The 57,035-nt window shown below is 73.3% G+C and carries 53 protein-coding genes and 1 pseudogene (1 of these 54 cut by a window edge); 17 read left to right on the top strand and 37 right to left on the bottom strand.

Going from position 1 to position 57,035, the window contains the following annotated elements:
• Positions 1-990, bottom strand: partial view of an ABC transporter substrate-binding protein gene (locus QE405_RS19435; RefSeq protein WP_307204346.1) — the 5' portion only. The gene continues 723 nt to the left of window position 1, outside the view; only the first 990 of its 1,713 coding nucleotides appear in the window; its start codon is at positions 988-990; its stop codon lies off the left edge, out of view.
• 142 nt (positions 991-1,132) lie between these two features.
• Here QE405_RS19435 and QE405_RS19430 point away from each other — a divergent pair, with 142 nt between their 5' ends.
• Entirely contained in the window at positions 1,133-1,492 is a 360-nt protein-coding gene (locus tag QE405_RS19430; protein ID WP_307204345.1) for a YidH family protein, read from the top strand.
• Between the two features lie 7 nt (positions 1,493-1,499).
• Entirely contained in the window at positions 1,500-1,793 is a 294-nt protein-coding gene (locus QE405_RS19425; RefSeq protein ID WP_307204342.1) for a DUF202 domain-containing protein, read from the top strand.
• A gap of 189 nt (positions 1,794-1,982) precedes the next feature.
• Here the strand turns inward: QE405_RS19425 and QE405_RS19420 are convergent, their stop codons facing one another.
• From QE405_RS19420 to QE405_RS19405, 4 genes are read right to left on the bottom strand one after another with little or no spacing between them, the layout of a single operon-like run.
• Positions 1,983-3,029: a sulfate/molybdate ABC transporter ATP-binding protein gene (locus QE405_RS19420; protein ID WP_307204340.1), complete on the bottom strand. Its 1,047-nt coding sequence runs from the start codon at positions 3,027-3,029 to the stop codon at positions 1,983-1,985.
• Positions 3,026-3,874: a sulfate ABC transporter permease subunit gene (locus QE405_RS19415; RefSeq protein WP_307204339.1), complete on the bottom strand. Its 849-nt coding sequence runs from the start codon at positions 3,872-3,874 to the stop codon at positions 3,026-3,028. Before QE405_RS19415 ends, QE405_RS19420 begins: the two co-directional genes overlap by 4 nt.
• Positions 3,867-4,766: a sulfate ABC transporter permease subunit CysT gene (gene cysT / locus QE405_RS19410; RefSeq protein WP_307204337.1), complete on the bottom strand. Its 900-nt coding sequence runs from the start codon at positions 4,764-4,766 to the stop codon at positions 3,867-3,869. The genes QE405_RS19415 and cysT overlap by 8 nt, the downstream gene beginning before the upstream one ends.
• 7 nt (positions 4,767-4,773) lie before the next feature.
• Positions 4,774-5,796, bottom strand: a complete 1,023-nt coding sequence (locus QE405_RS19405) for a sulfate ABC transporter substrate-binding protein (protein ID WP_307204335.1) — start codon at positions 5,794-5,796, stop codon at positions 4,774-4,776.
• A 129-nt stretch (positions 5,797-5,925) separates the two neighbouring features.
• Here QE405_RS19405 and rarD point away from each other — a divergent pair, with 129 nt between their 5' ends.
• Positions 5,926-6,843, top strand: coding sequence for an EamA family transporter RarD (rarD, locus tag QE405_RS19400; protein ID WP_307204333.1), 918 nt, complete (start codon positions 5,926-5,928; stop codon positions 6,841-6,843).
• A gap of 148 nt (positions 6,844-6,991) precedes the next feature.
• Positions 6,992-9,187, top strand: a complete 2,196-nt coding sequence (locus QE405_RS19395; protein ID WP_307204331.1) for a PhoX family protein — start codon at positions 6,992-6,994, stop codon at positions 9,185-9,187.
• A gap of 17 nt (positions 9,188-9,204) precedes the next feature.
• On the opposite strand, the gene QE405_RS19390 is transcribed toward QE405_RS19395, so the two are convergent.
• The 16 genes from QE405_RS19390 to QE405_RS19315 all read right to left on the bottom strand — a co-directional run bounded on the left by QE405_RS19390 (position 9,205) and on the right by QE405_RS19315 (position 27,174).
• Positions 9,205-10,221 (bottom strand): polyprenyl synthetase family protein, encoded by a 1,017-nt coding sequence (locus QE405_RS19390; RefSeq protein WP_307204329.1) that lies wholly within the window; start codon positions 10,219-10,221, stop codon positions 9,205-9,207.
• Positions 10,218-11,861 carry an NADH-quinone oxidoreductase subunit NuoN gene (nuoN, locus tag QE405_RS19385; protein WP_307204327.1) on the bottom strand — a complete coding sequence of 548 codons (1,644 nt, stop codon included), beginning with the start codon at positions 11,859-11,861 and terminating at the stop codon, positions 10,218-10,220. The genes QE405_RS19390 and nuoN overlap by 4 nt, the downstream gene beginning before the upstream one ends.
• Complete coding sequence (locus QE405_RS19380) at positions 11,861-13,471, bottom strand: NADH-quinone oxidoreductase subunit M (RefSeq protein ID WP_307205956.1); 1,611 nt, start codon at positions 13,469-13,471, stop codon at positions 11,861-11,863. Before QE405_RS19380 ends, nuoN begins: the two co-directional genes overlap by 1 nt.
• Positions 13,471-15,366, bottom strand: a complete 1,896-nt coding sequence (gene nuoL / locus QE405_RS19375) for an NADH-quinone oxidoreductase subunit L (protein ID WP_307205950.1) — start codon at positions 15,364-15,366, stop codon at positions 13,471-13,473. The genes QE405_RS19380 and nuoL overlap by 1 nt, the downstream gene beginning before the upstream one ends.
• Before the next feature lie 72 nt (positions 15,367-15,438).
• Positions 15,439-15,741, bottom strand: a complete 303-nt coding sequence (gene nuoK / locus QE405_RS19370) for an NADH-quinone oxidoreductase subunit NuoK (RefSeq protein WP_174267669.1) — start codon at positions 15,739-15,741, stop codon at positions 15,439-15,441.
• Positions 15,741-16,553 (bottom strand): NADH-quinone oxidoreductase subunit J, encoded by an 813-nt coding sequence (locus QE405_RS19365; RefSeq protein WP_307204323.1) that lies wholly within the window; start codon positions 16,551-16,553, stop codon positions 15,741-15,743. Before QE405_RS19365 ends, nuoK begins: the two co-directional genes overlap by 1 nt.
• Positions 16,550-17,098: an NADH-quinone oxidoreductase subunit NuoI gene (gene nuoI, locus QE405_RS19360; protein WP_307204321.1), complete on the bottom strand. Its 549-nt coding sequence runs from the start codon at positions 17,096-17,098 to the stop codon at positions 16,550-16,552. The genes QE405_RS19365 and nuoI overlap by 4 nt, the downstream gene beginning before the upstream one ends.
• Positions 17,095-18,402 (bottom strand): NADH-quinone oxidoreductase subunit NuoH, encoded by a 1,308-nt coding sequence (gene nuoH, locus QE405_RS19355; protein ID WP_307204319.1) that lies wholly within the window; start codon positions 18,400-18,402, stop codon positions 17,095-17,097. The genes nuoI and nuoH overlap by 4 nt, the downstream gene beginning before the upstream one ends.
• The gene (locus tag QE405_RS19350; protein ID WP_307204317.1) at positions 18,399-20,861 is read right to left on the bottom strand and encodes an NADH-quinone oxidoreductase subunit G; all 2,463 of its coding nucleotides are present in this window, start codon (positions 20,859-20,861) and stop codon (positions 18,399-18,401) included. Before QE405_RS19350 ends, nuoH begins: the two co-directional genes overlap by 4 nt.
• Entirely contained in the window at positions 20,858-22,213 is a 1,356-nt protein-coding gene (nuoF, locus tag QE405_RS19345) for an NADH-quinone oxidoreductase subunit NuoF (RefSeq protein ID WP_307204315.1), read from the bottom strand. Before nuoF ends, QE405_RS19350 begins: the two co-directional genes overlap by 4 nt.
• Positions 22,210-22,998, bottom strand: coding sequence for an NADH-quinone oxidoreductase subunit NuoE (gene nuoE / locus QE405_RS19340; RefSeq protein ID WP_307204313.1), 789 nt, complete (start codon positions 22,996-22,998; stop codon positions 22,210-22,212). The genes nuoF and nuoE overlap by 4 nt, the downstream gene beginning before the upstream one ends.
• Positions 22,995-24,368: an NADH-quinone oxidoreductase subunit D gene (locus QE405_RS19335; protein WP_307204311.1), complete on the bottom strand. Its 1,374-nt coding sequence runs from the start codon at positions 24,366-24,368 to the stop codon at positions 22,995-22,997. Before QE405_RS19335 ends, nuoE begins: the two co-directional genes overlap by 4 nt.
• Complete coding sequence (locus QE405_RS19330) at positions 24,368-25,060, bottom strand: NADH-quinone oxidoreductase subunit C (protein WP_307204309.1); 693 nt, start codon at positions 25,058-25,060, stop codon at positions 24,368-24,370. Before QE405_RS19330 ends, QE405_RS19335 begins: the two co-directional genes overlap by 1 nt.
• On the bottom strand, positions 25,057-25,611 hold the full coding sequence (locus QE405_RS19325) for a NuoB/complex I 20 kDa subunit family protein (RefSeq protein WP_163771066.1): 555 nt from the start codon (positions 25,609-25,611) through the stop codon (positions 25,057-25,059). Before QE405_RS19325 ends, QE405_RS19330 begins: the two co-directional genes overlap by 4 nt.
• 118 nt (positions 25,612-25,729) lie before the next feature.
• A complete protein-coding gene (locus tag QE405_RS19320; RefSeq protein ID WP_028474785.1) occupies positions 25,730-26,089 on the bottom strand; it encodes an NADH-quinone oxidoreductase subunit A in 360 nt (119 codons plus the stop codon).
• A gap of 395 nt (positions 26,090-26,484) precedes the next feature.
• A complete protein-coding gene (locus QE405_RS19315; protein WP_373459475.1) occupies positions 26,485-27,174 on the bottom strand; it encodes a demethylmenaquinone methyltransferase in 690 nt (229 codons plus the stop codon).
• Between the two features lie 101 nt (positions 27,175-27,275).
• Between QE405_RS19315 and QE405_RS19310 the strand changes: the two genes are divergently transcribed.
• Entirely contained in the window at positions 27,276-28,154 is an 879-nt protein-coding gene (locus QE405_RS19310; RefSeq protein ID WP_307204304.1) for a L,D-transpeptidase family protein, read from the top strand.
• Between the two features lie 22 nt (positions 28,155-28,176).
• Here QE405_RS19310 and QE405_RS19305 read toward each other — a convergent pair whose 3' ends face one another.
• Complete coding sequence (locus tag QE405_RS19305) at positions 28,177-28,851, bottom strand: hypothetical protein (protein ID WP_307204302.1); 675 nt, start codon at positions 28,849-28,851, stop codon at positions 28,177-28,179.
• Between the two features lie 65 nt (positions 28,852-28,916).
• Between QE405_RS19305 and QE405_RS19300 the strand changes: the two genes are divergently transcribed.
• A complete protein-coding gene (locus tag QE405_RS19300; protein WP_307204300.1) occupies positions 28,917-30,209 on the top strand; it encodes an isochorismate synthase in 1,293 nt (430 codons plus the stop codon).
• Positions 30,210-30,290: 81 nt separating this feature from the next.
• Here the strand turns inward: QE405_RS19300 and QE405_RS19295 are convergent, their stop codons facing one another.
• Together QE405_RS19295 and QE405_RS19290 are read right to left on the bottom strand one after the other, a co-directional pair.
• Positions 30,291-31,634 (bottom strand): FAD-dependent oxidoreductase, encoded by a 1,344-nt coding sequence (locus QE405_RS19295; RefSeq protein ID WP_307204298.1) that lies wholly within the window; start codon positions 31,632-31,634, stop codon positions 30,291-30,293.
• Positions 31,635-31,772: 138 nt separating this feature from the next.
• Positions 31,773-33,260 carry an aldehyde dehydrogenase family protein gene (locus tag QE405_RS19290; protein WP_307204296.1) on the bottom strand — a complete coding sequence of 496 codons (1,488 nt, stop codon included), beginning with the start codon at positions 33,258-33,260 and terminating at the stop codon, positions 31,773-31,775.
• Positions 33,261-33,438: 178 nt separating this feature from the next.
• Between QE405_RS19290 and QE405_RS19285 the strand changes: the two genes are divergently transcribed.
• From QE405_RS19285 to QE405_RS19275, 3 genes are all read left to right on the top strand, one after another.
• Positions 33,439-34,554 carry an NDMA-dependent alcohol dehydrogenase gene (locus QE405_RS19285; RefSeq protein ID WP_307204294.1) on the top strand — a complete coding sequence of 372 codons (1,116 nt, stop codon included), beginning with the start codon at positions 33,439-33,441 and terminating at the stop codon, positions 34,552-34,554.
• Complete coding sequence (locus tag QE405_RS19280) at positions 34,551-35,489, top strand: AAA family ATPase (protein WP_307204292.1); 939 nt, start codon at positions 34,551-34,553, stop codon at positions 35,487-35,489. The genes QE405_RS19285 and QE405_RS19280 overlap by 4 nt, the downstream gene beginning before the upstream one ends.
• A gap of 98 nt (positions 35,490-35,587) precedes the next feature.
• Positions 35,588-36,460 (top strand): VWA domain-containing protein, encoded by an 873-nt coding sequence (locus QE405_RS19275; protein WP_307204290.1) that lies wholly within the window; start codon positions 35,588-35,590, stop codon positions 36,458-36,460.
• Here QE405_RS19275 and QE405_RS19270 read toward each other — a convergent pair.
• Both QE405_RS19270 and QE405_RS19265 read right to left on the bottom strand, forming a co-directional pair.
• Positions 36,457-37,296, bottom strand: a complete 840-nt coding sequence (locus QE405_RS19270) for a nucleotidyltransferase domain-containing protein (protein ID WP_307204288.1) — start codon at positions 37,294-37,296, stop codon at positions 36,457-36,459. The two genes, QE405_RS19275 and QE405_RS19270, sit on opposite strands and share 4 nt — an antisense overlap.
• A gap of 13 nt (positions 37,297-37,309) precedes the next feature.
• On the bottom strand, positions 37,310-37,945 hold the full coding sequence (locus QE405_RS19265; protein WP_307204287.1) for an MBL fold metallo-hydrolase: 636 nt from the start codon (positions 37,943-37,945) through the stop codon (positions 37,310-37,312).
• 56 nt (positions 37,946-38,001) lie between these two features.
• Here QE405_RS19265 and QE405_RS19260 point away from each other — a divergent pair, with 56 nt between their 5' ends.
• Positions 38,002-39,267 (top strand): APC family permease, encoded by a 1,266-nt coding sequence (locus tag QE405_RS19260; RefSeq protein ID WP_307204285.1) that lies wholly within the window; start codon positions 38,002-38,004, stop codon positions 39,265-39,267.
• Between the two features lie 13 nt (positions 39,268-39,280).
• Positions 39,281-40,108 (top strand): DUF4262 domain-containing protein, encoded by an 828-nt coding sequence (locus tag QE405_RS19255; protein WP_307204282.1) that lies wholly within the window; start codon positions 39,281-39,283, stop codon positions 40,106-40,108.
• A gap of 64 nt (positions 40,109-40,172) precedes the next feature.
• Here QE405_RS19255 and QE405_RS19250 read toward each other — a convergent pair whose 3' ends face one another.
• The 6 genes from QE405_RS19250 to QE405_RS19225 all read right to left on the bottom strand — a co-directional run bounded on the left by QE405_RS19250 (position 40,173) and on the right by QE405_RS19225 (position 46,593).
• Positions 40,173-41,648, bottom strand: a complete 1,476-nt coding sequence (locus QE405_RS19250; protein ID WP_307204280.1) for an HNH endonuclease signature motif containing protein — start codon at positions 41,646-41,648, stop codon at positions 40,173-40,175.
• Positions 41,649-41,886: 238 nt separating this feature from the next.
• Positions 41,887-42,810, bottom strand: coding sequence for a 2-hydroxyacid dehydrogenase (locus QE405_RS19245; RefSeq protein WP_307204278.1), 924 nt, complete (start codon positions 42,808-42,810; stop codon positions 41,887-41,889).
• Positions 42,811-42,834: 24 nt separating this feature from the next.
• Entirely contained in the window at positions 42,835-44,616 is a 1,782-nt protein-coding gene (locus QE405_RS19240) for an alpha/beta hydrolase (protein WP_307204276.1), read from the bottom strand.
• Complete coding sequence (locus QE405_RS19235; protein WP_307204274.1) at positions 44,613-44,912, bottom strand: hypothetical protein; 300 nt, start codon at positions 44,910-44,912, stop codon at positions 44,613-44,615. Before QE405_RS19235 ends, QE405_RS19240 begins: the two co-directional genes overlap by 4 nt.
• A complete protein-coding gene (locus QE405_RS19230) occupies positions 44,909-45,460 on the bottom strand; it encodes a hypothetical protein (protein ID WP_307204272.1) in 552 nt (183 codons plus the stop codon). Before QE405_RS19230 ends, QE405_RS19235 begins: the two co-directional genes overlap by 4 nt.
• A gap of 83 nt (positions 45,461-45,543) precedes the next feature.
• Positions 45,544-46,593, bottom strand: coding sequence for an NAD(P)-dependent alcohol dehydrogenase (locus QE405_RS19225; RefSeq protein WP_307204270.1), 1,050 nt, complete (start codon positions 46,591-46,593; stop codon positions 45,544-45,546).
• A gap of 354 nt (positions 46,594-46,947) precedes the next feature.
• On the opposite strand from QE405_RS19225, the gene QE405_RS19220 reads away from it, so the two are divergent.
• Complete coding sequence (locus QE405_RS19220) at positions 46,948-48,414, top strand: HNH endonuclease signature motif containing protein (RefSeq protein ID WP_307204268.1); 1,467 nt, start codon at positions 46,948-46,950, stop codon at positions 48,412-48,414.
• A gap of 100 nt (positions 48,415-48,514) precedes the next feature.
• The gene (locus QE405_RS19215; protein ID WP_307204267.1) at positions 48,515-49,042 is read left to right on the top strand and encodes an ASCH domain-containing protein; all 528 of its coding nucleotides are present in this window, start codon (positions 48,515-48,517) and stop codon (positions 49,040-49,042) included.
• A gap of 14 nt (positions 49,043-49,056) precedes the next feature.
• Here the strand turns inward: QE405_RS19215 and menD are convergent, their stop codons facing one another.
• Genes menD through QE405_RS19200 form a run of 3 tightly spaced genes read right to left on the bottom strand, consistent with a single transcriptional unit; the run spans position 49,057 to position 52,747 of the window.
• Positions 49,057-50,718, bottom strand: coding sequence for a 2-succinyl-5-enolpyruvyl-6-hydroxy-3-cyclohexene-1-carboxylic-acid synthase (menD, locus tag QE405_RS19210; RefSeq protein WP_307204264.1), 1,662 nt, complete (start codon positions 50,716-50,718; stop codon positions 49,057-49,059).
• The gene (locus tag QE405_RS19205; protein ID WP_307204263.1) at positions 50,715-51,695 is read right to left on the bottom strand and encodes an o-succinylbenzoate synthase; all 981 of its coding nucleotides are present in this window, start codon (positions 51,693-51,695) and stop codon (positions 50,715-50,717) included. Before QE405_RS19205 ends, menD begins: the two co-directional genes overlap by 4 nt.
• Positions 51,692-52,747: an AMP-binding protein gene (locus tag QE405_RS19200; protein ID WP_307204260.1), complete on the bottom strand. Its 1,056-nt coding sequence runs from the start codon at positions 52,745-52,747 to the stop codon at positions 51,692-51,694. The genes QE405_RS19205 and QE405_RS19200 overlap by 4 nt, the downstream gene beginning before the upstream one ends.
• Before the next feature lie 43 nt (positions 52,748-52,790).
• Here QE405_RS19200 and QE405_RS19195 point away from each other — a divergent pair.
• Positions 52,791-53,706 (top strand): annotated as a pseudogene (locus tag QE405_RS19195) (1,4-dihydroxy-2-naphthoate polyprenyltransferase).
• 45 nt (positions 53,707-53,751) lie between these two features.
• Positions 53,752-53,889, top strand: a complete 138-nt coding sequence (locus QE405_RS19190) for a hypothetical protein (RefSeq protein ID WP_307204258.1) — start codon at positions 53,752-53,754, stop codon at positions 53,887-53,889.
• 170 nt (positions 53,890-54,059) lie between these two features.
• Here QE405_RS19190 and QE405_RS19185 read toward each other — a convergent pair whose 3' ends face one another.
• Together QE405_RS19185 and QE405_RS19180 are read right to left on the bottom strand one after the other, a co-directional pair.
• Entirely contained in the window at positions 54,060-55,181 is a 1,122-nt protein-coding gene (locus tag QE405_RS19185; protein WP_307204256.1) for a PLP-dependent cysteine synthase family protein, read from the bottom strand.
• Between the two features lie 5 nt (positions 55,182-55,186).
• Complete coding sequence (locus tag QE405_RS19180) at positions 55,187-55,459, bottom strand: DUF4229 domain-containing protein (RefSeq protein ID WP_307204254.1); 273 nt, start codon at positions 55,457-55,459, stop codon at positions 55,187-55,189.
• Positions 55,460-55,542: 83 nt separating this feature from the next.
• On the opposite strand from QE405_RS19180, the gene QE405_RS19175 reads away from it, so the two are divergent.
• Positions 55,543-55,875: a hypothetical protein gene (locus QE405_RS19175; RefSeq protein WP_307204252.1), complete on the top strand. Its 333-nt coding sequence runs from the start codon at positions 55,543-55,545 to the stop codon at positions 55,873-55,875.
• Positions 55,876-55,919: 44 nt separating this feature from the next.
• The gene (locus QE405_RS19170) at positions 55,920-57,026 is read left to right on the top strand and encodes an aminotransferase class I/II-fold pyridoxal phosphate-dependent enzyme (protein WP_307204250.1); all 1,107 of its coding nucleotides are present in this window, start codon (positions 55,920-55,922) and stop codon (positions 57,024-57,026) included.
• Positions 57,027-57,035 lie beyond the last annotated feature (9 nt).

The raw sequence follows: 57,035 nt of genomic DNA, 5'->3' as shown, positions 1-57,035 counted from the left end.
GGCGATGTCGTTGGTCGGGAAGATCGAGGCGTTGAGGTTGAAGAAGATGGCCGTGCCGGACACCCCGCGCGAGATGATCTCGAAGCCCTGGTCCTCCAGCGGCTGCTCGTCGGTGGTGCCGACGTCGAGCGTCGCGTCGAGCGTGCCGGAGACCAGCGAGCCGGTCCGCACGCTCGCCTCGGGGATGGTGTTGAAGACGATCCTGTCGAGGTACGCCTCGCCGTCGTGGCCCAGCGCCGGCGGCGACCAGTCGTAGCCCTCGCGCTTCACGAGCACGGTCGAGACCTGCTCCTCCCACGACTCGTAGACGAACGGGCCGGTGCCGATGACCTTCGTCGGGTCCGTCCGCTCCTCGGCGCTCAGCGCGAGGGTGGAGGGAGCCAGGAACCCGGGGCCGGCGTTCGCCGTGAAGGAGACGGCCTGGAGGGCACTGGCGAGCGGGGCCTCGAAGCGGATCGTCACGGTGTGCTCGTCGACGACGTCGGTCCCGGCGTAGCCCGGGAAGAGCGGGGCGCCGTTCGCGTTGATGTCGAGCGCGGGGTCGCCCTGGATGTACTGGTCGAAGTTCGCCTTCACGACCTCGGCGTCGAACGGGGTGCCGTCGCTGAAGGTGACGTCGTCACGGAGGTGGAACGTGAACGCGGTGAGGTCGTCGTTGACCTCCCACGACTCGGCCAGCCACGGCGTGATCTCGCCGGTGTCCGGGTCCTGCCACGCGAGCTTGTCGGTGACGTTGTTGGCGATGATCGACTCGGCGTAGTTCGTGCCCAGCTGCGGGTCGGGGCTGCGCTGGTAGTCGATGAGCGCGAACTCGAGCGTCCCGCCGCGCACGGGCTCGCCGCTGCCGGCGGCCTCGGCGGCGCCGCCGCCGCTGCTGGCGACGGCCCAGCCGATGCCGGCCACGAGGACGAGGACGACCACCCCGACGATCCAGGGGAGCTTGGAGCGCCGGGAGCCGGCGTTGTCGATGGTGCTGCGCAGGTCGGACATGGGCTTCTTCCGGTCGGGTCTGTTCGGGGAGTGGCGGTGCGGGTCGGAGCACCGACCGCCGATCCCTATCTAAGTATCTGTAGTTATTTACTTGAGTTAGTCTCGAATGGTGGACGCGGTGTCCGCGTCTACGGTGGGAGGCATGTCGTCGACCCACACCCGCTGGCCCGGCTGGGTCTACCGGGTCGGTGACGAACCGGATCCCCGGTTCAGCCTCGCCAACGAACGCACGTTCCTCGCGTGGATCCGCACGTCGCTGGCCTTCGTCGCGGGCGGCGTGGCCGTCGACGCCGTGGACCTGGGCCTCGACGACGGGGTGCGTACGCCGCTGGCGGTGCTCCTCGTGGTGCTCGGGGTCGTCTGTGCCGTCGCCTCGTGGGCACGCTGGGCGCGCACGGAGCGCGCGCTGCGGCTCAGCGCCCCGCTGCCGGGATCACCGCTGGGCGTGCTCGTCGCGATCGGCCTCGTGGCCGCGAGCGTGGTCGTGCTGGCGTCGCTGTGAGCGCGCGGTGAGCTACGCGGCCGACAGCGCGGCGCGGGAGCGCACCGCGCTCGCCTGGCAGCGGACGGCGTTGTCCCTGGCGGTCGCCGCCGTGGTGATCGGTCGGCTCACCCTGGGCTCGCTCGGTCCCGTGGCGGTCCTCGGTGCCGCGTTGGCGGCGCTGTTCGCCGCGGCCGTGCTCCTGTCCCGGCGGGTGCTCGATCGTCCGGTGGAGCGTCGGGGCGGAGCCGTACCCCTCCTCCTCGCCCTCGCCGTCCTCACCCTCGGCGCCGTCGAGGTCGTGGCGGCGGTGGCGGGCTGAGCGCGTCGAGTTGGGTCGTACGCCGCGGCAGAAGTACCGAGTTGGGTCGTACGCCGCGGCAGAAGTACCGAGTTGGGTCGTACAGCGCGGTCGCCCGCGCCGTACGACCCAACTCGACGTCATCGCCGCGCCGTACGACCCAACTCGACGTCATCGCCGCGCCGTACGACCCAACTCGACGCGGACGGGTCAGGCGACGGGGACCTCGGCCGACTCGCTGGGCTCGGCGGCGCCGAGGGTGCCGACGGGTACGTCGCGGCGCACGGGCACCGTGCGCGCACCGTCCTCCGGCTCCAGCCACACCGTCGAGCCCACCTCGAGGCCGAGCGACCGCGCGAAGGTGCGGGTGAGCGTCACGACGACCTCGTCCGCCTCGCGGGCGCCCTCCGGCCGGACCGAGACGCGCACCTCGAAGCCCACCCGGGTGACCCGGACGACCTCGCCCCGCACCGCGCCCTTGCCGGCCGCGGCCGGGAGCGTGTGGACGACGACGTCGTGGGGGCGGATGAGGTGGCCGTCGAGCACCGTGACCTCGCCGAGGAAGCCCATGACGAAGTCGTTGGCGGGGGCGTCGTAGAGGTCGTCGGGGCTGCCGACCTGCTCGATGCGGCCACCGTTGATGACGACGATCTCGTCGGCGACCTCGAGGGCCTCCTCCTGGTCGTGCGTCACGAAGACCGTCGTCACGTGCACCTCGTCGTGCAGCCGGCGCAGCCAGTCGCGCAGCTCCTTGCGGACCTTCGCGTCGAGCGCGCCGAAGGGCTCGTCGAGCAGGAGCACCGACGGCTCGACGGCCAGCGCCCGGGCGAGCGCCATGCGCTGGCGCTGGCCGCCCGAGAGCTGCGAGGGCAGCCGGTCGGCGAACTGCTCGAGGTGGACGAGCTCGAGCAGCTCGCGCACCTTCGCCTTGACCTCGGCCTTCGGCCGCTTGCGGATCTCCAGGCCGAAGGCGACGTTCTTGGCCACCGTCATGTGCTTGAAGGCCGCGTAGTGCTGGAACACGAAGCCGACGTTGCGGCGCTGCGGCGGCAGGGCCGTCGCGTCGGCGCCCTCGATCTCGACGGTGCCGCCGTCGGCGACCTCGAGCCCGGCGATGATCCGCAGCAGCGTCGACTTGCCGCCGCCGGACGGGCCCAGGAGCGCCGTCAGCTGACCCGTCGGGATCGACACGCTCACGTCGTCGAGGGCGACGAAGTCGCCGTACTTCTTGGTGACGCCACGCACCTCGATGCTCATGCGCGCTCCTCCTTCGGACGCAGGTAGGTGACCACCACGAGCGCGATGATCGAGATCAGGACGAGCACGAGGGCGGCGGCGTACGCCGCGGGCTCGTCGAACGCCTGGTAGTGGTTGTGGACGAACAGGGTCGCCGTCTCGCCGCGGAACTCCGCGCCGGAGCTGACGATCTTCACCGCCCCGAACTCGCCGAGCGAGCGGGCGGAGGTGAGCACGACGCCGTACACGACCGCCCACTTGATGGACGGCAGCGTGATCCGCCAGAAGACCTGGCGACCGTTGGCGCCGAGCGAGCGGGCCGCCTGCTCCGCGTCGGTGCCGATCTCCTCGAGCACGGGCACCACCTCGCGCACCACCAGCGGGAGGCTGACGAACGCCGTGGCGAGGACGAGGCCGGGTGTCGAGAAGATGACCTGGAGGCCGACGGTCTCCAGGGTGCTGCCGAACCAGCCCTGCGTGGAGCTGTAGGCCAGGACGAGCGCGAGACCGACGACGACCGGCGAGACGCTGAGCGGCAGGTCGACGAGCACCGAGAGCACCCGCCGCCCGACGAACCGGTAGCGCACCAGCAGCAGCGAGATGCCGACACCGAAGACCGTGTTCGCGATGACCGCCCAGATGGCCACCGTGATCGTCAGGTTGAAGGCGTAGACCGTCGCCGGGTCGCTGAGCCGCTCGAGGAACGGCCCGAGACCGCCCTCGTGGTTGCCGGTCGCCCGGAACGCCCGGTCGGCGACCAGCGAGACGGGCCACGCCACGAGCAGGAACAGGTAGAGCACGACGAGCACGCGCAGCACGTAGGTCACCGGGCCGCGCCGGGAGCGGATGAGCCGGGAGTCAGCCACGGACGGCCACCCTCCGCGAGACGACGTCGAGCGCGACGATCACGAGCGCCGAGACGAGCAGCAGGATGAAGGCCACCACCGCCGCCTTCTCGTAGTAGTCGCCCTCGATGTACTTGAGGATCCGCAACGAGGCCACCTCGGTCTCCCCCGCCTTGTTGCCGGCGATGAGCACGAGCGAGCCGAACTCGGAGATGGCCCGGGCGAAAGCGAGCGACGTGCCGGCGGTGATGGCGGGCACGAGGCTCGGCAGGATGATGCGGCGCAGGATGGTGACCTGGTTGGCCCCCAGCGACGCCGCCGCCTCCTCGACCTCCGCGTCGAGCTCCGCGAGCACCGGCTGTACGGTGCGCACGACGAACGGCAGCGTGACGAACAGCAGGGCGAGGAAGATGCCGGTGCGCGTGCCGACCACGTTGACGCCGATCGGGCTGCGCGGGCCGTAGAGGCTCAGCAGCACGAGGCCGGCGACGATCGTCGGCAGCGCGAAGGGCACGTCGATGACGACCTCGAGGAGGCGCTTGCCCCGGAAGTCGTCGCGCACGAGCACCCAGGCGATGACGGTGCCGACGACGGCGTTGACCAGGGCGACACCCAGGGCCTCGCCCACCGTCAGCAGGAGCGCCGAGCGCGTGTCGGGCTCGGAGACGACGGAGACGAAGGTGCTCCAGCCCCCCTCCGTCGCGGTGACCACGACGGCGGCGAGGGGCAGGAGCACGAGGACGCTGAACCACAGCACGAGCAGGCCGAGGCCCAGGCCCGATCCGGGGCCGAGCCGGTCGGCGGCGCGCAGCTGCCGCGGGGGTCGCCCGGGGCGGGCGGCCTTCGCGGAGCCGGACGGGGACGGGCCCCCGCCCGGGCCGGAGCCCGGGACGGGGGCCGTGGTGGTGCTCACGACGACGTCACCGCGCCCGGAGCTGCTCGTAGAGCGCGCCCTCGTCGAACCACTTCTCGTTGGTGGCCGACCAGCCGCCGAAGTCGTCGGCGATCGTCAGCAGGTCGGTCGGCGTCGGGAACGGGTCGGACGGGTCGTTGGCGCCCTCCACCTCCACGTCGACGTCGACGTCGCCGACCGGGCGGAAGCCCTTGCGCACGAACTCGGTCTGACCCTCCTCGGACAGCACGAAGTCGAGCCAGTCCTGCGCGGCCGGGTTGGCGTCCTTCAGGATCGCGCCCGGGTTCTCGATGAGGAGGGTGGTGTCGGGGACGATGTAGTCGTAGGACCGGCCCTCCTGGCGCGTCAGGATCGCCTCGTTCTCGTAGCTGATGAGCACGTTGCCGAGGCCGTTCTCGAAGGCCTCCGTCGCCTCGCGGCCGCTGCCGGCCCAGGTGGAGACGTTGTCGAAGAAGTCGACCATGTAGTCCTCTGCCTCGGCCTCGGACTTCCCGGCGGCGATCTGCGCGCCGTACGCCGCGAGGATGTTCCAGCGCGCCGCACCCGACGAGGCGGGGTCGGCGGTGACGACCTGCACGTCGTCGCGGGTGAGGTCGTCCCAGCCGGTGATGCCGAGGGGGTTGCCCTCCTCGACGACGAGGACGGCGACGGAGCTGGACACGATGCCCTTCGTCGGGCCGGTGTTCCAGTCGTCGGCCACGAGGTCGGCGTCGACGAGACGGGTGACGTCGCCCTCGAGCGAGAAGTGCACGTAGTCGGCCTCGGCGCCGTTGACGACGGCGCGGCTCTGGTCGCCCGACGCGCCGTAGGAGCCCGACAGCTCGAGGCCCTCGCCCGCCGGCGTCTCCTGGAACTTCTCGAAGATGGCGTCGTTGGCGGCCTCGGGGACCGCGAAGCCCACGATGAAGAAGCGGTTGTCGTCGTCGCCGCCGCCCCCGCTGGCGCTGGCGCAGCCCGCGAGCGTGACGGCGAGGGTCGTGGCGACGGAGCCGGCCAGGAACGTGCGGCGTCGGACGGAGGGCAGGGGCATCTCGGGGGACCTTTCGGGCGGACCGTCTCGGGCGGTCGCGGAACAATGTCGAGAAGACTAGGCAACTTGCACTTCTCGCTCGCCTTTGTCCAACTAGTGGACATCGGTCTCGCGGTCTAGGATCGGGCGGTGACCAGCCGCGACACGCGCGCCGGGTTCGCGATGGGCGCCGGCGCCTACGCGCTCTGGGGCGCCTTCCCCCTCTACTTCCCGCTCCTGGAGCCCGCCGGGCCTGTCGAGATCCTGGCCCAGCGCGTGCTGTGGTCGACGGTCGTGATGGTCGGTCTCGTGGTGGTGCTCCGGCGCACCGACGCCCTGCGCGCGGTGCTGGCGTCGCGCCGTACCGTCGCCCTCCTCGTCCTCGCCTCCCTCACCATCAGCGTCAACTGGGCGACCTTCATCTACGGCGTCAACTCGGGCCACGTGCTGGAGACGTCGCTCGGCTACTTCGTGAACCCGCTCGTGACCGTGCTCATGGGCGTGCTCGTGCTCGGCGAGCGGCTGCGCCCGGCCCAGTGGGGCGCCCTCGCCCTCGCGGGCGTGGCCGTCGTGGTGCTGACCGTGGACTACGGGCGGCTCCCGTTCGTGGCCGTCCTGCTGGCCCTCAGCTTCGGCACCTACGGTCTCGTCAAGAAGACGGCCGACGTCGGCGCGGTCGAGAGCCTCGCCGTCGAGACCGTGCTGCTGGCCCCCTTCGCCGGCGCGTACGTCGTGTGGCTGGGCGTGACCGGCACCGCGGTCTTCGCCACCGAGGGTCCGGGACAGGTCGCGCTCTTCGCCGGTCTCGGGATCATCACCGCCCTCCCCCTCCTGCTCTTCGGGGGCGCCGCGACGCGGGTGCCGATGGTCGTGCTGGGCCTGCTGCAGTACCTGGCGCCGACCCTGCAGTTCGTGCTGGCGCTCGTGTGGTTCGGCGAGGAGATGCCCGCGACGCGCTGGATCGGCTTCGTGCTCGTCTGGTGCGCGCTCGCCGTCTTCACCGCCGAGATGGTGACGCACGGCCGCCGCCAGGCCCGGCTGACGGCACCGGCCACCACCGCCTCGTAGCGGCCCCCGGCACGGTTCGCCGTCCGCCCGGCGGCCGTTCACCCCCGCGTCGACTCGGGTTCGTCCACCGCGGAGGCGCTGCTCCTACGTTGCCGCCGAGCCGTCACGACCTCCGTGGCGTGCGTGCCAGCAAGGAGCGACACCCCCCATGACGCACCTCGACGGGATCACCCCGCCCTCTTCCGCCGCCACCGACGGCGAGCCGACCGCCCCGCCCGCGCCGCCCGCACCTCGACGCCTCCTGCCCCTCCTCCGGACGCAGGGCGGTCCGCACGGCAACCGCAGCTGGGCCACCTGCCTCTACCGCTGCGGCAACGCGTGCGACCACCCGGAGCCCAACACGTCCGGCAACGAGCACGTCCAGGACGTCATCCGGAGCGCGATCGCCCGCCGTACCGTGCTCGGCGGCGCCGCCGCCGGTGCCGGCGCGATGGTGCTCGGCGGGTTCGCGACGACCTCGGCGGCCGCCGCCGGCGGGTACGACGCGGGAGCGTCCGCCGCGGGCGCCGTGCGCGGCAAGCAGGTCTCGACCGACCCCTTCACGCCCGTGGCCCCGAACCGCCGCGACGCCCTCACGGTGCCGGCCGGCTACCGGCTCAACGTGGTCGCGGCCTGGGGCGACCCGGTCGTCCCGGGTGCCCCCGCCTTCGACGTCTACCGCCAGACCCCCGAGGCCGCGGCGCAGCAGTTCGGCTACAACAACGACTACGTCGGCGTCATCAGCCTGTCGACGACGAAGGCCCTCCTCGTGTGCAACCACGAGTACACCAACGAGGAGGTCATGTTCCCGGCCGGCGAGTACACCGCCGAGGAGATCCGCCGGATCGCGCTGATGTCGCACGGCATGAGCGTGCTCGCCGTCGAGCGCCCGAACGCGACCGCGGGCCACTGGGTGCGCAGCGCGAGCAGCAACGTCCGCTACAACCGGCGCATCACCGGCGAGACGCCGTTCGTCGTCGACGGTCCCGTCGCCGGGCACGACCGCCTGAAGACGTCCGCCGACCCGACGGGCAAGCGCGTCCTGGGCACGCTCAACAACTGCGCCGGCGGCACCACGCCGTGGGGCACCGTGCTCTCGGGCGAGGAGAACTTCAACCAGTACTTCGGCACCGCCGGCACCATCCCGTCGACGCACGCCGCGTCGTACCGTCGCTACGGCATCTCCGCCAGCAGCGAGCGGGGCTGGTACCAGACCTGGGACCGCTTCGACCTCGCCAAGGAGCCGAACGAGCCGAACCGCTTCGGCTGGATCGTCGAGATCGACCCGCTCGCGCCCGACGAGCCGCCGGTGAAGCACACGATGCTGGGCCGCTTCAAGCACGAGGGCGCCAACATCGCGATCGCGCCGAACAAGAAGGTCGTGGCCTACATGGGCGACGACGAGCGCGGCGACTACCTCTACCGGTTCATCTCGAAGGACACCTACCGCGAGGGCACCGACCCCGCGTCGCGGCGCCACAACAAGCAGCTGCTCAGCAAGGGCGCGCTGTACGTCGCGAAGCTGACGGGCGACGGGCTCGAGGACGGCGTCTGGGACGGCACCGGCCAGTGGATCCTGCTCGCCACCGACACGGTCAGCAACGTGCCCGGCATGAGCGTCGCCGACGTGCTCATCGACACCCGCCTCGCGGCGGACAAGATGGGCCCGACCCGCATGGACCGGCCCGAGGACGTCGAGCCCAACCCGGTCAACGGCCGCGTCTACGCCGCGCTCACCAACAACGCCAACCGGGGCAGCAGCTACCCGGCCGACGAGGCCAACCCCGTCACGCGGTCGATGGTGCGCTCCGCACCCGGTGCCGAGCTCACGGCCGCCTCGGGCAACCGCAACGGCTACGTGCTCGAGATGCAGCCGGTCGGCGGCCACACCGGCGGCACGTTCGTGTGGCGCCTGCTGCTGGTCTGCGGCGACCCGGCCGCGCCGGAGACCTACTTCGCGGGCTACCCGAAGGACAAGGTCAGCCCGATCAGCTGCCCCGACAACGTCGCCTTCGACTCCAAGGGCAACCTGTGGGTCTCCACCGACGGCAACGTGATCGGCTCCAACGACGGCATCTTCCGCGTGCCCGTCGACGGCCCGCACCGCGGCAAGGTCGAGTCGTTCCTGACGACCCCGATCGGCGCCGAGGCCTGCGGCCCGCTCATCACCCACGGCGACCGCACCGTCTGGGTGGCCGTGCAGCACCCGGGCCGAGGGCGGCACGTTCGCCTCGCCCATCGGCCTGTGGCCGCACACCCACCGCTACCCGCGCCCGGGCGTCGCGGTGGTCTGGAAGGCCTGAGCCTCACCCCGCTCGGCGCCGAGCTGTCACGTACGCCGCATCTCGTTTCGCGGCGTACGTGACAACTCGGCGGAACCGATCAGGCCGTGCGCGTCGCCACCACGTCGGCGAACGCCTCGAGGGCGTCGCGCACGGGACCGGCGGGGAGCACCGCGAGACGCTCCTTGGCCTCCGTGGCGCGGGCCACGACGTACTCCCGCGCCTCGGCGAGCGCCGGGTGCGCCCGCAGCAGGCCGAGCGCCTCCGCGTGGAGGGCGTCGTCGGCAGCGAGGTCCGTACGACGCGGGTCGAGCAGCTCCTGCAGCCGCGCGTCGGCCGGGTCCGTCGAGCGCGCCACGAGCAGCACGGGCAGCGTCGGCACGCCCTCCTTGAGGTCGGTGCCGGGGGTCTTGCCGGACTCCGTGGAGTCGGAGGCGATGTCGAGGATGTCGTCGGACAGCTGGAAGGCGGTGCCGACGATCTCGCCGTAGGCCGTCAGCGCGTCCACGACCTCGACGGGCGCGCCGGCGAACATCGCGCCGTAGCGGGCCGACGTCGCGATCAACGAGCCCGTCTTGCCGGCCACGACGGCCAGGTGGTGCTCGACGGGGTCGACCCCGTCGCCCGGCGGCACGGTCTCGAGGATCTGGCCCTCGACGAGGCGCGCGAACGTCTGCGCCTGGATGCGGACCGCCTCGGGACCGAGGTCGGCCGTCAGCTCCGAGGAGCGGGCGAAGAGGAAGTCACCGGTGAGGATGGCGACGAGGTTGTCCCAGCGCGCGTTGGCGGAGTCGGCGCCCCGGCGCAGGAGCGCCTCGTCCATGACGTCGTCGTGGTAGAGCGACGCCAGGTGGGTCAGCTCGACCACGCAGGCGGCACGCTCGACCTCGGGCGCCGCGGGGTCCTTGCCGACCTCGGCGGCCAGCAGCACGAGGAGCGGACGGAACCGCTTGCCCCCCGCCGCCATGAGGTGGGCCGCCGCCTCGGAGACGAACGGCGCGCTGCCCCGCACGTGGGCGGCCAGTGCCGTCTCCACGTCGGCGAGGCGCTCGCCGAGCCGCTGCGCCAGTGCAGGGTCGGTGACGGGAAGGGCCAGGCCGCCGGTGTTCGAGCTCACCTGAGGAATGATCCCGCATCCCCCGCGAGCTCGAGCAACGGGCCCGGCACCACGCCGAGCGCCACCGTCGCGAGCAGCGCGACGCCGATCGTGACGCTCGTGGCGGGCGACGGGGAGACGACGGCCGGCGGGTCCGCGGGCGGGTCCGCGAAGAACATCGTGACGATGTGCCGCACGTAGAAGTAGACCGCGACGATGCTCGACGTGATCGCCACGGCGACCACCGGCCACGCGCCGGCACCGGCCGCCGAGGCGAACACCGACCACTTCGCGACGAAGCCCGACGTCAGCGGGATCCCGGCGAGGCTGAGGAGGAAGACGGCGAACGCGCCGGCGACGAGCGGCGACGTGCGCCCCACGCCCGACCAGCGGTCGACCCCGCTCGCCTCGCCGCCCGCGTCCCGCACGAGCGTCGTCACCGCGAAGATGCCGACGGTCGCCACGCCGTACGTCGCCAGGTAGAACAGCACCGCCTGCAGCGAGGTCACCTGGTCGACGCCCAGCTCGCCCGTGCCCTGGAGGCCGAGCACGCCGGTGAGCAGGAAGCCGGTGTGGGCGATGGACGAGTAGGCCAGGAGGCGCTTGATGTCGCTCTGGCCGACGGCCAGCACGACGCCGCCGAGCATGGTGAGGATCGCGACGACCCACACGAGGGGCGCCCAGTCCCAGCGGGCGTCGCCGACCGCGACGTACAGGAACCGCAGCACCGCGCCGAAGGCCGCGATCTTGGTCGCCGCCGCCATGAACGCGGTGACCGGGGTCGGGGCGCCCTGGTAGACGTCCGGGGTCCACGCGTGGAAGGGCACCGCCCCGACCTTGAAGAGGAGCGCCACCATCACGAGCGCCACGCCCGCCAGCAGCAGCACCGTCGGGCCGCCGCCCGCGCCCACCGCGGCCGCGATGCCCGCGAGGCTCAGCGTCCCGGAGTAGCCGTAGAGCAGCGCCGCACCGTAGACGAAGAAGCCGGAGGAGAAGGCGCCGAGGAGGAAGTACTTCATCGCCGACTCCTGGCTCAGCAGGCGGCGACGGCGGCCGAGGCCGCACAGCAGGTAGAGCGGCAGCGACAGGATCTCCAGCGCCACGAACATCGTGAGCAGGTCCCCCGCCGCGGCGAAGAGCATCATCCCGGCGACGGCGAACGTCAGCAGGGGGTAGACCTCGGTGTGCTCCCAGCGGTCGTACGACGCGGGTGCGCCCCCGTCGCCCGTCGCCTCGCCCGCTCCCCCGGTGCCGATCCCGGGCCCGCCGCCGAGGTCGGCTCCCGGCGGCACGGAGGCCTGGCCCGCGAAGACCGGCAGCCCTGCGTCGACGCGGCGCTCGGTGAAGAGCGCGAGCCCGCCGACGGCGACGACCGCGAGCAGGCCCCACAGGAACACCGCGGGACCGTCGACGACGACCGCACCGGCGAGCGTCACGTCGCCGTGCGCCGCACCGCCCCCCTGCGACGGCAGCTCGAGCGCCACGACCACGGTCAGCACGAGCGCCGTGAGCAGGCCGACCGCGGCGATACCCGCCTGCACGGGTCGCCGGAGCGACCGCGGGGTGAAGGCCTCGACGGCGATGCCGACGAGCGCGGCGGCGAAGACCGCCAGCAGGGGCGAGACGAGCAGCCAGTCGATCTCGGGGGCGGTGAACTCCATCAGTTGCCTCCCTCGGCAGCGGGCAGGGCGCTGGCGACCTGCTCCAGCACCTGCGTGGTCGTCGGCTCGATGACGTCGGTGAGCAGGGTCGGGAAGAAGCCGAACCCGACGAGCGCCACGACGAGCGGCACCAGCACCCCGACCTCACGGGTCGTGAGGTCGCCGATGACGCGCGGATCGCCTCCGGCGCCCGCGTGGTCGAGGGTCTCGCCCTCGGCTCCCGGCACCGGCCGCGGCGGTCCCGTCATCGAGCGCTGGTAGGCCCACAGCACGTAGATCGCCGCCCACACGATGCCGGTGACGGCGATCGCGCCGACGTACCACGCGTAGTCGAAGGCCGCGAGCGTCACGAGGAACTCGGAGACGAACGGCGCGAGGCCCGGCAGGCCGAGGGTCGCCATGCCGGCCAGCAGGAAAAGCCCGGCGAGCACCGGCGCCGCCTTCTCCATGCCGCCCATGGCGCTGATCGACGCCGTGCCCGCGCGCCGCACCGCGAAGCCGGCGACGAGGAACAGCGCCGCCGTCGCCAGGCCGTGGTTGACCATGTAGAGGATCGCGCCCGTGTGGCCCTGGTCGGTGAGCACGAAGATGCCGAGCACGATGAACCCGAAGTGGGACAGGGACGTGAGACCGACCAGCCGGAGCAGGTCGTCCTGGCCGATGGCGATGAGCGCGCCGTACACGATCGAGACCAGCGCCAGCGTCACGACGACGGGGGTGGCCCACGTCGACGCCTCGGGGAAGAGCCCCAGGCAGAAGCGGATCATCGCGTAGGTGCCGATCTTGTCGAGCACGCAGACGAGCAGCACGCTCGTGCCCGTCGTCGCCGTCTGCGTCGTGTCGGCCAGCCAGGTGTGCACCGGGAACAGCGGCGCCTTCACCGCGAAGGCGACGAAGAAGCCGAGGAACAGCCAGCGCCCCTCCACCACGCCGAGGTCGAGGGCGGCGAGGTCGGAGACGAGGTAGGACGCCGGCCCCTGCTCGGTGGCGACCACGTAGAGCCCCACGACGCTCATCAGCATGACGAGGCCGCCGGCCAGCTGGTAGACGAGGAACTTGGTCGCCGCCCGGCCCCGCTCGGCCCCGCCGAAGCCACCGATGAGGAAGTAGGCGGGGATCAGCGTCGCCTCGAACACCACGTAGAAGAGGAAGACGTCGGTCGCGAGGAAGACCGCGAGCGCCGCCGCCTCGAGCAGCAGCACCCAGGCGCCGAAGGTGGCGCGCCGGTCGCGGTGGTCGGCGCCGTGGGGGTCCCCGGGCGCGTGGATGCCGTCGCCCGGCTCCCCCGTGCGCCACTCGGCGACGAGCACGATCGGCACGAGCACCGCGGTGAGCAGCACCAGGACGAGCGCGAGACCGTCGACGCCGAGCGCCCAGTGCACGCCCAGCGGCTCGATCCAGGCGTAGGACTCGGTGAGCTGCATCCCGGACCCGTCGAGGTCGTACGACGCGAGCACGCCCAACGCTACGGCGAGGGTCACGAGGGAACCGCCGAGGGCCACCCAGCGGGCGGTGCCCCCTGCGCCTCCCCCGGACGACGGGGCGAACCGCCCGGCGGCGATGACGAGGAGCGCCCCCACGACGGGGACGACGACGAGCGCGGTCAGCATCACCAGGTCACCGCCACCATGGCCAGGACGACGATCACGGCGCCGGCGAGCACCGAGAGCGCGTACGTGCGGACGTAGCCGTTCTGCGCGCGGCGCAGGACCGAGGCGAGGCCCGCGATGCCGCCCGAGCCGCCCTCGACGAGACCGTCGACGGCGCGGTCGTCGACGACGACGAGGCCACGCACCAGCGCGGCGCCGGGCGCCACCACCAGCCCGTGGTTGATGGCGTCGCCGTAGAGGTCAGCACGCGCCGCCCGGGTCACGAACGAGACGTCGCCCGGCGCCTCGCGGGGGACGTCCCGGCGCCCGACGAGCAGCACCGCGACCCCGACGCCGATCGCCACGACGAGCGTGACGAGCAGCGTGATGACGAGGACGGGCACCGGCAGCTCGTGGTGCTCCACCGGGCCGACGACCGGTGCGAGCCAGTCGGTGATCCAGCCGCCGAGCAGCAGCACGCCGCCGAGCACGCTCAGCGCGGCCAGCACGACGAGCGGCACCGTCATCACCTTCGGCGACTCGTGCGGGTGCACGTCCGGCTCCCAGCGCTGCTCGCCGAAGAACGTCATGAGCATCAACCGCGTCATGTAGAAGGCCGTCACTCCGGCGCCGAGCAGCGCCGCCGCGCCCACGACGTAGTTCTCGCCGATCGCCGCCTCGACGATCTTGTCCTTGCTCCAGAAGCCGGAGAACCCGGGGAAGCCGATGATCGCCAGGTAGGCCATCGCGAAGGTCGCGAAGGTGACGGGCATGGCCGTCCGCAGCGCCCCGTAGTGCCGCATGTCCACGTCGTCGTCCATGCCGTGCATCACCGAGCCGGCGCCCAGGAACATGGTGGCCTTGAAGAAGCCGTGGGTGAGGAGGTGGAAGATCGCGAAGGCGTAGCCCGCCGGGCCGAGACCCGCGGCCAGCATCATGTAGCCGATCTGGCTCATCGTGGAGCCGGCCAGCACCTTCTTGATGTCGTCCTTCGCGCAGCCGATCACCGCACCCCAGAGCAGCGTCACGCAGGCGACGACGACGACCGCGGTCTGCGCGACCGGGGCGTTCTCGAAGACGAAGCTCGACCGCGTCACCAGGTAGACGCCCGCCGTCACCATGGTCGCCGCGTGGATGAGCGCCGACACGGGCGTCGGGCCCTCCATCGCGTCGAGCAGCCAGGCCTGCAGCGGCACCTGGGCCGACTTGCCGCAGGCGCCAAGCAGGAGCAGGAGGCCGATCCAGGTCATCGTCCGATCGCCGGTCTCGCCCGCCGCCTGGCTCACGCCGACGAACGCCGTCGTGCCGAAGGTGACGAACATCAGCATGATCGCGAGGCTCATGCCGATGTCGCCGACGCGGTTGATGACGAAGGCCTTCTTGGCGGCGGCCGCCGCCGACGGCTTGTGCTGCCAGAACCCGATGAGCAGGTACGACGCGAGCCCCACGCCCTCCCAGCCGAGGAAGACGCCCAGGTAGTCGGCCGCCAGCACCAGCATGAGCATCGCCGCGACGAAGAGGTTGAGATAGCCGAAGAACCGGCGCCGCCGCTCGTCGTGGGCCATGTAGCCGATCGAGTAGACGTGGATCAGCGTGCTGACGCCCGTGATGAGCAGCAGGAACAGGGCGGACAACGGGTCGTAGAGCAGGTCCATCCCCACCTGGTAGGACCCGACGTCCACCCAGGTCCACAGGTGCTGGGTGATCTGCCGCTCCCCCTCCTCGCGGCCGAGGAGCGCCACGAAGAGCAGCACGGCGAGGACGAAGGAGCCGGCCACGGTGGCCGTGCCGAGGAGGTGGCCCCAGCGGTCCGTGCGCCGACCGCCGACGAGGAGCACGACGGCGCCGAGCAGGGGCAGGCCGATCACCAGGCCGAGCAGCGTGAAGACGCCCTCGGCGGCGGACGGGTCGACCACCGGCACCTCGTGGTGCCCCTCGGCCGCGGCCAGCAGGAGCGTCTGTGACGAGAGGTTCACGTCGCCCTTCCCCTAGAGCTTTAGCAGGCTGGCGTCGTCGACCGAGGCCGACCGGCGCGAGCGGAAGATGGTCATGATGATCGCGAGCCCGACGACCACCTCGGCGGCGGCGACCACCATCACGAAGAAGGCCGCGACCTGGCCGTCGAGGTTGCCGTGCTGCTTCGCGAACACGACGAACGCCAGGTTGGAGGCGTTGAGCATGAGCTCGACGCACATGAACACGACGATCGCGTTGCGCCGCACGAGCACGCCGACGCAGCCGATGCTGAAGAGGATCGCCGAGAGGACGAGGAACGGGGTCAGGTCGTCCATCACGCACCCCGCCCGTCCGCCGGAGGCGTGTCCTCGGCGTCGGTCTCCTCGAGCGAGTCCGCCCGCGGCCCCGCGAGGGTGCCGACGACGTCCTCGACGTCGCGGTACGCCGGGGCGCGCCGCCCGGTGCCCCGGGCCACGATGATCCCGGGCACGGAGCTCGCGGCCGGCGTGCCGTCGGGCAGCAGCGCCGGGGTGTCGACGGCGTTGTGCCGGGCGTAGACGCCCGGGGCGGGCTCGGGTCCGAGGTGGGCGCCCTCCGCGCCGTACGCCCGCACGCGGGCGCGGGCCCGGTCGGCCTGGCTCTCCCGCGGGGTCAGGCGCTCGCGGTGGGCGAGCACCATCGCGCCGAGGGCGGCGGTGATGAGCAGGGCCGCGGTGGCCTCGAAGGCCAGCACGTAGCGGGAGAACAGCACCTGGGCGAGACCCTCGATGTTGCCGCCCGCGTTGGCGTCGGCGAGGCCGGAGGCGGCGCCGAGGCTCGCCTGGCCCAGCAGCAGGCCGAGCAGCAGCGCGAACGTGCCGCCGACGACGACCGCCAGGACGCGCTGACCGCGGATGGTCTCCACGACGGAGTCGGAGGCGTCGACGCCGACCAGCATGAGCACGAAGAGGAACAGCATCATGATCGCGCCCGTGTAGACGATGATCTGCACCGCGAAGAGGAACGGGGCCTCGAGCACGGCGTAGAGCACGGCGAGGCTGATCATCACGACCGCCAGCAGCAGCGCCGCGTGCACCGCCTTGCGCACGAACAGCACCCCCAGTGCCGCCGCGACCATGACCGGGGCGAGCACCCAGAAGGCGATCATCGGGCCGTCCCGGGCTCGGGCGCGGCGTACCGGTCGGCGAGCGAGCCCCGGTAGTAGTCGCCCTCGTCGGCGCCCAGCCGCATCGGGTGCGGCGGCTGCTCCATGCCGGGCAGCAGCGGGGCCAGGAGGTCCGACTTCTCGTAGATGAGCGCCTCGCGGGAGGAGTCGGCGAGCTCGTACTCGTTCGTCATCGTCAGCGCGCGCGTCGGGCAGGCCTCGATGCACAGCCCGCAGAGGATGCAGCGCAGGTAGTTGATCTGGTAGACGCGGCCGTAGCGCTCCCCCGGCGAGTAGCGCTCGTCGTCGGTGTTGGAGGCGCCCTCGACGTAGATCGCGTCGGCGGGGCACGCCCACGCACAGAGCTCGCAGCCCACGCACTTCTCGAGCCCGTCGGGCCACCGGTTGAGCTGGTGGCGGCCGTGGAACCGGGGAGCGGTCGGCTTCTTCTCCGTCGGGTAGTCCTCGGTCACCACCTTCCGGAACATCGTGCGGAAGGTGACCCCGAACCCGGCGACCGGGTCCCAGAGCTGCTCCTTGAGCGTCATCGCGCCTCCTCCTCGACCACGCCGGCCCGCACGGGGCCGGACGAGGTGAACGTCAGCGGGGCGGCCGCGCCGCGCACGGCACCGCCCGCGGGCATCGGGGGCACCGGGTAGGCGCCGGTGCCGGTGTGCGGGGCGGGCACGTCGGGGTCGGGCTCCGTCGGCTCGGTCGAGACGACGACCACCACGACGTAGGCGATGATCCCGACCGCCAGCGCGACCGCACCGATCTGCAGCGGGCCCCGGTCGACCACCCGGTCCTCGATCGCGAGCCGCACGATCGCGGCCAGCACGACCCAGCCGAGCGCCACCGGGATCAGGCGCTTCCAGCCGAAGTCCATGAACTGGTCGTAGCGCATCCGCGGCAGGGTGCCGCGCAGCCAGACGAACAGGAACATGAAGAGGAAGACCTTGCCGAAGAACCACAGCGCCGGCCAGTAGCCCTCGTTCGCGCCCTCCCAGACGTGCCCGAGGCCGAACGGGGCCAGCCAGCCGCCGAGGAACAGCGTCGTCGCGAGGGCGGAGACGGTGACCATGTTGATGTACTCGGCGAGGAAGAACAGCGCGAACTTGAGCGAGCTGTACTCGGTGTGGAACCCGCCCACCAGCTCGCCCTCGGCCTCGGGGAGGTCGAAGGGCGCGCGGTTGGTCTCGCCGACCATGGCGATCACGTAGACGACGAACGCGGGCGCCATCGTGAACGCGTACCACCAGCCGTCGGCCTGCGCCGCCACGATCTCCGACGTCGAGGCGGATCCCGCGTAGAGGAACACGCTGACGAGCGCCAGGCCCATCGCGACCTCGTAGGAGATCATCTGCGCGCTCGAGCGGAGGCCGCCCAGCAGCGAGTACGTCGAGCCGCTCGACCAGCCGCCGAGCACGATGCCGTAGATGCCGATCGACGCGATCGCCATCACGAACAGCACCGCCACGGGCATGTCGGTGAGCTGCAGCGGCGTGACGGTGTCGGTGAACGGGATCGTCACCTCGGGCCCGAACGGGATCACCGCGAACGTCACGAACGCCGGCACCACGCAGACGACGGGCGCGATGACGAAGACCACCTTGTCCGCGGCCTTCGGGACGATGTCCTCCTTCAGCGCCAGCTTCACGCCGTCGGCGAGGCTCTGCAGGAGGCCGAACGGACCGTTCTTGTTGGGGCCGACGCGGTGCTGCATCCGCGCCACGACGCGGCGCTCGAACCAGATGTTGAACAGCGTCAGCAGCACCAGCACGACGAAGATGAGCACCGCCTTGAGCAGCACCACCCAGAGCGCGTCGCCGCCGAAGGCGTCGAGACCGTTCACGGGGCCACCTCCACCTGCACGCGCTCGCCCGGTGCCGCGAGGTCGGCGAGCACCCCGCGACCCGCGGAGCGGGTCGGCACCCAGACGGTGCCGTCGACCAGCGTCGGCTCGTGGACGCAGGGCAGCTCCACCGCGCCCCGGCTCCCCGTGACCCGCACCTGTGCGGGGCGGCCGAGGGCCTCGTACGTCGCGGAGCCGACCCGCACGACCGCCGGACGCATCGAGGCGCGGAGCGCGGGGTCGCCGTCCTGGAGCGACCCGAGGTCGAGCAGCTGCTTCCAGGTGGCGAGGCGGTGGCCGTCGGACGGCCTCCTGCCGGCCGCGTCGCTCGCGGCCGACGGGACGGGGCGGGACGCGGCCCGGTCACCGTCCCACGCGCCGAGCGCCTCCATCTGCTCGCGCACCTCGGCCACCGTGCGGAAGCCCAGGGGGCGGCCGAGCTCCTCGGCGATCCCGGCGAGCACCCGCGAGTCGGACAGGCGGTTGGTGCCCGCCAGCACCGTGGGGAACGGCCGCGGACGGCCCTCCCAGGTCACGAACGTGCCCGCCTTCTCGGCGACCGCGGCGACCGGCAGCACGACGTCGGCGTGGGCGGTCACCTCGGTGGCCCGCAGCTCGAGGCTGACGACGAACTCCGCCCGCTCGAGCGCCGCCCGGAACGCGGCGGGGTCGGGCAGGTCGGCCGGGTCCACGCCGCCGACGACGAGGCCGGCGAGCTCGCCCGCGGCCGCGGCCGCCACGATCTGCTCGGCGTCGCGGCCGGGTCGCTCCGGCAGGGTCGTGACGCCCCAGGCCGCGGCGGCGTCGACCCGCGCCGCGGCGTCGGCGACCGGTCGGCCGCCGGGCAGCAGGGTGGGCAGGCACCCGGTCTCGAGCGCGCCCCGGTCACCGGCCCGACGGGGCACCCAGCCCAGCCGGGCACCCGTCGTCGCGGCGAGACGTGCGGCGGCGGAGAGGGCGCCCGGCGCGGTGGCCAGCCGCTCGCCGACCAGCAGCACGTCGTCCGGGCCGAGGCTCGCGCCGACGAGCTCCTCGGCGCGGTCGGCGAGACCGTCGAGCGCCGTCGCCTCGTCACCGGGGGCCGTGGGCAGCAGCCGGGCGTGGAGCTTCGCCGAGCCGCGGCTGAGGTACGGCGCGAGGGTGAGCACCGTCGTACGGCTCCGTGCCGAGCGGACCGCCTTGCGGAGCCGGAGGAAGATCGCGCCGGCCTCGTCCTCGGGCTCGAGGCCCGCGAGCACGACGGTGCGGGCCGCCTCCAGGTCGGCCTGGGTGACGCCGCCACCGCCGGGCCCGGTGAGCACGACGTGGGACGCGAGGAAGTCGGTCTCCTCGGTACTCAGCGGGCGGGCGCGGAAGTCGACGTCGTTGGTGTCGAGGGCGACACGGGCGAAGGTGGCGTAGGCGTAGGCGTCCTCCGCGGTGACGCGGCCGCCGGGGAGCACGCCGACGCCGGGTCCCTCGGCGCGGTACCGCGCCGCGGCGAGACCGCGGGCCGCGACCGCGAGGGCCTCGGGCCACGACGCGGGCCGGAGCGAGCCGTCGGTGTCGCGCACCTGCGGGTAGGTCAACCGGTCGGGCGCGGCGGCGTAGGTGAACGCGAAGCGGTCCTTGTCGGTGATCCACTCCTCGTTGACCTCGGGGTCGTCGCCGGCGAGACGCCGCACGACCCTGCCGCGCCGGTGGTCGACCCGGATCGCGGAGCCGCAGGCGTCGTGCTCGGCCACGCTCGGCACCGAGACGAGGTCGAAGGGGCGCGAGCGGAAGCGGTAGGCCTCGCTGGTCAGCGCACCGACCGGGCAGATCTGGATGGTGTTGCCCGCGAAGTAGGACAAGAAGGGCGCGTCCTCCGCGATGCCGATCTGCTGCTGCGCACCCCGCTCGACGAGCGCGATGAACGGGTCGCCCGGGATCTGCTCGGCGAACCGCGTGCAGCGCTGGCAGACGATGCACCGCTCCCGGTCGAGGAGCACCTGGGGCGAGAGGTGGATCGGCTTCGGGAAGGTGCGCTTGACGCCCTCGAAGCGGGAGTCGCCGCGGCCGTTGCTCATCGCCTGGTTCTGCAGGGGGCACTCGCCGCCCTTGTCGCAGACCGGGCAGTCGAGCGGGTGGTTGATGAGCAGCAGCTCCATCACGCCCTGCTGCGCCTTGTCGGCGACGCCGCTGGTGGCCTGGGTGTTGACCACCATGCCGTCCGCGACCTCCAGGGTGCAGGAGGCCTGCGGCTTCGGCAGCCCCCGCCCGTTGCCCGCGTCGGGCACGTCGACGAGGCACTGCCGGCAGGCGCCGACCGGCTCGAGCAGGGGGTGGTCGCAGAAGCGCGGGATGGCGATGCCGACCTGCTCGGCGGCACGGATCACGAGGGTGCCCTTCGGCACCGCGACGTTGACGCCGTCGATGGTGACGGTGACGAGGTCGACGGCACCGGCCGTCGTGGGGGTCCGCTCCGGGGTGGTCGTCATGCGCCCACTCCCGCCGTGGTTGCGGCGTCGGACCAGGCGTCGGACCAGGCGGTCGAGGCGGCCGGCGGGAACGAGACGCTCGTCGGGGTGTGCATCGCCGCCTCGAACTCGTCGCGGAAGTAGCGGATCGCCGAGGTGATCGGGCTGGTCGCACCGTCGCCGAGGGCGCAGAACGAGCGGCCGAGGATGTTGTCGCAGAGGTCGAGCAGCTTCTCGATGTCGCCCTCCTCGCCCTGGCCGGCGTCGAGGCGGGCCAGCGTCTGCACCAGCCACCACGTGCCCTCGCGGCACGGCGTGCACTTGCCGCACGACTCGTGCTTGTAGAACTCCGTCCACCGCAGCACGCACCGCACGACCGAGACGGTCTCGTCGAAGATCTGCAGCGCGCGGGTGCCGAGCATCGACCCGGCACCGCCGACGGACTCGTAGTCGAGCGGCACGTCGAGGTGCTCCTCCGTCAGCAGCGGCGTGCTCGACCCGCCCGGCGTCCAGAACTTGAGGCGGTGCCCCTCCCGGATCCCCCCGGCGAGGTCGATGAGCTCGCGGAGCGTGATGCCGAGGGGCGCCTCGTACTGTCCCGGGTTCCGCACGTGCCCCGACAGCGAGTAGATGACGAAGCCCTTCGACTTCTCCGTGCCGAGCGAGGCGAACCAGTCGGCGCCGTTGCGGATGATCGCCGGCACCGACGCGATCGACTCGACGTTGTTGATGACGGTCGGGCTCGCGTAGAGGCCCGCGACCGCGGGGAACGGCGGCCGCAGCCGGGGCTGGCCGCGCCGGCCCTCGAGCGAGTCGAGCAGCGCCGTCTCCTCACCGCAGATGTAGGCCCCCGCCCCGGCGTGCACGACCAGGTCGAGGTCGTAGCCCGAGCCGTGGATGTCCCGCCCCAGGTGGCCGGCCAGGTAGGCCTCCTGCACCGCGCGCTGCAGGCGCCGCACGACGTGGAGCACCTCGCCCCGCACGTAGATGAAGGCGTGGTGGGCGCGGATGGCGTACGCCGCGAGGATGACGCCCTCGACGAGCGTGTGGGGGCTCGCCATCATCAGCGGGATGTCCTTGCAGGTGCCCGGCTCCGACTCGTCGGCGTTGACGACGAGGTACTTCGGCTTGTCGCCGCCCGGCGCGCTCGGGTCCTGCGGGATGAAGCCCCACTTCATGCCCGTGGGGAACCCCGCGCCGCCCCGGCCGCGCAGACCGGCGTCCTTCACGGCCGCGACGACCTCGTCGGGCGCCATGGCGAAGGCGACGTCGAGCGCGTCGTACCCGCCCCGCGCGACGTAGGAGTCCAGCGTCCAGGAGCGCTCGGCGTCCCAGTTGTCGGTGAGCACCGGGGTCAGCGGCGGGATGCTCATGCGTCGTCCTCCTGTGCCTCGTCGAGCTTGGCCTCGGACTCCGCCCGCGCCGTGTCCGCCTGCTCGTCGGCCGCCACGGCGGCCGCGTCGTCGGGGTCCACGTCGGGCGCGGCGCCGTGGGACTCGTCCTCGGCGTCGGTGCCACCGGCCGCCGGGGCCTCCCAGCCGCGCTCGCGGGCGACGCGCAGCCCCGCCAGCGAGGCCGGCCCGGCGGCGGGTCCCTCGTCGGCGCGGTCGTCGGGGAAGCCGGCGAGCACGCGCTCCGCCTGGCGCCACGTGCAGATGGCCGGGCCGCGGGTGGAGCGCACCTCGGCCCCGGACCGCAGGTCGTCGACCAGCCGCCGCGCGCTCTCGGGCGTCTGGTTGTCGACGAACTCCCAGTTGACCATCACGACCGGGGCGTAGTCGCAGGCCGCGTTGCACTCGACGTGCTCGAGGCTGACGACGCCGTCGTCGGTGGTCTCGTCGTTGCCGATCCCCAGGTGCTCCTTCAGCGCCGCGAAGATCTCGTCGCCGCCCATGACCGCGCAGAGCGTGTTGGTGCAGACCCCGACGTGGTAGTCGCCGACGAGGCGGCGCTTGTACATCGTGTAGAAGGTCGCGACCCCGCTCACCTCGGCCGGGGCGAGGCCGAGGATCTCCGCGCAGGCCTCGATGCCCTCGGGCGTGATCCGGCCCTCCGCGGACTGCACGAGGTGGAGCATCGGCAGCAGGCCCGAGCGGGCCTGCGGGTAGCGCTCGGTGATCTGGCGCAGCTCGGCGAGCGTCTCGGTCGACAGCGTCATCGGTCCACCCCTCCCATGACGGGGTCGATGGAGGCGACGGCCACGATGACGTCGGCGACCATGCCGCCCTCGCTCATCACGCTCGTCGCCTGCAGGTTCGTGAACGACGGGTCGCGGAAGTGCACCCGGTGGGGCTTCGTGCCGCCGTCGGAGACGACGTGCGCCCCCAGCTCGCCGCGCGGGGACTCGACCGGCACGTACGCCTGGCCGGGCGGCACCCGGAAGCCCTCGGTGACCAGCTTGAAGTGGTGGATCAGGGCCTCCATCGACTCACCCATGATGTGGCGGATGTGGTCGAGGCTGTTGCCCTGGCCGTCGGAGCCGATGGAGAGCTGGCTCGGCCACGCGATCTTCTTGTCGGCGACCATCACCGGCGCGCCCTCGAGCCCCTCGAGCCGGGCGACGCACTGCTCGACGATGCGCAGGCTCTCGAACATCTCGTTCATGCGGATCCGGAACCGGCCGTAGGAGTCGGCCGTGTCCCAGGTCTGCACGTCGAAGTCGTAGGTCTCGTAGCCGCAGTAGGGCTGCGTCTTGCGAAGGTCCCAGCCGTAGCCGGTCGACCTCAGCACCGGGCCCGTGAGCCCCAGGGCGAGGCAGCCCTCGAGGTCGAGGTAGCCCACCCCCTCCAGCCGCCCCCGGAAGATCGGGTTGGCGTTGCAGAGCGCCGCGATCTCGGGGAGCCGCTTGCGCATGAGGGCGACGAAATCGCGCACCGCGGCGAGCGAGCCGTCGGGCAGGTCCTGCGCGACGCCGCCGGGCCGGATGAAGGCGTGGTTCATGCGGAGGCCCGTGATGAGCTCGAACAGGTCGAGCACCTGCTCGCGCTCGCGGAAGCCGATCGTCATCACCGTGAGCGCGCCGAGCTCCATGCCGCCGGTCGCGATGGCGACGAGGTGGGAGGAGATGCGGTTGAGCTCCATGAGCAGCACCCGCACGACCTGCGCCTTCTCGGGCACGTCGTCCTCGATGTCGAGGAGCCGCTCGACGCCCAGCACGTAGGTCGCCTCGTTGAAGAACGGGGACAGGTAGTCCATCCGGGTGCAGAACGTGACGCCCTGCGTCCACGTCCGGTGCTCCATGTTCTTCTCGATGCCGGTGTGCAGGTAGCCGATCCCGCACCGCGCCTCGGTGACCGTCTCCCCCTCGAGCTCGAGGACGAGGCGGAGGACGCCGTGGGTCGACGGGTGCTGCGGGCCCATGTTGACGACGATCCGCTCGGCGTCGCCGGCCTCGCCGACACCGGCGACGACCTCGTCCCAGTCCTGGCCCGTGACCGTGAAGACGCGTCCCGCGTCGGCCCCGTCGGTGTCGCCGGCCGCTCCCGCGGCGTACGGGTCGCGCGGCCGGTTGCCCTGTGTCGTGGTCATCAGGTGTACGACCTCCGCTGGTCGGGCGGCGGGATCGTCCCGCCCTTGTACTCCACGTGGATCCCGCCGAGCGGGTAGTCCTTGCGCTGCGGGTGGCCGGGCCAGTCGTCCGGCATGAGGATGCGGGTGAGGGCCGGGTGGCCGTCGAAGACGATCCCGAAGAAGTCCCACGTCTCGCGCTCGTGCCAGTCGGCCGTCGGGTAGGTCGCGACGACGCTGGGCACGTGCGGGTCGGCGTCGGGGCAGGTCACCTCGACGCGGACGCGGCGGTTGTGGGTCATGGAGAGCAGGTGGTAGGCCACGTGCAGCTCGGCGCCCGTCTCGTCGGGGTGGTGCACGCCGCTGACGCTCGCGCAGACCTCGAACCGCAGCCCGGGCTCGTCCCGCAGGGCCCGAGCCGCCGCCACGAGGTGCTCGCGGCGCACGTGGAGGGTCAGCTCCCCGCGGTGGACGACGACCTGCGCGACCCCGCCGGGCACCGCGGCCTCGAGGGTGTCGACGACCGCGTCGTACCAGCCGCCGAAGGGACGCTCCGCCGGCGCCGGGAAGACGACGTCGCGCCGCAGCCCGCCGAAGCCGGAGGTGTCGCCGGAGCCGCGCACCCCGAACATGCCGGTACGCCGCGCGCGCACCTCCGCCGCGGGGGCGGCGGCCTCGGCGGCCGCCGGCTCGGGCAGGTGCTCGTCGCTCATCGCAGGAGGCCCTTCTGCTCCTCCGTCGGCACGGCGTTGAGCGCGGCGGTCTCGAGCTCGGTGATCTGGGCGTCGCGCTGGGCGCCGAACTTGGTGTGCTGCACCTGGTCGTGGAGCTTGAGGATGGCGTCGATGAGCATCTCGGGGCGGGGCGGGCAGCCGGGGAGGTACATGTCCACCGGCACCACGTGGTCGACGCCCTGCACGATCGCGTAGTTGTTGAACATGCCGCCCGAGCTGGCGCAGACGCCCATGGCGAGCACCCACTTCGGCTCGGCCATCTGGTCGTAGATCTGCCGCAGGACCGGCGCCATCTTCTGGCTCACCCGGCCCGCGACGATCATGAGGTCCGCCTGCCGCGGGCTCGCGCGGAAGACCTCCATGCCGTAGCGCGCCAGGTCGTAGCGCGGCCCGCCCGTCGTCATCATCTCGATGGCGCAGCAGGCCAGGCCGAACGTCGCCGGCCAGAAGCTGGCCTTGCGCATGTAGCCCGCGACGCCCTCGACGGTCGTCAGCAGGACCCCGCTGGGGAGCTTCTCCTCGATACCCATCAGATCCCCTCTCGCTGAGCGTCGTGAGGTGCGTGCAGTGCCGAGGCCGACGAGGGAGGCAGCCCGGGGTTGGCTGGCGACCGAGGAGAACGCGGGCAATGTGCGTGCATCACGGCGCTCAGTCCCAGTCGAGTCCGCCGCGGCGCCACTCGTAGGCGTAGGCGAGGGTGATGTTGAACAGGAAGAGGACGACGGCGATGAGACCGAACCAGGAGAGCTGGTCGAAGTAGACCGCCCACGGGACGAGGAACATGATCTCGACGTCGAAGATGATGAAGGTCATCGCGACCGTGTAGTACTTCACCGGAATCCGCCCGCCGCCGAACGGCTGGGGCGTCGGCTCGATGCCGCACTCGTAGGAGTCGAGCCGCGCCCGGTTGTAGCGCTTCGGCCCCGTCAGGGTGCTGACCGCGACCGAGAAGATCGCGAACCCGGCCGCGAGCGCGAGCAGTGCGAGCACCGGGGTGTAGAGCTCCACGCGGCCCCTCCTTCCGCAAGCCCGCGCAGCTGCCCGAACACCCGCGCAGGGTCGTCGCTCGTGCACTTGTGAAACGGATCACAAAGTGCTGTGCGTCACACCATAGACCTCTGGTCTGACAGATGCGACCCCTGGCCACCGGCCCTGACCTGCGGATTTAGCGCACGGGGGGCTTGCTTAATTGGCGGTCAGGGGCGGGCTGGGCGCGGTCGCGTGCGGGCCGGCCTGCGGTCGTGGTGCCAGGCGATCACTTTCCGCAGGCCTCGCACCACGACCCGGCAAGGCGTCCGACGGGCGATCCGGCCCCCCGGCTCATGTAACGCGGTGTTACTGCTACTGCCCGGGCGGTCGACCACGTGTGAAGTAGCCCGGACACCGCGTTACACGGGCGGTGCTCAGGCGGTCGCGCGGTGCAGCGCCACGATGCCGCCCGTCAGGTCGCGCCACTCGACGCTGCTCCACCCGGCCTCGGCGATGACCTCGGCGAGACCGGCCTGGTCGGGCCAGGCGCGGATGGACTCCGCGAGGTAGACGTACGCGTCCGGCGACGACGACAGCGCCTGGGCGACGGGCGGGAGGGCGCGCATGAGGTACTCGACGTACACCGTGCGGAACGGCGCCCACGTCGGGTGCGAGAACTCGCACACCACGAGGGTGCCGCCGGGGCGCGTCACCCGGTGCATCTCGGCGAGCGCGGCCGCGGTGTCGACCACGTTGCGCAGGCCGAAGGAGATGGTGACGGCGTCGAACGAGTCGTCCGCGAACGGCAGGTTCGTCGCGTCGCCCGCCACGAACGGCAGGTGCGGGCGGTTGGCCTTGCCCACCCGGAGCATGCCGAGCGAGAAGTCGCAGGGCACGACGACGGCGCCGGCGGAGACGAACGGCGCGCTCGACGTGCCCGTGCCGGCCGCGAGGTCGAGGACGAGGTCGCCCGGCTTCGGGTCGATGGCGCGGTGCACGTCGCGGCGCCAGCGCCGGTCCTGCCCGAGGGAGAGCACGTCGTTGGTGACGTCGTAGCGCTTCGCGACGGCGTCGAACATGCGCTGCACGTCGGAGGGTTGCTTGTCGAGCTCGGCGCGGGCCACGGGTCGCAGCCTACGTGGCCGCAGCATGCAACCCGCCGGGTGCCTACCGCGTCCTCCTCCTCGGACGGCCATCGGGGCCGTGGTGGACGAGGAGTGGCGGTATGAGGATCCTGCGAGGCGTGCTGGTCACCCTGCTGGCGTTGGGCGTGACGAGCGGGCTGGCGGTGGCGGTCGGGTACGCCGGCGTCACCTACCGGGCCGAGGCCGAGCACCGGGCGGCGACCGCGCCGTCGCCCGAGGCCACCCCCTCGACCACCCCTCCGACCACCCCTCCGACCACCCCGGCACCTGCCCCCGAGCCGGAGCCCCAGCCCGAACCGGAGCCGGAGCCCGAGCCGGAGCTGGTCCCCGGCCCCGCCCTGTACGCCGCGGGCGACAGCGGCGACGAGGTCCGCGACCTCCAGGCGCGCCTCGTGCAGATCGACTGGCTGCCGTCCGTCACGGGCGAGTACGACGCGGCGACCGTCGCCGCCGTGGAGGGGTTCCAGGCCAAGCGGGGCTTCCCCGTCACGGGCGAGGTGGACGAGCGCACCCTGGACCGGGTGCACGCGATGACGGGGCCGCCGACGTACGAGGAGATGCACGACATCGTGCCGGTGACCGGCGCCCTCGACGCGCGCTGCCGGACGGGGCGGGTGCTCTGCGTCGACAAGTCCACGCGGACGCTGCGCTGGGTGGTCGACGGCCAGGTGCTGCAGACCTTCGACGTGCGGTTCGGCCGCGAGGGCATGGAGACCCGCGAGGGCGCGTTCCGGGTGGAGCGCAAGAGCCGCGACCACGTCTCGTCGATCTACGACACGTCGATGCCGTTCGCGATGTTCTTCTCGGGCGGCCAGGCGGTGCACTACTCGCCGGACTTCGCGGCGAACGGCTACGACGGCGCCTCGCACGGGTGCGTCAACGTGCGCGACCGCGAGGGCATCGCCGCGCTCTTCGACCAGGTGCGCGTCGGGGACGGCGTGGTCGTCTACTGGTCCTGAGAGGGTCCGGTGCGGGGTCGCCTCAGGCCGCCGGACCGTCCAGCTCGCTCCACAGCGCGTCGATGAGCTCCTGGACCTGCGTCCCGCTCGCCCCCGAGAGCACGAAGACGCGGATCGTCAGGTCCTCCGAGGTGCGCCGGCACTGCATCTCCTGCACCTGCGGCGTCGGCGAGACCTCCCCGGCGATCACGTCGAGCACGCAGTCGACGTCGCCGAAGCTCTGCAGCAGCAGGCGGGCGTCGCCGGAGGACGGGTCCGCCAGGGTCGCCGGGACGAGGGGTCCGTCGGGGCCGCGGTAGGCCTGGACGGCGACGACCGTCTGGGTGTCGGGGATGACGTAGCGGTCGGCGTCGGTGGCGACACCGGCGTCGGCCGCCAGCTGGTCGTCCGCGTAGGCCCAGGCCGCGTCGATCCTCGCCACGGTCGTCTGCTGCTCCGGCGGGAGCGTCTCGAGGTCGACGCTGCGCGTCAGCGAGACCCAGTCGCCGGCGACGACGGGGAGCTCGAGCGGGCTGTCCGGGTCGGCGGACGCACCGGCGCCGTCGGCCCCGTCCGCGGGGTCGTCCTCGTCGACGACCGCGGGCAGCGCGACGGCCAGGCCGAGGAACAGGAGGAGGGCCACGACGCCGCCGACCACCGCGCGGAGCGTGGCGGCGGCGGTGAGGCGGGCGGCGGGACTGCGGTCAGGGGCGGGCACGAGGTGTGACGGTAGCAACGCCCGCAGGTTCGGGGTGCCCGTTGCCGGCCAGTAATGTGGAGACGATGACCAGCAGCGCCTCCGAGCCCGGCTCCACCACCGCCGGCACGGTCTCCCTCGTCGCCCGCACGGTGCCCCTCGACGGCACGCCGGGCGACCTCGTCGACCTGCTCCCCGCCGACGCCCCCCTCGCGTGGGTGCGGGCCGGGGACGGCATCGTCGGGTGGGGCGTGGCCGCGGAGGTCACCACGAGCGGCGCCGACCGCTTCGCCGACGCCGAGGCCTGGTGGGCAGCGCTGACGTCCCGGGCCGTCGTGCGCGACGAGGTCGGGCTGCCGGGCACGGGCCTGGTCGCCTTCGGGTCCTTCGCGTTCGCCGACACCCCGGGCAGCTCTACCCTCGTGGTGCCCCGCGTCGTGGTCGGCCAGCGCGGCGGCCGACGCTGGCTCACCACCATCGGCCACGACACCATCGGTTCCCCCGCACTGCGGCTCGCCGAGCCCCCGGCCGCGCCGACGGGCCTGCGCTTCACCGGCGGCGGGCTGAGCGACGACGCCTGGCAGGCCGCCGTCGCCAACGCCGTCACCCGGATCGACGCCGGCGAGCTCGAGAAGGTCGTGCTGGCCCGCGACGTGGTGGCCGAGACGGACGAGCCGGTCGACGTCCGGTGGCCGCTGCGGCGCCTCGCCGCGGCGTACTCCTCCTGCTGGACCTTCCACGTGGACGGCCTGTTCGGGGCGACGCCGGAGATGCTGGTACGCCGCGAGCGCGGCCTCGTCACGTCGCGCGTGCTCGCCGGCACCATCCGGCGCACCGGTGACGACGCCCGCGACGCCGGCCTCGCGGGCGAGCTGGCGCGGTCGTCGAAGGACCTGGAGGAGCACGAGTACGCCGTGCGCTCGGTCGCCGACGCCCTCGAGCCGCACTGCTCGTCGATGAACGTGCCCGAGTCGCCGTTCGTGCTGCACCTGCCCAACGTCATGCACCTGGCCACCGACGTGAACGGCGTGGTCCCCGACGACGCCCCCACGACCTCGCTGGGCCTCGCTGCCGCCCTGCACCCGTCGGCCGCCGTCGGCGGCACCCCGACCCCGGCGGCGACCGCCCTCATCGCGGAGCTCGAGGGCATGGAGCGGGAGCGGTACGCCGGCCCGGTCGGCTGGATGGACGCCACCGGCGACGGCGAGTGGGGCATCGCGCTGCGCTCGGCGCAGGTCGTCGCACCGGACCCCGCGACCGGACGGGGCCGCGTGCGGCTCTTCGCCGGGTGCGGCATCGTCGCCGGGTCGGACCCGGCGGACGAGCTGGCCGAGAGCCAGGCGAAGCTCGAGCCCGTGCGGCACGCGCTCGACGCCTGAGCACCTCCCCCGAACGCAGTCGTGGCCCCAGCGCCGCGTTTTCCGTGGCGCTGGGGCCACGAGTGGCTCCGGTGGGGCAGGTCAGGCGCGTGAGTGGCGCAGCATGTCCTCGCGGGGCACGACCTTGATGCGCTCGCGCCCGTCGGCCTCGCCGAGGGAGACCTCGTGGGCGTCGAGGCGGATCCAGTCGTCCCACGTCGTGAAGTCGATGCCGCGCTCGGTGAGGTGGCGCTCGACGGCCTCCGGGGCGGCCTGCTCCGGGGCGGGGGTGGTCTCGAGGTCGGCGATCAGGTTGCTGATCGTCTCCGCGGCGTCGGACTTGGTGTGGCCGATGAGGCCGACCGGACCGCGCTTGACCCACCCGGTGCAGTAGGTGCCCGCCACGTGCTCTCCGTCGAGGTCGAGCACGCGACCGCCCGCGTTGGGGATGACGTGGTCGGTCTCGTCGAACGGGACCTCCGGGAGGGCCGAGCTGCGGTAGCCGACCGCCCGGTAGACCGCCTGCACGGGGGTGTCGACGAACTCGCCGGTGCCGACCGCGTTGCCCGTGCCGTCGAGCTCGGTGCGCTCGGTGCGGATCGCCACGACCTTGCCGTCCTCGCCGAGCACCTCGACGGGGTTGTGGCACATGTGGATGTGGATGCGGTGGGGGGCGCCGGTGGGCTCGGACTCGGCGTACTTGAGCAGGGTGTCGACGACGAGCCGCACGCTCTTGGTCTTCTGGATCGCGGCCTGGCCGGCGTCGTCGATCTGGAAGTCCTCCTCGTCGACGACGACGTCGATGCTCGGGGAGTGCGACAGCTCGCGCAGCTCCATCGGCGAGAACTTGATCTGCGCCGGACCGCGGCGCGCGAAGACGTGGACCTCGGTCGCCTTGTTGGCCTTGAGGCCCTGGTAGACGTTGTCCGCGATCTCGGTCGTGAGCTGCTCGTCGGCCGGCTTGGCCAGCATGCGCGCGACGTCGAGCGCCACGTTGCCGGCCCCGATCACGGCGACCGACTCGGCCGTGAGCGGCCAGTCGCGCGGGTAGTCGGGGTGGCCGTCGAACCACGAGACGAAGTCGGCCGCGCCGTAGCTGCCCTCGAGGTCGATGCCCGGGATGTCGAGGTCGCGGTCGAAGATCGCGCCGGTCGCGAAGATCACCGCGTCGTAGAACTGGCGCAGGTCCTCCAGCTTCACGTCGGTGCCGAAGTCCACGTTGCCGAAGAACCGGATCTCGTCCTTCGAGAGCACGCGGCGCAGGGCCTTGATGATCTCCTTGATCCGCGGGTGGTCGGGTGCCACGCCGTAACGGACCAGACCGTAGGGTGCGGGCAGGCGATCGAAGACGTCGACGGACGCTGCCTCGTACTCCTTCGTCAGGATGTCCGCGGCGTAGATGCCAGCGGGACCGGCACCGACGACGGCAACACGGATGGGACGCACAGTTCTTCCTCCAGACGGACCACGGGGTTAGGCCAGGCTAACTACCGACTGACCATTGTCCCAGCCGAGACAACGCGATGCGGGTCACGTCCACGGGGCGGACCCCCGTGGACGTGACCCGTCGGCTGCTCCGCGTCGTCAGAGCGCGATGTTGACCGCCTTCACCTGCGTGTAGAGGTCGAGCGCCTCGGCGCCGAGCTCGCGGCCCCAGCCCGACTGCTTGTAGCCGCCGAACGGCAGGCCCGCGTCGAAGGCGTGGAACGTGTTGACCCACACCTGGCCCGCCTTGAGCCGGCCGGCGACCCGGTGCGCCCGGCTGAGGTCCTTCGTCCAGAGACCGGCGGCGAGGCCGTAGATGGTGTCGTTGGCCGCGGCCACGACCTCGTCCTCGTCGCTGAACCGGATCGCGACCGCGACGGGCCCGAAGATCTCCTCGCGCACGATCGACATGTCGGGGGTGGCGTCGACGAACACCGTCGCCTGCACGTAGTAGCCCGAGTCCCCGACGCGCTCGCCACCCACGAGCACCCGCGCACCGTCCGCCTTGCCCGCGGCCAGGTAGCCCGCGACACGGTCGAGCTGCTCCTGGGACACGAGCGGCGTGATGACCGACTCGGGGTCGCTGCCGGGGCCGACCTTCAGCTGCTCGACCGCCTCGGCGAGGGCGGCCGTGAACTCGTCGTACACGTCCTCGTGGACGAAGACGCGCGTGCCGGACTCGCAGGCCTGGCCCGAGTTGAAGGTGAAGCCCATGATCGTGCCGGCGACCGCCGCGGGGATGTCGGCGTCGGCGAAGACGATGTTGGGCGACTTGCCGCCGAGCTCGAGCGAGACCTTCTTGAGGTTGCCCTGGGCCGCCTCGACGATCTTCTTGCCGACCTCCGTCGAGCCCGTGAAGGCCACCTTGTCGACGTCGTCGTGCGCGGAGATCGCGGCGCCCGTCTCGCCCGCGCCCGTGACGATGTTGACGACGCCCGCCGGCACCCCCGCCTCGAGGAGCAGCTGACCGAGGTAGAGGGCCGTCAGGGGCGTCTGCTCGGCGGGCTTGAGCACGACCGTGTTGCCGGTCGCCAGGGCGGGGCCGAGCTTCCACGCGGCCATGAGGAGGGGGAAGTTCCACGGGATGATCTGGCCGCAGACGCCGACGGGCTCGCGGCGCGTGTAGGCGTGGAAGTCCTGGCCGGGGTCGGCGAGCAGCATCGAGGGCGCGTTGGTGGTGCCCGTGAGCTTGGTCGGCCAGCCCGCGTAGTAGCGGAAGCACTCGGCCGCGAACCGCACGTCCGCGACCTGCGCGATGCCGGCCGACTTGCCGTTGTCGAGGGACTCGAGCTCGGCGAGGTCGGCGGCGTGCTCCTCGATGAGGTCGGCGATCTTCCAGATGATCCGCTCGCGGGCGTTCGGGCGCATCCGCACCCAGGCGCCGTCGTCGAACGCGCGGCGCGCGGCGGCCACGGCGCGGTCGACGTCCTCGACGTCGCCGAGCGGCACCGCGGCGAGCACCTCGCCCGTGGCCGGGTCGTGGGTGTCGAAGGTCCGGCCGGAGGCGGCGGGCACCCACGCGCCGTCGACGAGCATGCGGACCGGGCTGTTGAGGAACTCCTTGACGCGCGGCGAGCTGATGGTCATGACCGAACTCCTTCGTGGGGATGACGAGACGCAGGTCACGCTAGGAAGGCTCGCGCTCCCCGGCTGTCCAGTCTCTGGACACCTGCGGGGCGGCATTCGCTGGCTGTCCAGTTCCTGGACATCTCGCCCCGAGCTCCGCTGCGACTGTGGTCTGCGTCACTACGAGCAGAGGAGCACCATGAAGACCAAGGCAGCGGTCGTCATCGAAGCCGGCAAGCCGATCGAGATCGAGGAGCTGGAGCTCGACAAGCCCCGCGAGGGCGAGGTGCTCATCCGCTACCTCTACGGCGGGCTGTGCCACTCGGACGTGCACATCGCCCACGGCGACCTCGAGGCACGCCTGCCCATGGTGCTCGGCCACGAGGGCGCGGGGATCATCGAGGAGGTCGGCCCCGGCGTCACCCGCGTGAAGCCCGGCGACCACGTCGTGTGCTCGTTCATCCCCAACTGCGGCACCTGTCGCTACTGCGCCAACGGCCAGCAGTCCATCTGCGACATGGGCGCGACGATCCTCGAGGGCTACCTCCCGGGCGACCGGTTCCCGATCACCGGCGCCCGGGGCCAGTACGGCGCGATGTGCATGCTCGGCACCTTCAGCCAGTACGGGGTGATCCACCAGAACTCGTGCGTGAAGGTCGACGACGACCTGCCGCTCGACAAGGCGGTGCTCGTCGGCTGCGGCGTGCCGACCGGGTGGGGCGCCGCGGTCAACACGGCCGACGTCAAGGCCGGCCAGACGGTCGTCGTCGCGGGCATCGGCGGCATCGGCATCAACGCCGTGCAGGGGGCCGCGCTGGCGGGCGCCAAGAACGTCATCGCCATCGACCCGCTCCCCAACAAGCGCGAGAAGGCGATGGAGCTCGGCGCGACGCACGCGTTCGCGAGCGCCGACGAGGCGATGGAGACCATCACCAACCTCACCCGGGGGCAGATGGCGGACGCCGCGATCCTCACGCCCGGCCTCATGACGTCCGAGATCGTCGAGGGCGGCTTCAACGCCGTCGGCAAGGGCGGCAAGGTCGTGCTCACCGGCCTCAACAAGCTGGAGGAGGCCACCATCCAGCTCTCCGGCTCGGTGCTGACCCTCTTCCGCAAGCAGGTGCTCGGCAGCCTGTTCGGCGACTGCAACCCCACGGTGGACATCCCGCGGATCCTGGGGCTCTACCAGTCGGGCGACCTCAAGCTCGACGAGCTGATCACCCAGACGTACTCGCTGGAGCAGGTCAACGAGGGCTACGACGACCTGCTCAACGGCAAGAACGTGCGCGGCGTGCTCGTGCACGACCACTCGTGAGCCTGCCGCTCGCCGGCTCCGCTGCCCCGACGGTCGCCGCGCAGGTCGCGGCGGCCGTCGTCGGCCGCGAGCGGGAGACCGAGCTGCTGGAGGCCGCGCTCGCCGCCGGCGCCGACGTCGTGCTCGAGGGCCCGCCCGGCACGGGCAAGAGCACGCTCCTGCGCGCCGTCGCGGCGTCCCGCAGCACCACCTTCGTGCTCGTCGAGGGCAACGCCGAGCTCACCCCGGCACGCGTCGTGGGCCAGTTCGACCCCGCCCAGGTGCTCGAGAAGGGCTACGACGCCGCGATCTTCGTCGACGGACCGTTGCTCGTCGCGATGCGCACGGGCGGATTGTTCTACGTCGAGGAGCTCAACCGCGTGCCCGAGGAGACCCTCAACACGCTCCTCGCCGTCATGTCGGAGCGGGAGATCGTCGTGCCCCGGCTCGGGACGGTCACCGCGGCGCCCGGCTTCGCCGTCGTCGCGGCGATGAACCCGTACGACGCGGTGGGCACAGCCCGCGTCTCCGGAGCCGTCTACGACCGCACGTGCCGGATCGCCATGGACTACCAGTCCGCCGAGGCCGAGGCGCAGATCGTCCGCACCCGCGCGACGGCACCCACCCTCCCCCCGGCCTGGGCGGACCAGGTGGTGGAGCTCGTGCGGCGCACCCGCGCCCACCCGGACCTCCGCGTGGGCTCGTCGGTGCGCGGCGCCATCGACCTCGCCGGCCTGGCGCACCACCTCGCGGCGGCCCGTGGCCGCGCCACCGACGACTGGCAGGTCGGGCTCGACGCCGCGCTGGTCGCGCTCAGCGGCCGGGTGCGCGTCGACGACGGAGCCGGACGCACCGCGGAGGAGATCATCGAGGAGCTCTACCGCGACGTCGTCGGCGACCCGCCCGCGTCCGACACCGACCCCGGGGCGGAGGGCGGGGCGCCGGGGGAACGCTGAGCCCGCCCCCCACCGGGGCGGGCACCCCCAGCCCGGCCGCGTCCGCCGGCGCAGCTCCGCCTGACGGCCCACCCCGCCGGTCGGGGCGGCAGCCGACCGTGCCGCGGAGCCAGCTCGAGCAGCACCCCCGCTTCACCGAGCTCTCCCCGGAGGTCGGCGAGATCGACCTGGAGGCCCTCGAGCAGGCTGCTGCGGAAGACCCCGACGACACGCTGCCCCTGCTGATGCTGATGGCCCGCGCGACCGACGTGTCCCTCCGTCGTCGGGTGCGCTCGCTGGCGCCGCGGCTCGTGCTCGAGCGCGCCCGCACCGGGATGCGCGGAGGTGCCGGCGTCGCCCGGCTGCGAGCCGTTCCCGCCGACCGGGCCGGCGACCTCGACGTCGAGGCCTCGCTCGACGCCGTGCTCGAGGCCCGCGCCGTACGGCGGGTGCCGGACCTCGCCGACCTGCGGGGCCTGGCGTGGGAGCGCCCTCGCGCGGCGGTGTGCCTGCTGCTCGACCGGTCGGGCTCGATGGAGGGCCGGCAGCTGGCCACGGCAGCGCTCGCCGCGGCCGCCTGTGCCCTGCATGCCACCCACGTGGGCAGCGAGATCGCGGTCGTCGCCTTCGACAGCCGCGCCGAGGTGCTCCAGCCAATGGGGGCCACCCCGGTGCCCGACCGCGTCGTGGACCGCGTCATCGGGCTGCGGGGTCACGGCGCCACCTCGCTCGACGCGGCGCTGCGGGCCGCGGCGGCGCAGCACCTCCGCTCAGCGGCGCCCCGCCGGGTCACGCTGCTGCTCTCGGACTGCCGCGTCACCGACGACGTCGACCCGACGGCCGCGGCGAGGGACATCGAGGACCTCCGGATCGTCGCGCCCGCGGAGGACGACGACCAGGCCCGGTCCTTCGCGCGCACGGCCGGGGGTCGGGTCGCCACCCTCGCCACCCTGCGCGACCTGCCGCGGACGTTGGAGGCGCTGCTCGACTAGGCCTCCGCAGGCGCCCACCGCTCGACCATCGCGACGAAGCGGGCGGCGGCCTCGCGCCGTACGTCGTCGCGCGGGACGGCCGGCAGCACCGGGTCGGGGGTGCGGGAGACGATCCCGGCGACGTACGCCGCGAGCGGGGCCGGCACCGGCGCCGCGCCGACCTCCCGGGTGACCGCCTTGCGGGCGACGACGTCCGCGAGGACCTCCCGGACGGCCTGCGGCGGGTCCGTCTCCGCCACCAGCTCGTCGAGCTGCATCGGAGGCACCCCGTCGTGCAGCTCGAGCCACCGCAGCGCGAGCACCGAGCGCGTCGCGTAGAGCACCTTCTTCAGCCGTACCGGCTGGCCCGCTTCGGTCCGCGCCGGGTCCCACTCGTTGCGACCGACGTGGAGGTAGTGCCGGGCGGTCGCCGCCCGGTCGCCGGTCACCCGGAGCAGGTCGGTGAGCTCGGCGGCGAAGGCGGGGTCGCCGCCGTACACGATCGGGCTGCGGAGCCACTCGCCGACGACGGCGTTGCCGCGGACCGCCAGCTGGACGGCTTTCACGAGGTCCCACCCGTTGACGTCGAGCACGGGGTCGAGCGGCGTCTCGATGACGTCGCGGGGACGCCAGGGCGAGAGGTACTCCTCACGGGGGCGCACGAAGACGAACCGGCAGTCGTAGTCGCTGTCGGGCGAGGCGAAGCCCCACGCCCGGCTGCCGCTCTCGATCGCCCACGGCACCACGACGCCGTGGTCGGCCGCGACGCCGGCGAGGCGGGCGTCGATGGCGGCCACGACGGCCGGGGCCATGCCCGCGGGACCGTCGAGGGGGATCGACCGGAGCCAGGTGCTCACCGCCCCGGCCGCCTCAGTCGAGCTCGGCGCCGTCGGCGAGGCGCACCCACTCCTGGTCGTCGCCGAGGAGGCGGCGGAAGTGCTGGTCGGCCATGCCGAGGCCGGCGTCGGAGTAGACCCGGTCGTGGATCGCCAGGGTGCGCGGCGCCCCGACCCCGCGGGCGAAGTCGATCGCCTCGCCGATCTTGAGCCACGGCCCGGAGACCGGGGCGAGCAGCAGGTCGACGGCCTCGTCGGGACCGGTCAGCGCGTCGCCGGGGTGGAAGACGCGCTGGTCACCGACCTGGAGCAGGTAGCCCGAGTTGTCGATGCGGTCGTAGTCGGGGTGGATCACGGCGTGCTTCTCCCCGACGGCGCGCACCGGGACGCCGACGTCGAAGGTCTCGCCGGGGCGGACGACCGTGACGCGCTCGGACACGTCGGGTGCGACCTCGGCGATGGCCCGCGCGACCGCGCCGATGGTGAAGACGGGCGCGTCGGTCGCGCGCAGGTGCTCGACGGCGACGTGGTCGGCGTGCTCGTGGGTGACGAGCACGGCCGTCGCCCCCTCGACGGCCTCGGGCTGGGTGAACATGCCGGGGTCGAGGACGAGCACGTGGTCGTCGTGGGCGATCCGCACGCAGGCGTGGCCGAACTTCGTGAGGCGCATGGCCCCACGGTAGTCCGCGGCACCGTCCGTTCACCTGGCCTCTCCACAGTGCCCCGGTGACCACCCTCATGCAGCGTCGGCTCGGGCTCGGCGACGCCACCGTCGTCGGAGTCGCGGCCATGGTCGGCGCAGGCGCCTTCACGGTGCTCGCCCCGGCCGCTGCCGCCGCCGGCTCGGGCGGCGGGCTGCTCGTCGCGCTCGCCGTCGTCGCCGTCGTCGCCTGGTGCAACGCGTCGTCGTCGGCGCGGCTCGCGGCCGTCCACCCCGCGGCCGGCGGCACCTACGTCTACGGGCGGCGCGAGCTCGGCGCCTGGTGGGGGTACGCCGCCGGCTGGTGCTTCGTCGTCGGCAAGACCGCGAGCTGCGCGGCGATGGCGACGGCGTTCGCCGTCTACGCCGTGCCGGTGGACGCCCCCGAGCCGGTACGCCGCGGGGTCGCCGCCGTCGTGGTCCTCGGGCTCACGCTGGTCACGGTCCGGGGCGTCACCCGCACCGCCCGGGCCGCGCGGGTGATCCTCGCGGTCGCCCTGCTGGGTCTCCTCGTGGCCGTCGGGGTCGGGCTCGTCGCCGGCGGCGGGGGGCTGTCGTCGCAGCTGGCGACCGGGGACGCCGACGCGCTCGGTGTCGCCCAGGCCGCGGGCCTGCTGTTCTTCGCGTTCGCCGGCTACGCCCGCGTCGCGACGCTCGGCGAGGAGGTGCGGGACCCCGCGCGGACGATCCCTCGGGCCATCGGGATCGCGTTCGTCGTGGTGCTCGGCCTCTACGTGCTGCTGGCGGTGGCGCTGCTGCACGGCCTCGGCGCCGAGCGCCTCGCCGGATCGACCGCACCGCTGCGTGAGCTCGTCGACCTCCGCGGACCGGCCTGGGCCGTGCCGCTCGTCGTCGTCGGCGCCGGCGCCGCTGCGCTCGGCGCCCTGCTGGCGCTCCTCGGCGGCATCGGCCGCACCACGCTCGCCATGGCCCGGGACGGCGAGCTGCCCCGGCCGCTGGCGACGCTGCACGCGACGTACGACGTCCCCCACCGCGCGCAGCTGCTCGTCGGGGCCGTGGTCACCGTGCTCGTGCTCAGCGTGGACCTGCGCACCGCGGTCGGGTTCAGCTCGTTCGGCGTGCTGCTCTACTACCTCGTCGCCAACGTGGCGGCGGTGGCGCTCGCGCGGCGTACCGGGGGCCGCGGCGGAGTCGTCGGCGTGCTCGGGGCCGTGGGGTGCGTGGTGCTGGCCGTGCTGCTGCCGGTCGCGTCGGTCGTGGCGGGCGCGGCGGTGGTGGCGGTGGGTTTGGCGGTGCGCGCCGTACGGCTGCGGGTCGCCGGTCCCGCGTGACACGCTCCGTGCCGTGAACGACTTCATCGACGACATCCGGGCCCAGGTGCGGTCGCACGGCGTCTTCCTCATCCACGTGCACGAGGACGAGGAGGGACCGGGCTGGACCTACACCGTCGGCCTGCACGAGCTCGGGCATCCCGAGATCGTGCTGTTCGGACCGGACCAGGAGTCGGCGAAGTTCATGCTCAACGACCTCGCGTTCCGGGTGGTCGACGGGGTCGAGCGGTTCGACGAGCCGGTGGTGGTCGAGGGGTTCTTCGGAGGCCCCTACGAGGTCGCGTTGGTTCCCTTCCCCGCCGACCGGGTCGACGACGACCTCGGCATGGCGGTGGGCGTGGCCGGCGGGGACGTGGCGGCGGTGCAGCTCGTCGTGACCGGGCGCGACCACCGGTGGCCGTGGGAGTACGAGACGTTCGGCGACCAGGGGTCGTCGGCGGTGGTCGCCGGGCCGGTCCCCGACGTGGGGGCCCTCCCCCGGCGTCCGTGGGTCGAGCACGTCCACGAGGTCCTGCCCGGGGTCGCCTACGGGACGAAGGCCTACCTGTGCCGGCGGGTGCAGACCGGCGAAGCGCCCGTCCTCGACGTCGTCCACGACCACGACGGCAGCTGGCAGCTGCTCTGCGGCGGGCTGCACGCGGGCGAGGCGGCAGGCGACGACGGGATCGCGCTGGGGTTCCTGGGCCGGATGGCGGAGCACGATCCCGCGCTGCTCGAGGTGCTCGACCTGCCCGCGGGTGTCGAGGCATTCCGGGCGGAGGAGGGCGGGGTCTGGACGCGCGCGGAGATGCCGCGGCCCGGGCTGTGGAGGCGGTTGCGGGAGCGGTTCGGGCGGCGCTGACCCCGGACCTTCGAGCATGCTGCGCCGCCCGGCCACGGGGTGGGGACGGGCGGCGGTGCGGCGGCTAGGTCGTGTCGGGTGGCCAGGGGTGGGTGCCGTCGGGGTCGACGAGGTAGGTCTGACCGTGGGGGCTGGTCCAGATGAGGGCGTTCGGTGGTTCGCCGTTATCTGGATGGGTGGGGCGGTAGGTCCAGCGTCTGCCGGTGCGGAGCTCGCGGTGGGTCTTCATGCGGTGGTGGCGTCGGCAGAGCGGGTACAGGTTCTTGGTCGAGGTCTGGCCGGGTGGGCCGTTGTCGTCGTAGGCGCGGCAGTGGTCGAGGTCGGCGGTTCTCGATGAGCGGGTGCAGTAGGGGAAGACGCAGCGGGGCCAGCGGGCTTTGACGTGGTCGGCGATGCGGTCCGGTGGGGTGTAGCCGTTGACGGCGTCGTCGAGGTTGAGGTCGATGACGGGCTTGATCGTGACGGTGGTGTCGGGGCTGGCGCACCAGGTCTGGACCTGCTCCGCGGTCACGGCCCCGCGGGGTGCGCCCGGGGTGTCGAGGCGGGCGAGGTCGATGCCGGTCGTGCCGGTGCAGGCGTCGATCCCCGGGCCGAATCCGTTGAGGGTGCCGGTGATCGCGGCTTGGTCGAGATGGACGAACAGCACGACCTCGCGCCGGGCCCGCTGGACCGGATGGGTCTCGTCGCCATCAGGCCCGCTGGCAGCGTCGTACTGGAGCGTCGTGACACCGTCGCAGCGTCGCGCGATCTCACCGAGGGCGATGGAGCGGCGGACGTCGAGGTCCTGATCGCAGCCCAGGTCGACCAGCTGCCGGGCCACGTGCGCGACCGTGCGTTCCAGATCGAGGGCGTCGGCCAGCTCGAGGGTCCCGTGGACGTCCACGGTCCCGCGCAGTGTCCCGGTCAACGGATCTGCGTAGCCCACGTCGCCCAGCTCGATCGTCAGGTGCCGGCCCCCGTCAGCCTCGGCCCGCTCGGCCTCGGTGGTCTCGGGGTCGAACCGCGCCGCGGCCTCGGCCACGAGCCGGTCGACCTCGGGACCGGTGGCCTTGCCCGCGACGTACGCCACGTGCCGGTCCACGAAACCCGCCGCCTCGAACGTCAGCGTCCGTGTCGCCTGAGCGACCCGCCGTCCCCGCCAGACATCGACCTCGCCCGCGGCGATCCGGGCCTGGACACGGGGCAGGCGGTAGCGCAGCTCGATCGCGTCCCCCACCAACCGTCGCGCGGCGTCGAACGAGCACCCTCGGGCGGCCGCCACCTCGCCGATGCAGAACTCCGCCACCACCGGCGCACCCGGCCCACCCAGCTCGAGGAACTGATCCCCGGCCAGAGCCTCGACGTAGGACTCCTCGTGCCACTCACCTAATGCCGTGATCGGATCCCCCACGACCTCCTCAGAGGTGTGCGCCGCAGCCCAGTCACCCACCGCGACGAAGGCAGCCGCCTCCGCGACACGAGCCGCAGTCGTGCGCTCGCGGACCGCGTCGATCAACGCAGTCGCCGCCGTCGCCGCCGTGTGTTGGGTCCCCCGATCCATGGCCCCACTCTAGTCGAACACGCGTTCGGTCACCACCTCTTGGTGGTGACCTGTGGATGACCGATCCGAGGCCGGCGTCGAATTGTCACGTACGCAGCAACGAGTCCCCGCCCGCACCACGGCGTACATGACAACTCGACGCCCCGCACCGCGCCGTCCGACCCAACTCGACGCGCCTGCCGCGCCGTCCAACCCAACTCGACGCGCCTGCCGCGCCGTCCAACCCAACTCGACGCGCCTAGCGCTCCACCGCGTGCACCGGGGGCTCGCCGGCGACGTACCGGCGGAGGTTCTCCTCGATGATCCGGAACAGCCGGGGCCGCATGGCCGTCGTGCCGCCGGCGACGTGCGGCGTGATGATCACGCCGGGCGCGTTCCACAGCGGGTGGTCGGCGGGCAGGGGCTCGGGGTCGACGACGTCGAGCGCCGCGCGAAGACGCCCCGACCTCACCTCGGCCAGCAGCGCGTCGGTGTCGACGACCTTGCCGCGGCCGACGTTCACGAGGAGCGCGCCGTCCGGCAGCGCTGCGAGGAACGCGGCGTCCACGAGGCCCTCCGTGGCCGGCGTCAGCGGCGTCACGATGATGACCGCGTCCGCCCCCGGCAGCAGGGACGGCAGCTCGTCGACGCCGTGGACCGCGCCGTACGGACCGGTGCGGGCGGTCGTCGCCACCGGCACGACGTCGCACTCGAACCCGTCGAGGCGGCGGTGGATGGCCTGGCCGATCGAGCCGTAGCCGATGATCAGCACCCGGCGGTCAGCGACGGAGGGGCCGCCGTTGAACTGGTCCCACTCGCGGCGCTGCTGCTGGGCGAACCAGCGCGGGAAGTCGCGCTGGGCCGCCAGCAGCAGGCCGAGGGCGAGCTCCGCCGTACCGGGGTCGTGGACCCCCGCGGCGCGGCACAGGGCGACGTCGGCGGGGACGTGCGGGAGCAGGTGGTCGACGCCCGCACTGGGCGCCTGCACGACCTTCAGCGCGGGCATGCGGCCGACGAGGGCGGGGTCAACGGGGCCGAAGTACGGCGGCACATAGAACTCGACCTGCTCGATGCCGTCGGGTTCGTGCTCACCGTCGTAGCGCGCGTAGGTCAGCCCGTCGGGCAACGGCCCGACGACCTCCTCCACCTCGGAGCGGTCGTAGTCCATCCACACCTGAGCCATGCGCCCACCCTAGGCAGCCGCCGTTCACTCGTCCTCCTGCGTGTCGGACCGCCCCGACTCGTCGCTCGTCGGGTCACGGTCCCACTCGGGATCGACCGGGGTGGTCCACCACGGGTCGTAGGAGTGCTCGGCCTCGTTGACCGCGTCCCCGTCGCCGGCCACCACGCGACCGATGTTGTAGAGCGACTCGCTGTCGTTGGCGAAGTAGAGCCCGTGCTGCGCGACGCCGCGGTGCCAGCTGCGACTGGGGTCCTCCGCCTCGAAGCGGATCGCGCCGAAGTCGTCGGTGGAGGGATCGAAGCCGAGCTGGGCCGCGGGGCTGTGGATCGCACCCTCCCCACCGAGGACGCCGACGACGTCGCGGCTGTTGCGCCCGACGTAGACGTCGCCCTCGATGCCGAGCGACTCGGCCGTCGGGTTCTGGAGGCCGGCGCCCGGGCTGCCCAGCAGCACGACGTCGTCGGCGTCGAGGTCGTGCTCGGAGGCCGCGAGGGCGGTGGTGGTCGAGCCGTAGGAGTGCCCGATCGCCGTCAGGTGGGCGGGGCCGAGGTCGGGGTCGCGGCTCGCCCGGAGGCCCGCGATGTCGTCGGCGAAGGCCTCGGCTCCCTCCTCCGCGCGTCCCTGGCTCAGCGTCGCCGGCGAGTAGAAGGCGTCGGGCGCGTCGTACCCCAACCAGAACATCGACGCCACCGTGCCGTCGACGCCGTTGTAGACCGTCGACTGGTAGGTGTTGATCGCCTCCTGCATGAGGGTGGGCGCATCCTCCTGGTCGGTCGTGATGCCCGGCACGCGGGCGGCGATGTGGTCGGCGGTGTCGAGGTCGCCGACGCCGATCGCCACGGCGCCGTCGCCGCCGTGGGCGGTCGGGTCGTAGAGCCACAGCTGGCCCCCCGGCGCCTCGTCGGTCGTGGGGTCGACGTAGGAGTCCGCGTTCTGCAGCGCCGTGCGCGTCGCCTCAGCGTTCGCGAGGTGCCGGCGCTCGTCCTCGTTGAGCGCGCCGATGGCGTCCTGGGCCTCGAGATCGGCGAGGTCGGCGTCGAGCGACACCCGGTTGGCCTGGTCCCGCCCGTCCGCCGGGATGCCGTCGGCGGAGCCGATGACGTCGGGGTACGCCGCGATGACCGCCTCCTGCTGCGCGGCGTCGAGGTCGTTCCACCAGTCGCGGACCTGCTCGGGCGTCGCCCCGCTCCCCGGGGCGCCCGGCAGGTCCATCGCGCCGGCCGCGATCGGGTCGACGATGGCCGGCGCCGTCACCTCCTCGACCTCGTCGAGCCGCGTGAACGCGTCCCGCATGAGGGTCTCGTTGGCGGTCACGCGCTGCTGCCAGTCCGCGTAGTCGGTCTGGAAGGTCGCGATGGCGCCGTTGAGCTCGGTCGCCCGGTCCTGCAGGGTGCGCACGACGAGCGGTTCGGTCTCGTCGGCGGCCGCCGTGATGTCGTTCAGCAGCGTCTGGCGCGTCGCGACGAGGTGCTGGTGGGTGCTCACCAGGCCGTCGCGCTCCCACTTCAGGTCGGCGAGCGTGTCGGCGTAGGCGAAGCAGGTGCGCGCCACGGCCTGCAGGTTCTCCGTGAGGGTGCGGTGCTGGTTCGCGATCTGGGTCGCCTTCTCGTCGTAGGCGACGCGCGACTCCCCGAACCACGCCACCACGGGCGCCGTCAGCGCGCGCTCCGCGACGACCTCGAAACCCTGGACGGCGATGGAGGAGAGGTCACGGCCGAACGCGTCGGCCTGGCCCGGGTCCCCCGTCAGCTCGTCGAGGTCGGACGTCGCCGCCGGGACCGGCTGGTCGACCCGGATCGTGGTCACAGCGCCTCCCCGATCGAGCCATCGAGACCGTCGAAGGCCTGGGCGACCTCGGAGTCGGTGCGGTCGACGTCGACGGCCATCGTCGTCAGCGCCTCGGCGACGCCTGCGCAGATCTCGACGCTCTCGTCGGCGTACCCCCGCCAGGCCTCGACGAACGTCGTGGCCGCCGGCCGCACCGACTCACCGAACGCCGTGACCGCGAGGTCGCCGAGCCGGGTGCGCACCCCCTGCATGGTGGTGTCCAGCTCGCCCCACCAGGCGGCGGGGGTGTAGATGTCGTCCCACTCGGCGGTCACTCCCCGCGCACCCCCTCGCGGGCGTCGGGGGTCGCGGCCAGGCTCGCGGCGGTCTCCGGGCCCACCTCGTGGTCGCCGACCGTGAGCCGCAGGAAGAGCCGGTCACGGGCGGGCACGTGGACGAGGTCGGCGGCGTAGCGCACGCCCGCGGTCTCGGCACTCGCCTGGACGCGGGCCAGACCCGTCGGCGGCGTGAGCACGTGCCACGCGAGGGCGCCGGGCACACGGAGGGAGTCGGCGGCGGCGACGAGCACCGCCAGCGCGGCGGTCGTGTCGACGGGGGTGGCGACGAGCAGCACCTCGAGGGCGACCGCGCCGCGCGACCCGCCCGGGGTCCAGCGCACCGTCGTCGTGGACGGCTCCGGGGCGCCGAACCCGTCCCAGAGCTCGCGCACCCAAGCCGCGGTACGCCGCGCGACCTCGTCCGCCGGCGCCGGGAGCGGCACGGGCTCGGCACGAGGCGCCGGCGGCGGCAGCACGACGATGTCGACGTCGGGCAGGCGCTCGCGCAGCGGTCGGAAGAACGGTGGAAGCTGCGGCTCGCTCACCCGGACCCGGGTGCCCCGACCGCGCGCGGGGCAAACCCGCGCGCGGCCGCGGCCTGGCTCCCGGTCGTGCTAGTGGAGCGTGCTCACTTGTCGAACGAGGCGATGTCGATGACGAAGCGGTAGCGCACGTCGGAGGCGATGACGCGCTCCCAGGCCTCGTTGACGTCGTCCACGGTGATCTTCTCGATCTCGGCGCCCAGGCCGTGCTCGGCGCAGAAGTCGAGCATCTCCTGGGTCTCGCGGATGCCACCGATCTTCGAGCCGGCGAGGGTGCGGCGCATGCCGGCGAGCGAGAACGGGCGGAAGTTCTCCGGCTCCTCGGGCAGGCCCACGTTCACCATCGCGCCGTCGAGCCGCAGCATCGACAGGTAGCGGTCGAGGGGCAGGTTCGCCGACACCGTGTTGACGATGAGGTCGAAGTGGCCCCGGAGCTTCTTGAAGGTGTCCTTGTCCGACGTCGCGTAGAAGTGGTCGGCGCCGAGACGGCGGCCGTCCTCCTCCTTGCTGAGCGTCTGGCTGAGCACCGTGACCTCGGCACCGAGGGCGGACGCGATCTTCACGCCCATGTGGCCGAGGCCGCCCATGCCGACGATGGCGACGCGCTTGCCCGGGCCGGCCCCCCAGTGGTGCAAGGGCGAGTAGAGCGTGATGCCCGCGCACAGCAGCGGGGCGGCGACGTCGAGCTCGACGCCCTCGGGGATCCGGAGCACGTAGTTCTCGTCGACGACGATCGAGCGCGAGTAGCCGCCCTGGGTCTGCTCGCCGTCGTAGGTCTGCGCGTTGTAGGTGCCGACCTCCCCGCGGAGGCAGTACTGCTCCTCCCCCGCCTTGCAGTTCTCGCACTCGCGGCACGAGTCGACGAAGCAGCCGACCCCGACCCGGTCGCCGACGGCGTGGGTTGTCACGGAGTCACCGACGGCCGCGACGACACCGGCGATCTCGTGGCCGGGGGTGAGGGGGAACGACGCCGGACCCCACTCCTCGCGGGCGGTGTGGATGTCGGAGTGGCAGATGCCGGCGTAGTGGATGTCGATGACGACGTCGTGCGGGCCGGGGTCGCGGCGCTGGATGGTGGAGCGCTCGAACGGCTGGCCAGCGCCAGGGGTGACCAGGGCGTCGACGGTCTGCGGCAAGGTTTCTCTCCTGAGGTGCACGTCGCGGGGGCGCTCCCCACGACCCCTCCAGTGAACAACCCGGCTCCACACCGAGCACTGACGGGGCGCGTCGAGTTGGGTTGGACGGCGCGGCGGGCGCGTCGAGGTGGGTTATACGGCGCGGCGTGGGCGTCGAGGTGGGTTGAACGCCGCGGCGGGGACGTCGAGTTGGGTCGGACGGCGCGGCGGGTGCGTCGAGTTGTCATGTACGCCGTGGTGCGGGGCGGGGAGTCGTCGCTGCGTACGTGACAACTCGGCGCCAGCGGGGGTCGGTCATCCACAGGTCACCACCAAGAGGTGGTGATCGAATGCGTGTTCGACTAGAGTGGGGTCATGGATCGGGGGACCCACACCACAGCGACCGCGTTGATCGACGCGGTCCGCGAGCGCGCGACGGCGGCTCGCGTGGCGGAGGCGGCTGCGTTCGTGGCGGTGGGTGACTGGGCTTCTGCGCACACCTCTGAGGAGGTCGTGGGTGATCCGATCACGGTGCTGGGTGAGTGGCACTACGAACGAGACGCCGAGGCCCTGGCGGGGGATCAGTTCCTCGAGCTCGGCGGCCCCGGGGCGCCGGTGGTGGCGGAGTTCTGCATCGGCGAGGTCGCCGCCGCCCGTGGCTGTTCGTTCGACGCCGCACGGCGGTTGGTCGGGGATGCGGTCGAGCTGCGCTACCGGCTCCCGCGTGTCCACGCCCGGATCGCTGCCGGTGAGGTCGACGTCTGGCGAGGACGACGGATCGCCCAGACCACGCGCACGCTGACGTTCGAGGCGGCGAGCTTCGTCGACAGGCACATCGCGTACGTCGCGCACAAGGCCACCGGCCCCGAGGTCGATCGGCTCGTGGCCGAGGCTGCGGCGCGGTTCGACCCCGAGACCACCGAGGCCGAGCGGGCCGAGGCCGACGGCGGACGGCACCTGAGCATCGAGCTCGGCGACGTGGACTACGCCGACCCGCTCACGGGCACGCTGCGCGGCACCGTGGACGTCCACGGCACCCTCGACCTTGCCGACGCGCTCGACCTCGAGCGGACGGTCGCGCACGTGGCCCGGCACCTCGTCGACCTGGGGTGCGATCAGGACCTCGACGTACGACGCTCCATCGCCCTCGGTGAGATCGCGCGACGCTGCGACGGCGTCACGACCCTCGACTACGCCACGGCCGACGAGTCCGCCGAGAGCGATCAACGCCCGGTCCAGCGGGCGCGGCGCGAGGTCGTGCTGTTCGTCCATCTCGACCAAGCCGCGATCACCGGCACCCTCAACGGATTCGGCCCGGGGATCGACGCCTGCACCGGCACCACCGGGATCGACCTGGCCCGCCTCGACACCCCCGGCGCACCGCGTGGAGCGGTGACGGTCGAGCAGGTCCAGACCTGGTGCGCCAGCCCCGACACGACCGTCACGATCAGGCCGATCATCGACCTCAACCTCGACGACGCCGTGAACGGCTACAGCCCACCGGACCGCATCGCCGACCACGTCAGAGCCCGCTGGCCCCGCTGCGTCTTCCCCTACTGCACCCGCAGCTCCCGCACCGCTGACCTCGACCACTGCCGCGCCTACGACGACAACGGCCCACGAGGCCAGACCTCGACGACCAACCTCTTCCCGCTCTGCCGACGCCACCACCGCATGAAGACCCACCGCGAGCTCCGCACCGGCAGACGCTGGACCTACCGCCCCACCCACCCAGACAACGGCGAACCACCGAACGCCCTCATCTGGACCAGCCCCCACGGTCAGACCTACCTCGTCGACCGCGACGGCACCCGACCCTGGACACCACCCGACGAGACCTGAGGACCAGCACCACCCGCCGCCCGCCCACACCCCGTGGCCGGGCGGCGCAGCATGCCTCCCTCCACCTCGTCGCGGACGAGACGCCTGCGAGCATCACCCCGTGACCGCGCCCGACGCCCCCCGCACCCCGGCCAGCGCCCCCGACCGGGAGGCGGCGGCGGAGATGTGGGCGGCGTACGCGGCGGCGTACCCGGAGGCCGTCAGTGCCTGTCCCGACCACACGGTCGAGCACTTCGGCGACTCCGCGCGCCTCGCCGACGAGCTGCTCGGGCTCGTGCTGTCGGGCCGGAAGCGCGCCACCGCGGAGCTCGTCGCCGACTTCCTCGCCCGCGGAGAGGGGCTCCCCCGCATCGGCTCGCACTGGATCGCCTGCGACGGCGGCGGCTTCCCCCGGGCGGTGCTGCGCACCACCGAGCTGCGGGTGGGTCCGTTCACGAGCGCCGACGCTGCGTTCGCCGCCGAGGAGGGCGAGGACGACCTCAGCCTGGCGAGCTGGCAGCGCGAGCACCGTCGCTACTGGACGCGGGTCAGTACCGCCCGCGGCGCCACGTGGTCCGAGGACCAGGACATCGTCTTCGAGCGGTTCACCGTCGTCTGGCCGCCCCACGAGGCGACGCAGCCCGGCTGAGGACGACGAGCGTCTCAGGCACCCAACCCACGCAGCGCGGTGTCGAGCGCGCGGCGGTTGTCGCGGCGTACCCGCACCTCGACGACCTCCACCCCACCCGCCGGCGACGCGAGGGCGTGCTCGAGCTCGGCGACGGACTCGACGCGCCAGTGGGGGGTGCGCGTCGCGGCGCACAGGCTCGCCAGGTCGACGCCGTGGGGCGTGCCGAAGAGGGTGTCGAAGGCGTCGGCGTGGGCCGGGTCGCCCTGCTCCAGCATCGCGAAGATCGAGCCGCCGTCGTCGTTGACGACGACGATCGTGAGGTCGGGCTGCTCCTCGCGGGGCCCGAGCACGAGCCCGCCGTGGTCGTGGAGGAACGTCACGTCGCCCACCAGCGCCAGCGCACGCGTCGAGTGCGGGCGCCCCAGCGCGGCGCCGATGGCCGTCGACACGGTGCCGTCGATGCCCGCGAGCCCGCGGTTGGCGAGCACGAGCCGTCGCTGTCCGGCGGGGGGCACGACGCCCATGAGGTCGAGGTCGCGGATCGGGCTCGAGGCGCCGACGACGAGCAGTCCCCCGGCGGGCAGGGCGCGGGCGACGGTGCCGGCGACCTCGTACGGCGTCGGCTCGCCCTCCGCCGCCACGAGCGCGTCGACGCGTCGCGCCGCGGCCCGGTCGGCCTCCTGCCAGGCGGCCAACCAGGCCGCGTCGGCGGGAGAGGGCAAGTCCGGCGCCGCCACCGCGTCGTGCTCCGCCGCGACGGGGAACGGGCGCCGGGCCCAGCGGCCGGCGTGCCGCACGGAGACGACCTCGACGTCCGCGCGCTCGACGAGCCGCGTGATCGGACGCGACAGGGTGGGGTGGCCCACCACGACGACCCGCTCCACCTGGGCGCCGAGGTCGGTGTCGAGCAGCAGGCGGTAGCAGCGCAGCGCGTTCGGCCCCGTGCGCGCCCCCGAGCTCGGCTCCGCCAGCAGCGGCCAGCCGGCGGCCTCGGCGAGCATCCGGGCCGGGGGGCCGGCGTCGTCGCCGGCGACGACGACGGTGCGGGGTCCGGCGGGCAGCACGTGGGCGGCACCCTCGGCCAGCCGGGCCCGGTAGACGTCCGCCGCCCGGGAGCCGGCGATCCGCGGACCGTCGGGCGGGCTCGCGGACGGGATGTCCGCGGCGGGCCAGGGATCGACCGGCACGAGCGCGCCGGAGAGCTGCACGTTGAGCTGCAGCGGCCCCGGGCTGCCGGCCCCGGGAGCGAGCAGGGCGTCCAGCGCCGGCAGCTCCACCTCCTCCGCGACGTCCACGAAGGCGGCCGCGTCGCCGAACATCCGCACCTGGTCGGTGGTCTGCGATGCGCCGGTACCCCGCAGCGAGGCGGGGCGGTCGGCGCTGACGACGACGAGGGGCACGGCGCTGTGGGCGGCCTCCAGCACCGCGGGGTGCAGGTTGGCGACGGCGGTGCCCGAGGTGCAGACCACCGCGGCCCGCGCCCCGACCCGGGTCAGCCCGAGGGCCAGGAAGCCGGCGGTGCGCTCGTCGATCCGGGTGTGCAGCCGCAGCCGCCCGGCGCGCGCGGCGTCCCACACCGCGAAGGCCAGCGGCGCGTTGCGCGAACCGGGCGCGAGCACGACCTCGGTGATGCCGGCCCGCAGGAGGGCGGCGACGACGCCGCGGGCGAGGCGTACGGCGGTGGGCTCCGTCATGCGCGCGCCTCCGGTCCCCGGGCAGCGCGGGTCGTCTCCAGCCGCTCCGTCCACCAGGCCACCCGGTCGGCGGGCGCCGCGTGCCGCGCCAGCAGCGCGGGATCCGGCACGACCGGCCGCACCGGCAGCAGGCCGTCGACGGGCACCAGCGGGTCGACGACCACGTCCGCCTCGAACAGCTGCACCGTGGCGAGGCCGCAGGCGTGCGGCAGCTCCGGCAGCGCCGCGGCGAGGGCGACGCCGGCCGCGATGCCGACCGACGACTCCAGCGCGGACGACACCACGACGGGCAGGCCGATGTCCTCGGCGATCCGCAGGCAGGCGGCGACCCCGCCGAGGGGCTGCACCTTGAGCACGGCGATGTCGGCGGCCTCGAGGTCCCGCACGCGGTAGGGGTCGGCGGCCCGCCGGATCGACTCGTCGGCGGCGATCGGCACGTCGACGCGGCGCCGTACCGCGGCCAGCTCCTCGACCGTCGCGCACGGCTGCTCGACGTACTCCAGCCCCCCGGCCGCCCGGTCCAGCAGCGGGATGGCGCGCACCGCCTCGTCGACCGACCAGCCGCCGTTGACGTCGATGCGCACGAGCCCGCCGGGGCCCTCCGCGTCGAGCGCGGCGCGCACGGCCTCGACCCGCGCGAGGTCGTCGGCGAGCACCTGGCCGCGCTCCGCCACCTTCACCTTCGCGGTGCGGCACCCGCCGGCGGCGACGATGCGGTGCGCGGTCTCCGGGTCGCAGGCGGGCACGGTGACGTTGACGGGCACCGCGTCGCGCACGGGGGTCGGCCAGTCACCGGCCGCCGCCTCGAGCGCGCAGGCGAGCCAGGGCGCGGAGACCGCGGCGTCGTACTCCGTGAACGGCGACCACTCCCCCCACCCGGCGCCGGTCCCGGTCTCCGTCTCCACGAGCGCCAGCTCGCGCACCGTCAGGCCGCGGAACCGCGTGTGCAGCGGCAGCGCCACGACGTGCAGCCTCATCGCGCGGCCCCCTCACGCAGGCGCACCCGGTCGGTCTTGCCGTTGGGCAGCAGGGGGATCGCGTCGAGCACGAGCACGCGGCGCGGCGCCCAGGTGCGGGGGTGCTCGGCGACGACCCAGGCCCGCAGTGCCGCCGGGTCCGGCGAGGCGCCCGCCCGCGGCACCACGAAGGCGACGACCGCCTGCCCCCACTCCTCGTCGGGCACGCCGAGCACCTCCGCCTCGGCCACGTCGGGGTGGGCGCGCAGGCGGCGGGCGACCGCGGGGGTGGGCACGTTGACGCCCCCGGAGACCACCATGTCGTCGAGCCGGCCGAGCAGCGTGAGCCGCCCGTCGGCGTCGAGCCGCGCCGCGTCCGACGTGCGGAACCACCCGTCGCGCAGCACGTCGGCGGTCAGCTCGGGGTCACCGTCGTAGCCGTCGAACAGCGTCGGGCCGGCCACCTCCAGCCGCCCGGTCGCGGCGTCGGTCCGCAGGCGTACGCCGGGGAGCGGCCACCCGTCGTACACGCAGCCGCCGGCCGTCTCCGCCGAGCCGTACGTCGCGACGACGCGCACCCCGGCACCCTCGGCCCGCTCGCGGAGGGCCGGGTCGATCGGTCCGCCGCCGAGGAGCACCGTGTGGAAGCCGCGGAGCGCGGCCGTCGCGGCGGGGTCGTCGAGCAGGCGCAGCAGCTGGGTCGGCACGAGGGAGACGAGGTGCGGCACCCCCGGCGTCATCGCCGCGGCGGCAGCCGCGAGGTCGGCGTGGTCGTCGAGCAGCACGGGGCGGTGGCCGGCGGTCAGGGAGCGGGCGACGACCTGCACGCCGGCGACGTACGTCGCGGGCAGCGCCAGCAGCCACTGGCCGCTCGCGCCGAGCACCTCCGCCGTCGCGGCGCCCGAGGCGAGCACCGCCCGGCGGGAGAGCCGCACGCGCTTGGGGCGGCCCGTCGAGCCGGAGGTCTCGACGACCAGCGGGTCGGGCTCGGGGTCGGCGGCGAGCCAGGCGGCCACGGCCCCGACGACCTCCGCGGCGCTGCCGTGCACCGGACGGAGGGCGGAGGAGGGCACCGGTGCAGGTTACCGACCGGACCCGGTGGGAGGATCAGCGACCATGTCCACCGCCGTCCCCCCGCCGACCCGCGCCACCGCGGCCCACTGGGTCGCCGGAGCCCGTCCCCGCACCCTGCCCGCGGCCATCGCACCGGTGCTCGCCGGCACCGGGGTCGCGGCGTACGGGGACGCGCTGCACGTCGGCAAGGCGCTGCTCGCCGCGGTCGTCGCGCTCGCGCTGCAGGTGGGGGTGAACTACGCGAACGACTACTCCGACGGCATCCGCGGCACCGACGACGACCCGCGTCGGACCGCTGCGCCTGGTCGGCTCCGGCCTCGCGTCGCCCACCGCGGTGAAGACCGCGGCCTTCGCCGCGTTCGGCGTGGCCGGCGTCGCGGGCCTCGTGCTCGCCGCCACGACCGCCTGGTGGCTCGTCGCCGCCGGCGTGGTCTGCGTGGTGGCGGCCTGGTTCTACACGGGCGGGTCGCACCCCTACGGCTACCTCGGCCTCGGCGAGGTCATGGTGTTCGTCTTCTTCGGCCTCGTCGCGACCGTCGGCACGACGTTCGTGCAGGTCGGTGCGTTCACGAGCGAGACCCTGCCGCCGAGCCTCTACGCCGGCGCGGGCATCGGCGCGCTCGCCTGCGCCATCCTCGTCGCCAACAACCTGCGCGACGTGCCCACCGACACCGTGGCGGGCAAGCGCACCCTGGCCGTGCGGCTCGGGGAGCAGCGCACCCGCTGGTTCTACGTGCTGCTCGTCGCCGGCGCCGGCGCGGACTTCGTCGCCATCGCGGTGCTCACCACGCCGTGGGTGCTGCTGTCGCTCGTCTTCGTGCCCCCGGCGGCCGGCGCGGCCGGCATCGTCATGCGCGGCGCCCGCGGGCCGGCGCTCATCCCGGTGCTCGCGCGCACCGGCGTCGCCGAGCTGCTCGCCGGTGTCGGGCTGTTCGCGGGCTTCCTCGTCGGTTCCTGACCCGCCCCTGGTTTCGGAGCCCGCCGCCGAGGCACCCTGGGCGCCATGTGGTTCGCGATCTTCTGCCTGCTCCTCGTCGGCGGCGTGCTCGCCTACGTCTTCCGCGTCCAGCTCCTCGCGAAGGTGCTCGGCCAGTCGGAGACCCGCATCCGCGGGCACCTCGAGCAGCGCAAGCGGCGCTGAGGGGCGCTGGGGGCGCTGGCGGGTCCGGCCGGTCCGGCCGGGGCCGCGCTGTAACGCGGTGTCCGGGCCACCATGGAAGGGTTCTGGCGTCTTGTGCGGTGTAGGTGCGTCCATGACGGCGGTCTACCGCTTGCACAGTAGCCCGGACACCGCGTTACACGACGAGGAGCTCAGCCCCCCGGCGGCTGCCAGGTCCCCGTCGCGACGAACGCCTCGAGCGCGGCGGTGTACGGCGCGATGTCGAGGCCCTGCGCGGCCACCCAGTCGTCGTCGTAGTACGTCGCGGCGTAGCGCTCCCCGCCGTCGCAGAGCAGCGTGACGACCGAGCCGGCCCGGCCCTCGGCGCGCATCTGCGCGAGCACCGTGACCGCGCCCCACAGCGCCGTGCCCGTCGACCCGCCTGCGGCGCGTCCCGTGACGCGGGTGCACCAGCGCGCCGCGGCCACGGACGCCGCGTCGGGCACCGTCAGCATCGCGTCGACCACGCCCGGCACGAACGACGGCTCGACCCGCGGCCGGCCGATGCCCTCGATCCGGGAGCGCGTCGCGACGGTGTGGGAGGCGTCGCCCGCGGCGTACCCGCCCGCGAAGGCGGACCCCTCGGGATCGGTGACGAGCACCTGGGTGTCGTGGCGCCGGTAGCGCACGTAGCGCCCGATGGTGGCCGACGTGCCGCCCGTGCCGGCACCGACGACCACCCACGCGGGCACCGGGTGCCGCTCCAGCTCGAGCTGGGAGAAGATCGAGTCCGCGATGTTGTTGTTGCCGCGCCAGTCGGTCGCCCGCTCGGCGTAGGTGAACTGGTCCATGTAGTGCCCGCCCGCGGCCGTCGCGGCGTCGAGGTCGGTGGCGAGGCGGCGGGCCTCGTCGTACACGGCGCCCGGCTCGTCCACGAAGTGGCAGCGCCCGCCGTGGAACTCGATGAGCGCGACCTTCTCCGGCGACGTGGAGCGGGGCATCACGGCGACGAAGGGCAGGCCGAGGAGGCGCGCGAAGTAGGCCTCCGAGACGGCCGTCGAGCCCGAGGACGCCTCGATGACGGTCGTGCCCTCACGCACCCAGCCGTTCACGAGCGCGTAGAGGAACAGCGAGCGCGCCAGGCGGTGCTTCAGCGAGCCCGTGGGGTGGACCGACTCGTCCTTGAGGTAGAGGTCGACGTCCCAGGCGACGGGCAGCGGGAACTGGTGGAGGTGGGTGTCGGCCGAGCGGTTGGCATCGGCCTCGACGCGACGGACCGCCTCGGCCAGCCAGCGCCGGTGGTGCGGGTCGTGGTGGCTGACCAGCCCGGGCACGAGCCTCAGACCTCGTCCTCGTCCTCGCGGCTGCGCGACTTCTCGTAGCTGCTCGAGACGCGCTTCGCGCGGGCGTCGACGCGCTCCGCGAAGGCCTCGCGCTGCTCGTCGAGCAGCACAAAGGCGACGATGCCGGAGATCAGCATCGCGATGATGAGCGGCGGCAGCTGGATGAGCGGACCGGAGCCGAAGACGAGCGTCCACACGCCGAGCACCACGGCGTACACGACGACGAAGAGCGCGAGCCGCATGAGCGTGTAGGTGACGAACTGCTTCACGGGCCCAGGGTAACGAGGGTCGTCGCCGTCGTGGTCGTCGCGGTGGACCCGGGGCGTGCCCGGGGGCTGGCTACAGTGAAGGGGTGCTGAAGTTCGCGCTCGTGCTCGCCGTCATCGCGATCGGCGTCTACCTGCTCGTGCGCGCCCTCGAGAAGCGCCGCCCCGGCGGTGGCTCGCCCGCGCGACCCGGCCCGGCGCGGCCGATGGGGCCGGACGACGACCCTGACTTCCTGTGGGACCTCAACAAGAAGGTACGGCGCCCACGCGGCCCCGCCGCGGACCCGGAGCCGACGCGGGATCCGTCGGACCCCTCGGAGAAGGCGCCCGACGACCTCTCCGGTCTCGACCCCGACGGCGCGGACCCGCTGGACCCACGCCCGGACCGGGGGGACGAGCCGCCGGAGCCGATCCGCTGACCGCTCGGCGCCTGGACGGCATCCCGCCCACGATCTTCTCCGCCATGTCCGCCCTCGCGATGCGGACGGGCGCGGTGAACCTCGGCCAGGGCTTCCCCGACACCGACGGCCCCGCCTCGGTGCTCGAACGGGCGCGGGCGGCGCTGCTGGAGGGTCGGAACCAGTACGCGCCCGGCCGCGGCGTCCCCGCGCTGCGCGAGGCCGTGGCCCGCCACCAGGCCCGGCACCACGGCATCGACCTCGATCCCGAGACCCAGGTGGTCGTCACCACGGGCGCGACGGAGGGCATCGCCAGCGCGGTGCTCGGGCTCGTCGACCCCGGCGACGAGGTCGTGCTGCTCGAGCCCTCCTACGACTCCTACCCCGCGATGCTGCAGATGGCCGGCGCGGTGCCGAGGCCCGTGACGCTCCCGGCCCCGTCGTTCCGGCTCGACGTCGAGGCCCTGCGGGCGGCCGTGCACGACGGCACCCGCCTCCTCCTCCTCAACACCCCGCACAACCCGACCGGCACCGTGCTGACCGACGAGGAGCTGGCCGTCGTCGCGGAGCTGGCCGTGCGCCACGACGTGGTCGTGGTGACCGACGAGGTCTACGAGCACCTCGTCTTCGACGGGCGACGGCACCGGCCGATCGCGACGTTCCCCGGGATGGCCGAGCGGACCCTGACCCTGTCCAGCCTCGGCAAGTCCTGGTCGCTCACCGGCTGGAAGGTCGGCTGGGCGACCGGGCCGGCCCACCTCGTCGACGCCGTGCTCGCCGTCAAGCAGTGGACGACCTTCACCTCAGGCTCGCCGCTGCAGCCCGCCGCCGCGCACGCCCTCGACCACGAGGCGGACTTCCCGCTCGCCCTCGCGGCCGAGCTGCAGGGGCGGCGGGACCTGATGATCGCCGGGCTCACCGAGGCCGGGCTCGCCCCGCGGGTCTCCGAGGGCACCTACTTCACCGTCACCGACGTCGAGGACCTCGGCTGGACCGACGGCGCCGCCTTCTGCGCCGCCCTGCCCGAGCGCGCCGGCGTCGTCGCGATCCCGCTGCAGGGGTTCTTCACCGGCGACGCGGGCCGGCACCTCGTGCGGTGGGCGTTCTGCAAGGACGAGGACGTCGTCGTCGAGGGCATCCGACGGCTGCGCGCCGCGGAGCTGCGGGCATAGGTCGGGAAC

Source organism: Nocardioides zeae (assembly GCF_030818655.1).
Lineage (GTDB): Bacteria > Actinomycetota > Actinomycetes > Propionibacteriales > Nocardioidaceae > Nocardioides > Nocardioides zeae_A.
This window is presented reverse-complemented; position numbering and strand designations above follow the sequence as displayed.

Bases quoted from the DNA above. Each gene is read 5' to 3' on its own strand.
- QE405_RS19250 (WP_307204280.1), bottom strand. From the start codon at position 41,648: ATGGATCGGGGGACCCAACACACGGCGGCGACGGCGGCGACTGCGTTG.
- QE405_RS19420 (WP_307204340.1), bottom strand. From the start codon at position 3,029: ATGAGCATCGAGGTGCGTGGCGTCACCAAGAAGTACGGCGACTTCGTC.
- QE405_RS19330 (WP_307204309.1), bottom strand. From the start codon at position 25,060: ATGAGCGACGAGCACCTGCCCGAGCCGGCGGCCGCCGAGGCCGCCGCC.
- QE405_RS19405 (WP_307204335.1), bottom strand. From the start codon at position 5,796: ATGCCCCTGCCCTCCGTCCGACGCCGCACGTTCCTGGCCGGCTCCGTC.
- QE405_RS19350 (WP_307204317.1), bottom strand. From the start codon at position 20,861: ATGACGACCACCCCGGAGCGGACCCCCACGACGGCCGGTGCCGTCGAC.
- QE405_RS19325 (WP_163771066.1), bottom strand. From the start codon at position 25,611: ATGGGTATCGAGGAGAAGCTCCCCAGCGGGGTCCTGCTGACGACCGTC.
- QE405_RS19205 (WP_307204263.1), bottom strand. From the start codon at position 51,695: ATGAGGCTGCACGTCGTGGCGCTGCCGCTGCACACGCGGTTCCGCGGC.
- QE405_RS19220 (WP_307204268.1), top strand. From the start codon at position 46,948: ATGGATCGGGGGACCCACACCACAGCGACCGCGTTGATCGACGCGGTC.
- QE405_RS19335 (WP_307204311.1), bottom strand. From the start codon at position 24,368: ATGACCACGACACAGGGCAACCGGCCGCGCGACCCGTACGCCGCGGGA.
- nuoK (WP_174267669.1), bottom strand. From the start codon at position 15,741: ATGGACGACCTGACCCCGTTCCTCGTCCTCTCGGCGATCCTCTTCAGC.
- nuoN (WP_307204327.1), bottom strand. From the start codon at position 11,861: ATGGAGTTCACCGCCCCCGAGATCGACTGGCTGCTCGTCTCGCCCCTG.
- QE405_RS19170 (WP_307204250.1), top strand. From the start codon at position 55,920: ATGTCCGCCCTCGCGATGCGGACGGGCGCGGTGAACCTCGGCCAGGGC.
- QE405_RS19430 (WP_307204345.1), top strand. From the start codon at position 1,133: ATGTCGTCGACCCACACCCGCTGGCCCGGCTGGGTCTACCGGGTCGGT.
- QE405_RS19300 (WP_307204300.1), top strand. From the start codon at position 28,917: ATGACCAGCAGCGCCTCCGAGCCCGGCTCCACCACCGCCGGCACGGTC.
- QE405_RS19365 (WP_307204323.1), bottom strand. From the start codon at position 16,553: ATGATCGCCTTCTGGGTGCTCGCCCCGGTCATGGTCGCGGCGGCACTG.
- QE405_RS19245 (WP_307204278.1), bottom strand. From the start codon at position 42,810: ATGGCTCAGGTGTGGATGGACTACGACCGCTCCGAGGTGGAGGAGGTC.
- QE405_RS19290 (WP_307204296.1), bottom strand. From the start codon at position 33,260: ATGACCATCAGCTCGCCGCGCGTCAAGGAGTTCCTCAACAGCCCGGTC.
- QE405_RS19265 (WP_307204287.1), bottom strand. From the start codon at position 37,945: ATGCGCCTCACGAAGTTCGGCCACGCCTGCGTGCGGATCGCCCACGAC.
- nuoE (WP_307204313.1), bottom strand. From the start codon at position 22,998: ATGACGCTGTCGACCGAGACGCTCGCCGAGCTGCGCCAGATCACCGAG.
- menD (WP_307204264.1), bottom strand. From the start codon at position 50,718: ATGACGGAGCCCACCGCCGTACGCCTCGCCCGCGGCGTCGTCGCCGCC.
- nuoI (WP_307204321.1), bottom strand. From the start codon at position 17,098: ATGACGCTCAAGGAGCAGCTCTGGGACCCGGTCGCCGGGTTCGGGGTC.
- QE405_RS19380 (WP_307205956.1), bottom strand. From the start codon at position 13,471: ATGCTGACCGCGCTCGTCGTCGTCCCCGTCGTGGGGGCGCTCCTCGTC.
- QE405_RS19190 (WP_307204258.1), top strand. From the start codon at position 53,752: ATGTGGTTCGCGATCTTCTGCCTGCTCCTCGTCGGCGGCGTGCTCGCC.
- nuoF (WP_307204315.1), bottom strand. From the start codon at position 22,213: ATGAGCATCCCGCCGCTGACCCCGGTGCTCACCGACAACTGGGACGCC.
- QE405_RS19285 (WP_307204294.1), top strand. From the start codon at position 33,439: ATGAAGACCAAGGCAGCGGTCGTCATCGAAGCCGGCAAGCCGATCGAG.
- QE405_RS19395 (WP_307204331.1), top strand. From the start codon at position 6,992: ATGACGCACCTCGACGGGATCACCCCGCCCTCTTCCGCCGCCACCGAC.
- QE405_RS19310 (WP_307204304.1), top strand. From the start codon at position 27,276: ATGAGGATCCTGCGAGGCGTGCTGGTCACCCTGCTGGCGTTGGGCGTG.